At 61.4% G+C, this 44,703-nt stretch carries 45 protein-coding genes (1 of these 45 only partly in view); 35 read left to right on the forward strand and 10 right to left on the reverse strand.

Annotation, left to right across the window (positions count from 1 at the left end; all coding sequences use genetic code 11):
- From AC56LR_RS09945 to AC56LR_RS10005, 13 genes are all read left to right on the forward strand, one after another.
- On the forward strand, nt 1-111 hold the end of the coding sequence (locus AC56LR_RS09945; RefSeq protein ID WP_497129916.1) for an acyl-CoA thioesterase. The gene continues 324 nt to the left of window position 1, outside the view; only the last 111 of its 435 coding nucleotides appear in the window; the start codon falls outside the window, past its left edge; its stop codon occupies nt 109-111.
- On the forward strand, nt 108-710 hold the full coding sequence (locus AC56LR_RS09950; RefSeq protein WP_497129918.1) for an outer membrane lipoprotein carrier protein LolA: 603 nt from the start codon (nt 108-110) through the stop codon (nt 708-710). Before AC56LR_RS09945 ends, AC56LR_RS09950 begins: the two co-directional genes overlap by 4 nt.
- Nucleotides 707-3,073 carry an MMPL family transporter gene (locus tag AC56LR_RS09955; RefSeq protein WP_497129920.1) on the forward strand — a complete coding sequence of 789 codons (2,367 nt, stop codon included), beginning with the start codon at nt 707-709 and terminating at the stop codon, nt 3,071-3,073. Before AC56LR_RS09950 ends, AC56LR_RS09955 begins: the two co-directional genes overlap by 4 nt.
- Entirely contained in the window at nt 3,051-3,605 is a 555-nt protein-coding gene (locus AC56LR_RS09960) for a DUF3261 domain-containing protein (protein ID WP_497129921.1), read from the forward strand. The genes AC56LR_RS09955 and AC56LR_RS09960 overlap by 23 nt, the downstream gene beginning before the upstream one ends.
- 4 nt (nt 3,606-3,609) lie before the next feature.
- Nucleotides 3,610-4,803 (forward strand): beta-ketoacyl-ACP synthase, encoded by a 1,194-nt coding sequence (locus AC56LR_RS09965; RefSeq protein WP_497129923.1) that lies wholly within the window; start codon nt 3,610-3,612, stop codon nt 4,801-4,803.
- A complete protein-coding gene (locus AC56LR_RS09970) occupies nt 4,800-5,258 on the forward strand; it encodes a hotdog family protein (protein ID WP_497129925.1) in 459 nt (152 codons plus the stop codon). Before AC56LR_RS09965 ends, AC56LR_RS09970 begins: the two co-directional genes overlap by 4 nt.
- Complete coding sequence (fabG, locus tag AC56LR_RS09975) at nt 5,255-5,989, forward strand: 3-oxoacyl-ACP reductase FabG (RefSeq protein ID WP_497129927.1); 735 nt, start codon at nt 5,255-5,257, stop codon at nt 5,987-5,989. Before AC56LR_RS09970 ends, fabG begins: the two co-directional genes overlap by 4 nt.
- Nucleotides 5,986-7,215 (forward strand): beta-ketoacyl-ACP synthase, encoded by a 1,230-nt coding sequence (locus tag AC56LR_RS09980; protein ID WP_497129929.1) that lies wholly within the window; start codon nt 5,986-5,988, stop codon nt 7,213-7,215. Before fabG ends, AC56LR_RS09980 begins: the two co-directional genes overlap by 4 nt.
- Before the next feature lie 14 nt (nt 7,216-7,229).
- Nucleotides 7,230-7,676: an excinuclease ATPase subunit gene (locus tag AC56LR_RS09985; RefSeq protein WP_497129931.1), complete on the forward strand. Its 447-nt coding sequence runs from the start codon at nt 7,230-7,232 to the stop codon at nt 7,674-7,676.
- Nucleotides 7,677-8,300: a 4'-phosphopantetheinyl transferase family protein gene (locus AC56LR_RS09990; protein ID WP_497129932.1), complete on the forward strand. Its 624-nt coding sequence runs from the start codon at nt 7,677-7,679 to the stop codon at nt 8,298-8,300.
- A gap of 300 nt (nt 8,301-8,600) precedes the next feature.
- Nucleotides 8,601-9,746 (forward strand): hypothetical protein, encoded by a 1,146-nt coding sequence (locus AC56LR_RS09995; RefSeq protein WP_497129934.1) that lies wholly within the window; start codon nt 8,601-8,603, stop codon nt 9,744-9,746.
- A 437-nt stretch (nt 9,747-10,183) separates the two neighbouring features.
- Complete coding sequence (locus AC56LR_RS10000; RefSeq protein WP_497129936.1) at nt 10,184-10,831, forward strand: LuxR C-terminal-related transcriptional regulator; 648 nt, start codon at nt 10,184-10,186, stop codon at nt 10,829-10,831.
- Nucleotides 10,832-10,951: 120 nt separating this feature from the next.
- Entirely contained in the window at nt 10,952-12,121 is a 1,170-nt protein-coding gene (locus AC56LR_RS10005; RefSeq protein ID WP_497129937.1) for a glycosyltransferase, read from the forward strand.
- Between the two features lie 118 nt (nt 12,122-12,239).
- Here AC56LR_RS10005 and AC56LR_RS10010 read toward each other — a convergent pair whose 3' ends face one another.
- Nucleotides 12,240-12,872 carry a response regulator gene (locus AC56LR_RS10010; RefSeq protein WP_497129939.1) on the reverse strand — a complete coding sequence of 211 codons (633 nt, stop codon included), beginning with the start codon at nt 12,870-12,872 and terminating at the stop codon, nt 12,240-12,242.
- Between the two features lie 79 nt (nt 12,873-12,951).
- On the reverse strand, nt 12,952-13,200 hold the full coding sequence (locus AC56LR_RS10015; protein ID WP_497129940.1) for a hypothetical protein: 249 nt from the start codon (nt 13,198-13,200) through the stop codon (nt 12,952-12,954).
- Nucleotides 13,201-13,394: 194 nt separating this feature from the next.
- Between AC56LR_RS10015 and AC56LR_RS10020 the strand changes: the two genes are divergently transcribed.
- The 14 genes from AC56LR_RS10020 to AC56LR_RS10085 all read left to right on the forward strand — a co-directional run bounded on the left by AC56LR_RS10020 (nt 13,395) and on the right by AC56LR_RS10085 (nt 29,397).
- Nucleotides 13,395-14,639: a GNAT family N-acetyltransferase gene (locus tag AC56LR_RS10020; protein WP_497129941.1), complete on the forward strand. Its 1,245-nt coding sequence runs from the start codon at nt 13,395-13,397 to the stop codon at nt 14,637-14,639.
- A 114-nt stretch (nt 14,640-14,753) separates the two neighbouring features.
- Nucleotides 14,754-15,797 (forward strand): GNAT family N-acetyltransferase, encoded by a 1,044-nt coding sequence (locus AC56LR_RS10025; RefSeq protein WP_497129942.1) that lies wholly within the window; start codon nt 14,754-14,756, stop codon nt 15,795-15,797.
- The gene (locus tag AC56LR_RS10030; protein ID WP_497129944.1) at nt 15,785-16,051 is read left to right on the forward strand and encodes a hypothetical protein; all 267 of its coding nucleotides are present in this window, start codon (nt 15,785-15,787) and stop codon (nt 16,049-16,051) included. Before AC56LR_RS10025 ends, AC56LR_RS10030 begins: the two co-directional genes overlap by 13 nt.
- A gap of 245 nt (nt 16,052-16,296) precedes the next feature.
- Nucleotides 16,297-17,472, forward strand: a complete 1,176-nt coding sequence (locus AC56LR_RS10035) for a glycosyltransferase family 4 protein (RefSeq protein ID WP_497129946.1) — start codon at nt 16,297-16,299, stop codon at nt 17,470-17,472.
- A complete protein-coding gene (locus AC56LR_RS10040) occupies nt 17,456-18,484 on the forward strand; it encodes a DUF354 domain-containing protein (protein ID WP_497129948.1) in 1,029 nt (342 codons plus the stop codon). Before AC56LR_RS10035 ends, AC56LR_RS10040 begins: the two co-directional genes overlap by 17 nt.
- Nucleotides 18,468-19,643, forward strand: a complete 1,176-nt coding sequence (locus AC56LR_RS10045; RefSeq protein ID WP_497129949.1) for a Gfo/Idh/MocA family protein — start codon at nt 18,468-18,470, stop codon at nt 19,641-19,643. The genes AC56LR_RS10040 and AC56LR_RS10045 overlap by 17 nt, the downstream gene beginning before the upstream one ends.
- On the forward strand, nt 19,640-20,521 hold the full coding sequence (locus AC56LR_RS10050; protein ID WP_497129951.1) for a hypothetical protein: 882 nt from the start codon (nt 19,640-19,642) through the stop codon (nt 20,519-20,521). The genes AC56LR_RS10045 and AC56LR_RS10050 overlap by 4 nt, the downstream gene beginning before the upstream one ends.
- 18 nt (nt 20,522-20,539) lie before the next feature.
- On the forward strand, nt 20,540-22,168 hold the full coding sequence (locus AC56LR_RS10055; RefSeq protein WP_497129953.1) for a glucosamine inositolphosphorylceramide transferase family protein: 1,629 nt from the start codon (nt 20,540-20,542) through the stop codon (nt 22,166-22,168).
- Nucleotides 22,169-22,384: 216 nt separating this feature from the next.
- A complete protein-coding gene (locus AC56LR_RS10060) occupies nt 22,385-23,761 on the forward strand; it encodes an O-antigen ligase family protein (RefSeq protein WP_497129954.1) in 1,377 nt (458 codons plus the stop codon).
- A complete protein-coding gene (locus AC56LR_RS10065) occupies nt 23,758-24,864 on the forward strand; it encodes a glycosyltransferase family 4 protein (RefSeq protein ID WP_497129956.1) in 1,107 nt (368 codons plus the stop codon). Before AC56LR_RS10060 ends, AC56LR_RS10065 begins: the two co-directional genes overlap by 4 nt.
- 87 nt (nt 24,865-24,951) lie before the next feature.
- Nucleotides 24,952-26,412, forward strand: coding sequence for a lipopolysaccharide biosynthesis protein (locus AC56LR_RS10070; RefSeq protein WP_497129957.1), 1,461 nt, complete (start codon nt 24,952-24,954; stop codon nt 26,410-26,412).
- 89 nt (nt 26,413-26,501) lie between these two features.
- Nucleotides 26,502-27,401 (forward strand): FkbM family methyltransferase, encoded by a 900-nt coding sequence (locus tag AC56LR_RS10075; RefSeq protein ID WP_497129959.1) that lies wholly within the window; start codon nt 26,502-26,504, stop codon nt 27,399-27,401.
- A gap of 170 nt (nt 27,402-27,571) precedes the next feature.
- The gene (locus AC56LR_RS10080; RefSeq protein WP_497129961.1) at nt 27,572-29,083 is read left to right on the forward strand and encodes a GNVR domain-containing protein; all 1,512 of its coding nucleotides are present in this window, start codon (nt 27,572-27,574) and stop codon (nt 29,081-29,083) included.
- A 35-nt stretch (nt 29,084-29,118) separates the two neighbouring features.
- Nucleotides 29,119-29,397 carry a superinfection immunity protein gene (locus AC56LR_RS10085; protein ID WP_497129963.1) on the forward strand — a complete coding sequence of 93 codons (279 nt, stop codon included), beginning with the start codon at nt 29,119-29,121 and terminating at the stop codon, nt 29,395-29,397.
- Nucleotides 29,398-29,505: 108 nt separating this feature from the next.
- On the opposite strand, the gene AC56LR_RS10090 is transcribed toward AC56LR_RS10085, so the two are convergent.
- The gene (locus tag AC56LR_RS10090) at nt 29,506-30,186 is read right to left on the reverse strand and encodes a sigma-70 family RNA polymerase sigma factor (protein WP_497129965.1); all 681 of its coding nucleotides are present in this window, start codon (nt 30,184-30,186) and stop codon (nt 29,506-29,508) included.
- Between the two features lie 526 nt (nt 30,187-30,712).
- Nucleotides 30,713-31,270 carry a LuxR C-terminal-related transcriptional regulator gene (locus tag AC56LR_RS10095; protein ID WP_497129966.1) on the reverse strand — a complete coding sequence of 186 codons (558 nt, stop codon included), beginning with the start codon at nt 31,268-31,270 and terminating at the stop codon, nt 30,713-30,715.
- A gap of 153 nt (nt 31,271-31,423) precedes the next feature.
- Between AC56LR_RS10095 and AC56LR_RS10100 the strand changes: the two genes are divergently transcribed.
- Nucleotides 31,424-32,131, forward strand: coding sequence for a CoA transferase subunit A (locus AC56LR_RS10100; RefSeq protein WP_497129968.1), 708 nt, complete (start codon nt 31,424-31,426; stop codon nt 32,129-32,131).
- 12 nt (nt 32,132-32,143) lie between these two features.
- The gene (locus AC56LR_RS10105) at nt 32,144-32,794 is read left to right on the forward strand and encodes a 3-oxoacid CoA-transferase subunit B (RefSeq protein ID WP_497129970.1); all 651 of its coding nucleotides are present in this window, start codon (nt 32,144-32,146) and stop codon (nt 32,792-32,794) included.
- Nucleotides 32,795-32,873: 79 nt separating this feature from the next.
- On the opposite strand, the gene AC56LR_RS10110 is transcribed toward AC56LR_RS10105, so the two are convergent.
- From AC56LR_RS10110 to AC56LR_RS10130, 5 genes are all read right to left on the reverse strand, one after another.
- Nucleotides 32,874-34,136 (reverse strand): TonB family protein, encoded by a 1,263-nt coding sequence (locus tag AC56LR_RS10110; RefSeq protein WP_497129971.1) that lies wholly within the window; start codon nt 34,134-34,136, stop codon nt 32,874-32,876.
- Nucleotides 34,133-34,528 carry a BlaI/MecI/CopY family transcriptional regulator gene (locus AC56LR_RS10115; protein WP_497129972.1) on the reverse strand — a complete coding sequence of 132 codons (396 nt, stop codon included), beginning with the start codon at nt 34,526-34,528 and terminating at the stop codon, nt 34,133-34,135. Before AC56LR_RS10115 ends, AC56LR_RS10110 begins: the two co-directional genes overlap by 4 nt.
- A gap of 222 nt (nt 34,529-34,750) precedes the next feature.
- Entirely contained in the window at nt 34,751-36,055 is a 1,305-nt protein-coding gene (locus tag AC56LR_RS10120; protein ID WP_497129974.1) for a dicarboxylate/amino acid:cation symporter, read from the reverse strand.
- A gap of 113 nt (nt 36,056-36,168) precedes the next feature.
- The gene (locus AC56LR_RS10125; RefSeq protein ID WP_497129975.1) at nt 36,169-37,413 is read right to left on the reverse strand and encodes a metal-dependent hydrolase family protein; all 1,245 of its coding nucleotides are present in this window, start codon (nt 37,411-37,413) and stop codon (nt 36,169-36,171) included.
- 163 nt (nt 37,414-37,576) lie between these two features.
- Entirely contained in the window at nt 37,577-38,359 is a 783-nt protein-coding gene (locus tag AC56LR_RS10130; protein WP_497129977.1) for a 3-hydroxybutyrate dehydrogenase, read from the reverse strand.
- A gap of 136 nt (nt 38,360-38,495) precedes the next feature.
- Between AC56LR_RS10130 and AC56LR_RS10135 the strand changes: the two genes are divergently transcribed.
- Genes AC56LR_RS10135 through AC56LR_RS10160 form a run of 6 tightly spaced genes read left to right on the forward strand, consistent with a single transcriptional unit; the run spans nt 38,496 to nt 44,439 of the window.
- The gene (locus AC56LR_RS10135; RefSeq protein WP_497129979.1) at nt 38,496-39,377 is read left to right on the forward strand and encodes an alpha/beta fold hydrolase; all 882 of its coding nucleotides are present in this window, start codon (nt 38,496-38,498) and stop codon (nt 39,375-39,377) included.
- Between the two features lie 30 nt (nt 39,378-39,407).
- On the forward strand, nt 39,408-39,758 hold the full coding sequence (locus tag AC56LR_RS10140; RefSeq protein ID WP_497129981.1) for a RidA family protein: 351 nt from the start codon (nt 39,408-39,410) through the stop codon (nt 39,756-39,758).
- Nucleotides 39,759-39,762: 4 nt separating this feature from the next.
- The gene (locus tag AC56LR_RS10145; RefSeq protein WP_497129982.1) at nt 39,763-42,003 is read left to right on the forward strand and encodes a RelA/SpoT family protein; all 2,241 of its coding nucleotides are present in this window, start codon (nt 39,763-39,765) and stop codon (nt 42,001-42,003) included.
- A 57-nt stretch (nt 42,004-42,060) separates the two neighbouring features.
- Nucleotides 42,061-42,867, forward strand: a complete 807-nt coding sequence (locus tag AC56LR_RS10150) for an MlaE family ABC transporter permease (RefSeq protein ID WP_497129984.1) — start codon at nt 42,061-42,063, stop codon at nt 42,865-42,867.
- A 16-nt stretch (nt 42,868-42,883) separates the two neighbouring features.
- The gene (locus tag AC56LR_RS10155; RefSeq protein ID WP_497129986.1) at nt 42,884-43,816 is read left to right on the forward strand and encodes an MlaD family protein; all 933 of its coding nucleotides are present in this window, start codon (nt 42,884-42,886) and stop codon (nt 43,814-43,816) included.
- Nucleotides 43,813-44,439, forward strand: coding sequence for a hypothetical protein (locus AC56LR_RS10160; RefSeq protein WP_497129987.1), 627 nt, complete (start codon nt 43,813-43,815; stop codon nt 44,437-44,439). The genes AC56LR_RS10155 and AC56LR_RS10160 overlap by 4 nt, the downstream gene beginning before the upstream one ends.
- On the opposite strand, the gene AC56LR_RS10165 is transcribed toward AC56LR_RS10160, so the two are convergent.
- Nucleotides 44,436-44,703: hypothetical protein (locus AC56LR_RS10165; RefSeq protein WP_497129988.1), on the reverse strand; the 268-nt coding region annotated here is incomplete at its 5' end. The two genes, AC56LR_RS10160 and AC56LR_RS10165, sit on opposite strands and share 4 nt — an antisense overlap.

A 44,703-nucleotide genomic window follows, 5' to 3' on the forward strand; every position in this document is an offset into this window, starting at 1 on the left:
CGCCTGAACCGCGCCACCACCACCCAGGTGGCGGTGGACCTGAATACCGGCGAGATGTGCTTTGCCTCGCCATCCATTTTGTTCGAGAAGCTGGGAGTCGCCGCACCATGAAGAACATCCTTGCCACCCTGGCCCTGGCCGCCGCATGCACGGCGGCGCAGGCCGCCGCCCCGGTCGCGCAGATCGGCGCGATGCTGGCCAAGCCCGAGCAGCTGTGCGGCCGCTTCGACCAGGTCAAGCACCTGGCCGGCATGAAGAAGCCGCTGGCCTCGAGCGGACGCTTTTGCGTCGTCGCCGGCAAGGGCGTGCTGTGGCGCACCCTGAAGCCTTTCCCGAACACGCTGCGCCTGAAGCGCGACGAGATCGTGCACATGCAGGGCGACCGGGTCGCGATGCGGCTCGACGCCACGCAGGAGCCTACGGTGCGCATGATCAACGGCGTGCTGTTCTCTCTGCTGGGCGGCGACCTGGCCAAACTCGACACGCTGTTCGAAGTCGACGGCAGCGTCTCCGGCAACTCCTGGCGAGTCGCGCTCAAGGCGCGCAGCCCGGCGCTGGCCCGCGCCATCGGCGCCATCTCGCTCGATGGCGGCGCCTATGTGCGCAGCATCCAGATGAATGAAGCCAGCGGCGACCGCACCAGCATCGAATTCTCCGAGCTCAAGACCGGCCCCGGCGCCGTCTTGCCTGAAGAGGCGGCCCTGCTGTGATCCTTCAACGCCGCCTTGCCTGGATCTGGGTGTTCGTGGTCTGCCTGCTGGTGGGCCACAACGCCTGGCTGTGGCTGGGCAAGGGCATCACGCCCGATACCGACATCCTGGCGCTGCTGCCGGCCGACGAGCGCGATCCGGTGCTGCAGCAGTCGTTCACCCACATGGTGGACAGCGCGCAGCAGCGCGTGGTCGTGCTGGTCGGGGCAAGGGAGTGGATTGATGCCGGGCGCGCCGCCGACGCCTTCCAGGCGGCGCTGGCCCCGCACGCAAGCGTGCTGGCTTTTGACGCGATGGGCGAGGAAGCGCAGGCGGGCTGGCTGGCCAGCCTGCAGCCGCATGCGACGCTGCTGGTCGGCGCCGCCCAGGAAAAGCAGCTGCGCGAGCAGCCGGCCGGCTTCTGGGTCGATTCCGCGCTGGCGCGACTGTACAACGCGTTTTCCGGCCCCAAGCTGGGCGCTTTCCGCGACGACCCCTTCGGCCTGTTCGCAGGCTGGGCCCAGGAGCGCGCCCTTGAGACCCCGGTGCGCCCGCGCGACGGCCGCCTGTTCGTGGCCGGGGAAGGGCGCGAATACGTCTTGCTGACCTATACCCTGAAGGATTCCGCCTTCTCGCTCGGCGCCCAGCAAGCGGTGCTGCCGCTGCTGGATGCGGCGACTAGCGCTGTGCAGAAAGCGGCGCCCTCGGCCGAAGTCATCAAGGCCGGCGTGGTGCTGCATGCCGCCGCCGCCGGGCGCCAGGCGAGAGGCGAGATCCACACCATCGGCGTAGGCTCGATGCTCGGCATCGTGCTGCTCACCTGGCTGACCTTCCGCTCGTTCAAACCGATCAGCCTGACCGTGCTGGCGATCGGCATCGGCTTCCTCGGCGCGCTGTCGGTGTGCTGGCTGCTGTTCGGCCGCATCCACCTGCTCACCCTGGTGTTCGGAGCGAGCCTGATCGGCGTGGCCCAGGACTACGGCATCTATTTCCTCTGCCAGCGCCTGGGGGCGGACCCGGCGCTCGATTCGCACCGGATGCTGCGCCGCCTGCTGCCGGGCCTGGGATTGACCCTGCTGGCGGCCGTCATCGGCTACCTGGGCCTGGCGCTCACGCCTTTCCCGGGCCTGCGCCACATGGCCGTGTTCTCGGCCCTGGGCCTGGTGTTCGCCTGGCTGACCGTGGTGTGCTGGTTCCCGGCGCTGATCGATGGCCGCACGCTCAAGGCCGGTCCGCTGGCGCTGCGCTACCGCGGCCTCGTCGCGCGCTGGCCGCGCCTGGCGGGTGGGCCGCTCACGCTGCTGCTGGTCGCGGTGCTTGGCGGCCTGGCCGTGCTGGGCTGCTCGCGCCTGCAGGTGAACGACGACATCCGCTCGCTGCAATCCTCGCCGCCGGAACTGATCCGCGACCAGATCAAGCTGGGCAAGCTGCTCGATGCCCCCAGTCCGGTCCAGTACTACCTGGTAAGGGGCGCCTCGGCCGAACAGGTGCTGGAACGCGAAGAAGCGCTCAAGCGCCGCCTGGACCCCTTGATGGCGCAAGGCGACATCAAGGGCGTGCAGGCGCTTTCGAACTGGGTGCCCTCGCAGCGCACCCAGGCGGCGCGCCTGGCCCTGGTCGAAGACAAGCTGCTGGCACCAAGCGGGCCGCTGGCCGGCCTGGCGCGCGAAATCGGCGAGGACCCGCAGTGGAGCGCGGCGACGGCGGCACACCTGCGCACCGCCGCCGCGCCACTCAAGGTCGAGGCCTTCCTCAAGACCACGGCCGCCGAGCCCTGGCGCCACCTGTGGCTGGGCCAGGTCGAAGGCGAGCACGCCAGCATCGTGGCCCTGCGCGGCATGCGCTATGCGGCCATCCCCGCACTCGGCCACGCGGCCGAAGGTTTGGAAGGCGTGCAATGGGTCGACAAGGTCGGCGGCATCTCCTCGGTGCTGGGCCGCTACCGGGCCTATATGGGCTGGGTGGTGCTGGGCGCCTACGCCGTGGTGTTCCTGGTGCTGCTGCCGCGCTACCGCGGCCGCACCTGGCGCGTGGTCGCGCCCACCGCAGCAGCCAGCATCCTGACCCTGGCGCTGCTGGGCTTGTCCGGCCAGAGCCTGCAGCTGTTCCACGTGCTGGCGCTGATGCTGCTGCTGGGCGTGGGCGTCGACTACGGCATTTTTTTGCAGGAAGAATCCGGGCCTCGGCACGATGCGCCCTGGCTGGCGGTCGGCCTGTCGGCGGCCAGCACCATCCTGTCATTCGGCCTGCTGGCCCTGAGCGGCACCCCGGCGCTGCGGGCCTTCGGCCTGACCATGCTGGCCGGGACCGCGCTGGTCTGGCTGGTCGCCCCCTGTTTTACCGTGACGAAGGAAGAAACCCATGCGACGCCTGTCCTGGTTTAAGCCTGCCGCGCTCCTCGCGGCGGTATCGATGCTCAGCGCCTGTACGGCGGACGAACCGGCGCCGGCGCGCCTCGGCCTGCGCCTGGCCCCGGCCGCGCTGGGCGAGACAATCAGCGTGCAGCAGCACCTGACCGTCGAACGCGCCGGCAAGACCAATGACCTCGACGCTGCCCTCGAAGTCGACGCCAGCCGGGTCAGCCTGGTCGGGCTGGCGATGGGCATGCGCGTGCTGAGCCTCAATTTCGACGGCCGCACGCTGACCGAATGGCGCCATCCGATGTTGCCGGCCCAGGTGCGCGCCGCCGACGTGCTGGAAGACCTGCAGCTCACGCTCTGGCCTGTCGCCGAGATCGCGCGGGCGCTGCCGGCCGGCTGGAAGGTCGAAGAAAAGGGACTGCGCCGCACCCTGCGCCGCGAAGGCGAAGTGGTGGCCACCATCGATTACAGCGGTACCCCGCGCTGGCGCGGCACCGCGGTGCTGGACAACGTGCGCTACAAATACAAGCTGACCGTCGTGTCGGCGACGGACTGAAAGAATGAACCGGGACATGCTGTACCTGAACGATTGCGCCTTGCTGTGCGCCCTGGGCGATGAACGCGCGAGCATCCGCCGCCGCCTGCTGGTCGACGGCGCCAGCGGCCTCGCCGTGTCGGATGCCTGCTCGCCGGGCCGCCCGCTGCCGCTCGGCCGCGTTGACGCGGCCTTGCCCGACCTTGGTCATTTGCCGCTGCCGATGCGCAGCCGGAACAATGCGCTGGCGCTGGCCGCGCTGGCCCGGATCCGCCCGGCGGTGGACGCCGCCATTGCCCGCTACGGCGCGGCGCGCGTCGCCGTGGTGATCGGCACCAGCACCTCGGGCGTGGGCGAGACCGAAGCGGCCATCGCCGCTCATCAGGCCACGGGCGCGCTGCCGCAAGGCTTCCACTACGGCCAGCAGGAGATGTGCTCGCCCGCCGACGTCATCGCGCGCGAACTGGGCGCAAAGGGTCCGGCCTACGTGCATTCGAGCGCCTGCTCATCGAGCGCCAAGGCGCTGGCCAGCGCCGCGCGCCTCATTCGCATGGGCCTGGTGGACGCAGTCGTCACCGGCGGCGTCGACACCCTGTGCCGTTTCACCGTGGCGGGTTTCAGCGCGCTGGAGTCGGTCAGCGCGGCGCGCTGCAACCCGCTGGGCGCGGGCCGCAACGGCATCAACCTGGGCGAGGGCGCCGCGCTCTTCCTCATGAGCCGCGCGCCTGGCGCGGTGGCCCTGTGCGGCTGGGGCGAATCGTCCGACGGCCACCACATGTCGGCGCCCGACCCGGAAGGCGGCGGCGCGCGCATCGCGATGACCCAAGCGCTCGCGCGTGCCGGCATTCTGGCTGACGACATCGACTACATCAACCTGCACGGCACCGCCACGGTCCAGAACGATGCGATGGAGTCGCGCGCGGTGTCGGCGCTGTTCGGCGGCAAGGTCGCGGTGAGCTCGACCAAGCCGGTGACCGGCCACACGCTGGGTGCGGCCGGCGCCGTGGAGGCGGCGTTCTGCTGGCTGGCGATGCAGGACGATAACCCGGAAGGCCTGCTGCCGCCGCACCTGTGGAACGGCGAACAGGACCCGGAGCTTCCCGTGCTGAACGTGGCGCTGCCCGGCGCCCGCCTGGGGCGCCCGATCCGCTACGCGCTGAGCAATTCGTTTGCCTTCGGCGGCTCGAACGCGACCCTGGTATTCGGGAGGACGCAATGAATCTGCCCGACATCCACAGCCTGGTGCCGCACAGCGGCGCCATGTCGCTGCTGGGGCGCCTGCTGGCTGCCGAAGGGGAGACCCTGGCGGCGGAAGTGACGATCGCCCATGGCAGCATGTTCTGCGCCGACGGCGCGGTCGGCGCCTGGGTCGGCGTCGAATACATGGCGCAGGCCGTGGCCGCGCATGCCGGCTATTGCGCCAGCCTGCGCGGCGAACCGGTGCGCGTCGGCTTTCTGCTGGGCGCGCGCCGCTATGCGTGCAGCGTGGCCTCCTTCCCGGTCGGCAGCGTGCTGCACATCCACGTGCGGCGCGCGCTGCAGGGCGAGAACGGCCTGGGCGCGTTCGATTGCCGCATCGAAGACAGCCGCGATGGCCTCGAGCTGGCGACCGCGACGATCACCGTCTTCCAACCTGATAATGTCGAAGAGTTTTTGCAACGGAGTCCAGAATGAGTAGTAACCCAAAAAGCGTGCTGGTGACGGGGTCGTCGCGCGGCATCGGCAAGGCCATCGCCCTGCGCCTGGCGCGCGACGGCTATGCCGTGGTCGTGCATTGCCGCGACCGCAGGCTTGACGCCGACGCGGTCGCCGCGGAGATCATCGAGGCCGGCGGCGCCGCGCGCGTGCTGCAGTTCGACATCGCCCAGCGCGATGCCACCGCCGCCGCGCTGGCGGCCGACATCGAGACCCACGGCTGCTATTACGGCGTGGTCTGCAACGCCGGCGTGGCCCGCGACACCGCCTTCCCGGCCATGACGGGCGAGGAATGGGACCAGGTCATCGGCACCAACCTCGACGGCTTCTTCAACGTGCTCAACCCCCTGGTGATGCCGATGGTACAGCGCCGTAAACCAGGCCGCATCGTCACCATGGCCTCGGTGTCGGGCCTGATCGGCAACCGCGGCCAGGTCAACTACAGCGCGGCGAAAGCCGGCATCATCGGCGCCACCAAGGCCCTGGCGCTGGAACTGGCCAAGCGCGACATCACCGTCAACTGCGTCGCCCCGGGCCTGATCGAGACCGACATGACCGCCGACGTGCCGATGGACGAAGCGCTCAAGATGATCCCGGCGCGCCGCGTCGGACGTCCGGAAGAAGTGGCGGCCGCGGTCAGCTACCTGATGTCGATTGATGCCGGCTACGTGACGCGCCAGGTGCTGTCGGTGAACGGAGGCCTGGCATGAGCCGCCGCGTCGTCGTCACCGGCATGGCCGGCATCAGCCCCCTCGGCAACGACTGGGCCAGCATCCGTACCCGCCTGGGCGAGTACCGCAACGCGATCGTCCGCATGCACGACTGGTCCACCTACGATGGCCTGAACACCCAGCTGGGCGCGCCTGCCGCGCTCTTCGAATTACCGAAGCATTACGACCGCAAGGCCACCCGCAGCATGGGCCGGGTGGCGCTGCTGGCCACGCGCGCGACCGAACTGGCCTTGATCGATGCAGGCCTGCTGGACCATCCGCTGCTCACCAGCGGCGACATGGGCGTGTCCTTCGGCTCGTCGGCGGGCACCACCAGCGCGATCGGCGACTTCGGCCGCATGATCGAGGAGCGCACCACGCGCGGCATCAACGCCACCACCTATATCAAGATGATGGCGCATACCGCGCCGGTGAACATCGGCGTGTTCTTCGGCCTGACCGGGCGTGTAATCACCACCTCGTCGGCCTGCACCTCGGGCAGCCAGGGTATCGGCTACGCCTACGAGGCCATCAAGGCCGGACGCCAGACCGCGATGGTGGCCGGCGGCGCCGAGGAGCTGTGCGCGACCGAAGCCGCGGTGTTCGACACCCTGTTCGCCACCAGCGTGCGCAACGACACCCCGCAGCTCACCCCGACGCCCTTCGACGCGAAACGCGACGGCCTGGTGATCGGCGAGGGCGCCGGCTGCCTGATCCTGGAAGAGCGCGAACACGCGCTGGCGCGCGGCGCCACCATCTACGCGGAACTGGTGGGCTTCGGCACCAACAGCGACGGCACCCATGTGACCCAGCCGAATGCCGCCACCATGCAGACGGCGATGTCGCTGGCGCTGCGCGACGCCGGCCTGGCGCCGGGCGACATCGGTTACGTGAATGCCCACGGCACCGCCACCCAGCAAGGCGACCTGGCCGAAACCCGGGCGACCAATGCGCTGTTCGGGAAAAATATGCCGATCAGCTCCCTCAAGAGCTATATGGGCCATACCCTGGGCGCCTGCGGCGCGCTGGAAGCCTGGATCAGCATCGAGATGATGCGCGAAGGCTGGTTCGCCCCGACCCTGAACCTGAACGAGGTCGATCCGCAATGCGGCGAGCTCGATTACATCCGCGGCGAAGGACGCCGCCTCGACTGCGATTACGTCATGACGAACAATTTTGCGTTCGGCGGCATTAACACGTCGCTGATTTTTAAGAAGTCTGTCTAACCGAGGAAGAAAACATGAAAAAACTGATCCTGTCCATCGCCGTTACCGCAGCCGCCATCGCCGCCGTCGCTCCAGCGCAGGCACGCGACACCAAGATGATGATGTCGCTCGAAAAGGCGATGGCCGCCAACGACGCCCAGTCGCGCCTCGGCGGCGACGTCAAGTTCTACTTCGGCGAGCAGGCGACCCCGAAAGTGCTGGAGCAGCTCGGCACCGACAAGACCAGCCAGAAGACCAATTCGTTCGGCAAGTCGCCGGAAACCGCCTGCAACTGGGCCTTCCTGTCGGCCATGCTGCGCCTGCAGGAACGCGCACGCGAACTGGGCGCCAACGCGGTCGTCAACATCGTCAGCAACTACAAGAACGCCGAGATGTCGAGCGAGACCGAGTTCGAATGCCATGACGGCGCGATGATGACCGGCGTCGCGCTCAAGGGCGACTTCGTCAAGATCAAGCAGTAAATGACGCAGAGCGTGGTGGGGACGGCGGGCGGCACCCTGGTATGGCTGGCCGACACCACGACGCTCACGGACGCCCGGCTGGCGCATTACGCGAGCTGGCTGGGCGAGTCCGAACGGCAGCGCCTTGCCCGCTTCACCAGGGCCGAACGGCGCCGCCAGTTCGTCGCCGGGCGCGCCTTGCTGCGCATGGCGCTGGGCCGGCTGCTGGCGGTGGAGCCGGCCAGTATCGTGCTGCAAGAACGGCCCGGCCAGGCGCCGGTGCTCGGGCAACCATCTGTGCCCGGATGCGGCTTCAGTATTTCCCACACCGGACCGTGGGTTGCCTGCGCGGCCAGCACAGTCACACGAGTGGGCCTGGATATCGAACGCATCGATGTCACGCGCGACGTGCTCGCGCTGGCAGAGCAGGCCTTTCCATCCGAGACGGTCGAGCAGTTGCGCGTAGTTGAAGGGCACGAGCGTGTAAGCGCCTTTTACCGCCTGTGGTGCCAGCACGAATCGGCCATCAAGCTTGGCGGGACGAGGGGGACGGACTACCTGTTCGAACATGCCAATTTCGCAGGCGCGCTGCGCTGTGCGATACCGTTGACGAAGGCGGCAGTCCCGCTGGTAATCGCGCTGTAAAGGAGCTGCGGCAGTGCGGACGAATAGCGGCGCTTGCGTGACTTATCCGTTGCCGTCATCTGTCTGGCTTGAACGCGACTGCGCAGCGCGCGTTCATGAAACCGGCCGGGCACCCGGCGCGATGTTGACGGGCGGGCAGCGTAAATTCGCGAATATCGCGGGCCTGCCGCGTTTCGCGTGAACGTGGAAGCAGCAGAAGGCTTATTCTTGAAGAGAACGAGCACGCCAGCTTCGTGCATTCAAATAAATCGCGTACTGCTGCGCACCTGAACATCTCCGTCCGACGTGAGGAAACGTGCGATGACATCGACGAGCAACTTGCAGCGGAATGCGGCTAGTTTGTGGCGTCCACTCGTCCTGGCCTTGCTTGCCATTGCTTGCGGCATTGGAGATCAGCTGGCAGCACCTTTCCGCAGCCGGGACCCTCTGGGCCAACCGTTTGCGTCGGACAGTATCTGGAACATGCCAATTGGCACCAGCGCCGTTTTCGTAAAAGCAAACCTGAGCCCAGAACCAGGCGGCAGCATCTGGGCATCGATGCCTGGGGTGGACGACGAAAAGCTCATCCTGACGCCCTATGCCCCCCTGACGGAAATTCATTATAACGACGCCGGCTGGAGCGGAAGGGATCGTTGTGCCGGAACGGGAGAAGTACTGCGTACCGTGCCGATGCCACGTCATTATCTTGTTCCTGGCAATGATAAAAATAGCCCGGCGGTATTCTTGATGCGGGACGGACGGACACTTGTGCAAACACAGCCGCTGGCACGGTGTGCTGCGGGGGGCGCCGCCACCTCGTATGCCAGCTTCCCTGATGTCGACCTCTACGGCGCCGGTATCACCGGAGCACACGGTGGATCGGGCCTGTCTGCGATCGGGGGATCGATCCGCCTCGGCGAACTGCGTCCTGGAACGGAAACAGGTCCGTCTCATGCGCTGAAAATAAATGTCTATGCAAAAGAGGCTTTATTCAAATGCACGACGCGGTCCGAATGTTCGCGTTGGCCCGCGGTTACATCGGATAGTTACGCCGTCGGCTGGTACGGCAGTGCCCGCAACAACATGAACAGCGCCATGAGAATGGGGGCGCTGTTGGCCATCCCCGGCAGCATCGGGATCGCATCATTGGGGCTAGAAACTGTTCCTGCGAAGCAGTTGGCATGGACCTTGCAAAATTACGGCGCCTATATCGTCGACGACACCTATGCGCCCGGGTTCGACTTTAGTGCTGAAGACGGCCCCGCCGGTTCAAAACGAGACGAGTTCAAGGGCGACTGGGGCTTTGAGATGGCGCAGAGACTGAACGACAATACACCTTGGGTGCGTGATATCCAGCGAATCGTGTCTGCACTGCATGTAGTGGACAACAATAGCCTGGCGAATATCGGGGGAGGCGGCAGCCCAAGACAGCCGCTGGCGCCCCCATTGCGCCAGCCCCAGGACTGATCAGCCAAATGCCGGCTTCGCGATAGCGTTACTTTGATTGCATCGGTTGCGCCTTTACTGTCAGAACCATTTTACTTTGAGAAACAGCGAAGATCCGGGAATCCGACCTGGAAGGGCAAGGTCGTCTCGCAACCGTTGTACGGATAGTCAAAAGGTTCAATTTGTTGTGGCCTATTTTGATATGCAACGAGCATACGTCACGTTTCTCTCTTATACTGAGTTTCGGTAGTGCAGCTTGATTCCGGACAAATTTCTGATCGAACAGAGTTTTCGAGCGAAGTCACGTTTCATTCTATTGCAGATTCGGAATAGTTTCCCCTTGGGCATAATCGTGTCGCTCTGGCGAAAATAGATACGAAGAAAGAGCACCGCTGAAATGGACATGCGTTGCTCTGGTGCTTCAAACGCGGTGACCATTGAATTGAATCGGAAAAGCAATGATAAGCGTCGTGCTGGCCAGCAAGCTAAGCGTATTGCGCGAAGGTATGAAACGTATTCTTCTTCCGCAAGATGATATCGAGGTTGTTGCGGAAGTGGAACATACGAATGAAGTGCGCGCACAAGGAGCCGGGCGAAATGCCGGAGTGGTCGTGCTCGCCCATCCATCGACGAGCGGCGTCATTGGCTACCTCGAATATTTACGACAAGAATGTCCCCTACTGCATGTTATCGTGGTCACGAGTTCGCCTACCTTGCCGCAAGTCCTCGCCCAGCTACAAATGGGGGCCAGGGGCTTGCTCAATGCGAGTTGTGCAATCGGTCATCTCCCCTCAGCAATACGGGCAGTCGCGTCCGGCAAGATTTACCTGCATGAAGATTTGTCGCGACTGTTCGCTGAAGACTTGCACAATGCGTCTAAAAACCGCAGCCACACATCATTGACACCGCGAGAACTGCAAATTTTCATGAAGTTGGCCGATGGTGGCAAGGTTTCCGAAATTGCTTCCGAGCTTAATATCAGTATCAAGACCGTGAGTACGCATAAAGCAAGACTAATGGAAAAGATGGGAATGACGTCTATATCCCAGCTGATTCAGTACGCAATACTGAACAAAATGTTCGATTCAGGTACGCCGAGCGCCTGAGCGTCACGTCGCCTGTCTGGACGCTGTCCGTTGCCATGGCGTGCCGCGGCCTTGCAATCCACTTCGTGCTGCGGCGAACAAGTCGAGACGTTCACGCAGGTAAGGAAACAGGAAAATTACATGAATCATTGTTCAGTCGATGAAAAGATACATGTTCTATTCGTGCTTGTTTCCGAGAGTGTGGGCGGTGCCGAATTACACACGATTTCTCTCGCAAATGGTCTCGAGAAGAGCAGATTTCGAATCTCCGTGGTCCACCTGAAGAATGAAATGGACGGAAGTGACGTCATGCGGGGAATAAGTGACGAGGTCTTTGTTTTCTGCGCGCATGTCAGGAAAATGTTCGACCTCGCGGCGCTGCGAAGATTGTCCTCCTTTGTAAAACGTGAAGCAGTCGATGTTGTCGTCTGTGCAAATGAGTTTGCATTGCTCTACGGCTGGCTTACCCTGAGGCTTTCAGGCTCGCGTGTACCGCTTGCGGAAGTTTTTCATACTACCGAACTACGCACGCGCAAATCCAGGCTGCAAATGGGCATCTACCGGCCTTTCTTTCATGCGGCAGATCTGGTGATCTTTGTTTGCGAGCAACAACGCGCTTACTGGCAATCAAAAAAATTGAGGCCTCCATTTTCCGAGGTGATTCACAACGGTGTCGACATCGCTCGTTTCTGCAACGACTTCTCCAGCAGTGCGATAGATGCCTTGCGCGCGCAATTCCGTTTTTCGCCCTCGGACTTCGTAATTGGCATATGTGCTTCACTACGTCCCGAAAAGTCGCACATCGATCTGCTGCATGCAATTTTTTTGCTTCGGCAGAGGGGACACAGATTCAAATGCCTGATAATCGGCGACGGGCCTGAACGCACGAGGATTGAACGCACGATCGCGAGCCTGGGCCTTCAGGACGAGGTGGCGGTCACCGGGTTTCTTCCGGACGTGCGGATGCATGTGGCAGCGTGCGATGTCATGACCCTCGTGTCTCACTATATTGAAACCTTTTCGTTGTCGGCGCTGGAAGCAATGGCGCTGGAAAAGCCCATTATCATGAGTGAGGTTGGCGGCGCGGCGGAACAGGTAAATCACGGTCATAATGGACAACTCTTTCCCGCCGGGGATGTCGAAGCGCTCGCCAGAGCAATTCTCGAAGTGAAAGCGGCTAATGTCGACGGGAAAATGGGCGCGAATGCCCGCGCCTCGGTGGTGAACCGGTTTTCGATCGACAAGATGCTGATAAAGTATGACCGGACGTTTCTCGCACTGGCAAGTCATCCGAAAACGAGCAGTCGATAGCGATCGGGTCATATAAAAACCCCGAACCTCCCCAGACATTCCAGCAACTTGCGCCACGCAAGCTGACGCTGTCGGCAGAGCAGTGCAGCAGGAAATGTTCTTTATCTCTGCGTGTCGGCTAGTCGATGAGGTTGCGCCCTACTGCGTACTTCACAAGATCGGCATCGGAACGGAGTCCGAGTTGCTGCATGATCCTGCCCTTGCGCGTACGCGCTACTGGAATGCTCATGTTACATGTGATGGCAACTTTAGCCATCGGCGCACCATTTGCCACTAGGCAAAAAATCTCGAAGTCGCTGTCGGACAACTTTTCATGCCGCCGACCCGGTCGCATCTTGATAATGCTTTCTGCTATCAATTCACTGACTGATTCACTGACATAAGGCCGACGTTCCGCTGCAGTCCGCACTGCATACGCAAGCTGATGATCCAGGCAATCCTTGGAAATGTAGCCGGAAGCCCCCGACCGCATTGCCCGTAATGCAAAATCAGACTCACGGCGATGGGTGATAACGAGGATTGGTATACCGCATGCCTGGCTCTTGGCCTGACGAAGAAGATGCAAGCCGCCCTCGCCATCCATCGCAATCTCAAGAATACAGACATCAGCCCGGTGCTCTCGCAAAGCGTGTAAGGTTTCCGCGACAGTGCGTGTTTCGCAAACAACTTGCAGGTCACCGTATTTGGCGAGCATCTCCTTGATTCCCTCACGCGCGAAAAGGTCGGAATCGCTAATCATGATCTTGATCATTATTTCTCTCTCCAATGTTTCAACTAACCCAGCATTTCAGGAACGGCTGAGATCGTCGAGAGCGAACCTTGTACTTGGTTCATTTTAAAATAATAACATTTTCCGTCAATACCTCCAAACGGTTACTATCTATCTGTGCGGTATCGTCACTCTCAGCCAGGAAGTTGTCGATAGGCGATACGAAATGTTCAAGCAAGACCGCAATAGCATTTCCGTTTTGTACGAAATCTTTTAGCAGAGACAGCGCCAACATGCTTCCGGCAAACCCAAAAAGCGGATCGTCACTTCTGGACGTGAAATTAAGCAAGCCACGTTTGTCCAAGCTCATCAGAATTTCTCCATTTGATGCGGAAGATCAATATTGCCAAGTGAAACATTAGCGGCCGTTGATTATTGTCAAATTTCCCTTAGAGAATTATATGTAAGATATTGACCCTTGATCGTTTGATCTATCGCAAACATGCTTTGGACTCGGAACAATAGAATCTGATCATCTTTCGAAACTGTCATGGCACATACACGATGCGACCTCATCTTGCAAATGGAGATATGCATGCTGGCCTTTGGCCTGGTGCCGGACCGGCAGAGCATCCACCGGCGGCGATTGATCGTAGTGGATTCGCGGTGACATTATATGAAGGCCGTATCCCGGGATTTGTGGAGGATGCGATCGAAAGAAAGTATCGGAGCGTGTATTGCGCGATCAAAAGGCTGCAGCTGTACGGCTCCCTCAGTGGAGTCAGTACCTATATTTCGACCAAGGCTGCCCAAATCGATGCGATCGTACTTTTTCGCATTGCCGGCCATGTGATTCATGTACTTAATCAGCAGGTTCACCTCGGTACGGAGCAAATAGTCCGATTTTCCGATTTCATATTCACGCGATATGAATTCTCCACCAGGATCGAATTTTATGCGCTTGACACAAGCGTGGATCGGGCATGTTGCAGCTTCGCCTACCAGGAAGTACAGCAACTGCAGGAACAGGTAGTCGAACTCCCGGACAATGAAGCAGCGTATCTGTACGGTAGCAGTGCGAAATCGATCCGCAGGTGGCTGGCAAATTTCCAGAAACTGCAATCCGAACATCCAGCCTGCCGCTTCGAGCTCCGGCGTTGCGAAGAAATAGAAATGAGCCACGTTCGCGCAGTCGTTGCGCTGACCGAAAAGCGGATGCAATTCAAGCGCCAGTCGCCCTATATCAGGGAAGCTGAGATCGATATTCTTGTTCGATTGGCGCAGACGCATGGGTGCATGGCGCTTATTTATATCGACGACCAGCTATGCGCCGGGACGCTGGGCTATATTTCCGGCGATCGTTGCTTTTTTCGAATGACAGGGCACGATCCGCAATGGAATGCATACGCGCTGGGTAATACTGTCCAGGTCAAGCTGATCATGTACTGCATCTCCAAAGGGATGAAGGAGGTGTTGTTGATGGGCGGCGGAGGCGATGCCAAAGCGCGATTGCAGGCAAAGGAAAGAATCTTCAACAGCATAACAATCTATCGATCCGGCCAGCTTCCGCTGCACGACTGGAAAAGATATGCAGAGAACAAAATGAAAGTCGTGGTCGACACATGCAAGCGAAGAGTCAAGCAGAAGGCCGCGTGCGCGGGGTTCATGGGTACAAGCTTTGCGACCTGCATTCGTGCTGCAAAAGCGATTCGGGCGGCGGGGCGCGCAGTACAGCGCGTCACGCCCGTCGGCCGGATCGGACAACAGCCGGTTGCTGGCAAGCACACTGAAACCGGGGTGGAAATGTAGCATCGGTCGGTGGCGCCGGCAGTCACACTCCATTGCCGGGAATGACACGTACATCAGCGCTGTACCGGGTAGGCCGGTGGATCGACGCAAGCGACTCAGTCTGCGAGGGACGATATGAATCATTGCTCGAAAGATAGCCTACTGGCGCATCACGGTGCCCATCAGGCCATCTTGCATCAGCCTTTTCCGCAATTTCTGGAACGCAAACTCGAGCAACGCTACGAGAGCGTGTTCTGCACATTGGCTCGGATAGCCGAAAGGGACGTTGCCGACCCAACCGCCGCCTATGTTTCAAGCGATGGACAGGCGTCCGAGACGATTGTCATATTCCGGTACGCCAAGGGAACGGTTACTGTCACGAATGAATATTTCGCCATCTCCGTGTGCGAGCTGGAACAGATGGCGGCCTACATCTTCAAGAACTCGCCCCGGGTGAATGTAATCTGCCTTCCTTCAGTCGCATCGGACAACACGCCGATTTCTTTCACGAGCCAGCGATTCAACTCAAGCGAAGATATTGTAATCGTCCTGCCGGCCACTCCGAAGGAGTATAGCGCGATTCTTGGCAGGAATACGCGCGCCGCAATCCGGCGCAGCGAAAAGATGATGAAGGAACGATATCCGCGCATGGAGTTCAAGGTTTACAACCAGGATGATGGCGGACCCGAAATAATAGACCGCCTGGTTGAATTGAGCCGGAAAAGGATAACCAGCAAACGCGCGGTTCCTTCTCATACTCATCGTACGGTTTCGGAACTGCGGCGAATGGTCGGCGCCTATGGGGTGCTGCTCGTGGCCAGCATGGATGAAAAAATTTGTGGCGGTGTTATCTGTACCCATGTGGGGGGGCATTTTTACATGCATGTCGTCGCCCACGATCCGGCTTTCGATGACATGCGCCTTGGAATGCTGTGCTGCTATCAAAGCATTTGCGAGGCTATCCGGCGTGGCGCTGCGGAATACCATCTTCTTTCCGGAAAATATGACTATAAATTTCGATTCCTGGGCCAACAGCGGGATTTCGAAAAGATCGTGATATATCGCTCGCTGATGGATGTCGTTCCCAACCTTTTGACTTATTTCCGCACCCTGGTTCGGGGTAGGGGACGTTTGACCAAGCAGCAGTTGATCAGGTGGAGGCATAAGTGGACAACATAGACACACATTTCCTGGAATCCCATGCAAAGAAGGAGCGGATTCCGGTCCAGTTGTCCCTGGTCTGGAGTGATGGGGCCGATGAAACTGTCGTTCCACCACTTGAATCGCCTGCGACGGAAAGGGGCGGTGCGGGCGTGGATGCAGCCACGAAGATGCAACAGCAAAATGCGCTGATCGAGGCGCAGGCCGGACGGACCAAAGTAGTTTGCCTGAGCTTGCTGGGAATAGGCCTGATCGCCTTGCATTTTTATTAGGCCGGTCGCCGTGTTCCGACGGCCGCCCCTCGATTTGCTGAGCCCGCTTATTTTTCGATGGTGGTTGGAAAAATACCTTAGTAAAACAATTGCCGATTTTATTTTATTTATGACAGGACATCATTAAATTGTCGAGCACGGTAACCGAGGTTTGATATATGTCAAACGTAGAAGAACATGATGGAACAATATCGGTAAATGCTTCTGCGATCTAGAGGAATATCAAGCTGGTTAAAGGAAATGCTATGGATGCGCGTAAGCCGATACTTATGTTGGGTACCCGATCCGATGCCTGTGGCGGCATCGCTTCTGTTGTCCAGCATTATGACGCTGACGGCTTTTTTCAACGCAGCAATGTCCAATATGTTGCGACCCATTGCAGCGGGAAGCGCACCGAGAAGATCGGTTTATTCGCCAAAGCGATGAGGTATGCGATCAGTAAGGCCATCGCAAGCCAAATAGAAATTGCCCATATCCATGTTGCTATTAATTCCAGTTTCTGGAGAAAGTATTGTTTTCTATTGATATTCTTCGTGTTTCGTGTCCCTACCGTTCTCCATGTCCATGCAGGCAGATTTCCGGAGTTCTACGAGGCGCAATGCGGACCGTTCCGGCGCCGGCTTGTCCGATTTGCCTTCAATAATGTCGATAGGATCATCGTCGTGTCAAACGAACTCAACCGTTGGATTCGCACCATTACTGGTCGCGAAGGCGTCATAACAATTTGCAACCCGGCCATTGCAATGCCCACGAACGAGTCCGTCTTCCGCATTGTGCCGACCCTGATTTTTCTCGGCCATATAGAGACATGCAAAGGTGCTTTCGACCTGATAAAGGCGATGGCCGAGATTACGGCTGTGTGTCCCGGCGCCAGGCTACAACTGTGTGGCGATGGCCGGGTCGAGGAGGCAAAAGCGCAGGTGCGCGCGCTCGCGCTCGAGAACAACGTCGAGGTTTTGGGCTGGATTGGGCAGGAACGCAGAGAGGAGTTGTTGCAACAGGCTGCAATTTTCGTCCTGCCTTCGCATTTTGAAGGGCTTCCAATGAGCTTGCTGGAGGCGATGGGACATGGCTTGCCGGTGGTGGCGACCGCTGTCGGCGGAGTTCCGGAAGCGGTCACGAACGAAGTGGAAGGTCTGCTGGTCGAGCCAGGAGACATCGAAGCCCTCGCGGCTGCCGTCCTGAAGCTGCTGGCAAGTCCGGAAGATCGTCAGAGGATGGGTCTGGCCGGACGGGTCAAGGTGGAAACGCGATTTTCAAGGAAGCACGCGGTCAGGGCAGTTGAAGACTTGTATGAACAGCTGATTTCGAGCCGGTCCACAAAACAGTATCAGCGTCCCCCGTGTGGCGAGCGGGACAGCGCTGTAGCAGGCACACATCAAGTCTTGTCTGGGGGAAGAGAAAATGAAGATTTGGTTTGATTTATCGAATTCGCCACATATCAATATGTTCCGCGCGATGATTCTCGAATTGCAGCGCGAGCACGAGGTCGTGGTCACGAGCCGTCCTCTCGCCAATACTGGCGAGCTGCTACGGATGCACAAGATCGAGCACACCGTGGTTGGCAGCCACTATGGACGTTCGATCGTGCGCAAAGTATGCGGGTTCCCGGTGCGGGTGTCGCAATTGATCCAATTTTTGAAGAACAAGCGTATTGATGTGGCGGTGTCGCAGAGCTCCTTCCACTCGCCTGTGGTGGCGCAGTTGATGGGGATCCGCTCTGTTTACCTTAACGACAATGAGCATGCAGCAGGAAACGTCCCGGCCTTCGCCTGCGCCGATACGATCATGGTTCCCGAATTTTTGAGTGCCGGCAGCCTCAAGAGGCAGGGTGCCAGGATGAAGAAAGTGACCCATTATCCCGGAGTCAAGGAAGGCATCTATCTTTGGGACTACATGCACAAGTTACCGGCGCAACGCCGGCCGGGTGACGCAGCGACGCGTCCCCGGATCTATATCAGGCCGGAACCCTGGACTGCCCAATACTACAAGGGCCCCCAGAATTTCCTGGACGACGTGATCGTCGGGCTGAAGGACCGTGCCGACGTCACGATTCTTCCACGGTCGGACGACCAGTACCGCCATTACTGCGGTCCCAGGTTTGCAGGCTCGCGCACACTCGCCTCAGTGCTGGACATCCGATCCATCGCGGGAGCCTGCGACCTGTTCGTCGGCGCGGGCGGGACGATGACGCGTGAATTGGCCGTGCTGGGTGTTCCGACGATCTCGGTCTACCAGGATGCGCTGCTCGACGTTGACCGCTACCTGATTGCGGAAGGCGCCTGCGTGCACCGGCCCCAACTCACGGCAGACGAGGCTCTGGAATATCTTCATTCACACTCGCGCAGCATGCCGAATCCTGCTTTGCTTTCAAAAGGGCGGCTGGCTTACGAAATGATCAAGAAACAGGTGACAAATGAAAACGCCAACTGACCAGCCGATCCGCATTGCCCTGGCAGGCATGGGCAAGATGGGAATCTCCCACCAGGCCATCCTTAACGCGCATCCAGACCTGAAGCTGGTCGCGGTGTGCGATCCCGCAAAATACATGCGCGACATCGTGGCGAAATATACCGGCTTGGCGACTTACGGCGATTACGAGCAGATGCTGGACGCGGAAAAGCCCCACGCAGTGCTGATCGCGACGCCATCGAAATACCATACCCAGATGACCCAGGCTGCGCTGGAGCGGGGCATCGACATCTTTTGCGAGAAGCCGTTCTGCCTGGACGTCGGCCAGGGAGCCAAGCTGGCCGAATTGGCCGAGCGTGCCGGCGTGGTCACGCAGGTCGGCTATCACAACAGGTTCGTTGCGACCTTCGAAGAAACGAAGAGGTTGTTGACCGCAGGCGCCATCGGGCAGGTCTACCACGCACAGGTGGAATGCTATGGACCGGTCATGATCCGGCAAAAGGGCGCGACCTGGCGAACCAGCAAAACCGAGGGAGGCGGCTGCTTGTACGACTATGCCTGCCACGGTATCGATTTGCTGGGTTACCTTATCGGACCGCCGACGTCGGTGTCGGGGTCGGTCCTGCGCAGTGTGTTCTCTTCCACCATCGACGACGAAGTGTATTCGAACTTTGCCTATGCAGACGGGAAAACTGCGCAGATTTCGGCCAACTGGAGTGACGAAAGCTTCCGCAAGATGTCGACCGCAGTCACGCTCTGGGGCCTGAACGGCAAAATCGAAGTCAGCCGCCAGGAACTGAATCTCTACCTCCGGTCCCCGTGCCTCCAGTTGCCGGAGTTGACGGTTGGCTGGACCAAGCTCTACACGACCGAGTTGACCAAGCCGGTCTGGTTTTATCTTCGCGGCGAAGAGTATTCTGCCCAGATCGCCTACTTCGTGGAATCCATCCAGCAGCGCCGGCTGCACACCCATTGCGACTTTCGCTGCGCCTTGGAAACAGATGTCGTGGCCGAGATGATCCGGAAAGACGCTGCACGCGCAGCCCAGTCGGATGCGCAAGCTGCGCGCCACCCGGACATTGCCGGCGAAGGACGGCAGGCGGCGAAGTCATGGAGGGAGATCGGAGAATCCATTCTCAGGACGCCAAAGGCAATTGCCAACGTCTTGAAAGGAGGATGAGCGTGGAACGCATACTGTTTGGCGATAATCAGTTTTTCGGCATCAACCATATGTCGGACGAACATGCTCGCAAGCTGGCGATCCAGTTTCAGGGCAACGACGCAGTCATGAGCATGCTCGACGGCGTGCTCGATGAAGGCATCGAGGTGCTGATGTGCACGACGCATGAGCGCATCGCGGAGATCTGCGCGCTCATCCGGCGCAAGCCGCTGCGCTACCGGAAGCTCAAGATGTATCCCTGCATGCCTTATGCGCATAAATATGCGAATGCCGTTTCGGAACTCGGGATGATCGAAGCAATCAGGCAATTCTTGCCGAACGATGCGCCGGTCCTTTCCGCCATGAAGAACGGCATGGCGGTCGCCCGGAAAGACATCGACGTCCTGATCCGCGCATTGATCGATGCGGAAATGAAGATGTTCGAAGGCATCTCCACCCCTGTGATCTTCCTGCAAAATGTGGTGACCGATCTCGCATTGGGTCTGGGCTTCCATGGGGCCCTGCGCACGTTTGCGCATCACGTCCGCGATGCCTACGGTGCGGAGCCGGGTTTTATCACCATGAACCTTCCCCTGCTGCTCGACGCTTTGGAAGGGGTCGGGATCGAGAACCCGATCGTATGCGCGAACATCAACAAGATCGGCTTCCGCATGTGCGGCGGCCTGCAGGCCTATGAAGAGATCATTGCATCGCGCAATTTCCGTGCTGTAGCGATGTCTGTGTTCGCATCGGGTGCGATCCCACCAGCCGAAGCCATCGAATATGTGTGCGCGCAAGAGAAAGTCGAATCGATCGTCTTCGGCGCCTCGAGCCTGCGCAATGTACGACAGACGAAGCAGCTGATCGAGCATTTCAGTGGCACCGCGATGGTTTCGTAACAGCCAGCCTTATCCGTCATGAAAACATTGCAGATTGCCTTGATCGTCTCCCCCCGGCACATCGACAGCTATGCCCTTGCTTTTTGTGAATGGGCGAAAACGCAGCCGGGTATCGAACTGTCCCTGGCCTTGGCCGCCAGCAGGCCGGAGCAGCGCACCGGTACGGGGCGTTCGGATACCGCATGGCGGCGCTGGATCGGCGCGGCCCGCCACGGCTTCTTTACAGTTGGCGTCATGCGGGCCGAGCGCGTTCTGCTCAGCTGCTACCGGGCGCACCGCAGTCATCTGGCAGTGGCCGACCTGGCGGATACCCCGTCCCTGGCCTCGTTGCCACGAATCTATCTGGCAGGCTTCGATGGCGGTCCGTCCGCTCCCTCCGTCGATCTGTTCGTGCATCTTGGGAATGGTTGCCCAATACCCGCCGAGCTTCCCGCGGCACGCTTTGGAACAGTGTTCATCGACTACCGTCGCGACAGGATCACGGAGTCGGCGCCGATCGGTTTCTGGGACGCCTACCATCGCCGCCCGAAGACGAGCTTTGCCATCTGTACCCGTACGCCTTCCGTGTTGCGGCCACGCGTCCTGGTCGAAGGCGGTTTCAGGACTAAATTTTCTTTCCTGCTGAACCAGGCCCATCTTTTCCACAAAGCACAGGCGCAGTTGCGAAAGCTGCTGCTCGACGTCGCCGCCACCAGCACGCTGCCCGTTCCACGGGATACGGTTCCCTATTCGGGCTCCTGCCTGGCGCCCCCGGGAGCAGCCGAGTCCTCCCTGTACATCGCCAAGTTGTTCGGCCGGCTCGCGGCACGCGCATCGCGTCGCCTGCTGGGAATCCAGCATCGCTGGAACCTGTGCGTGACCCGTTCGGGATGGCGCGAGGCTGCCCTGTGGCGCGGCGTCCGGATTTCAGCGCCTGCTGGGCATTTCTGGGCGGATCCGTTTCTCCACGTACACGAGGGCAGGACCTATTGTTTCGTTGAAGATTATGTGTACGCAACGCACCGTGCCCATATCTCCGTGTTGGAGATCACTCCGGCTTCGGTAAACTGCCTGGGTGTCGCCCTGAGGGAGGACTTCCATTTGTCCTTTCCCTTCATCTTCGAGTATGGCGGCCAGACGTACATGTGCCCGGAGGCATCCGAGAGCAACCAGATCAGGATTTACCAGTGCGATGATTTCCCCCGTAGCTGGTCGCTCCATTCTGTCGCGCTCGACAATATCTCGGCTGCAGATTCGATATTCTTCGAGCACAAGGGCAAATGGTGGCTGCTCACGAGCGTGGACCGCTCAGGGCTGAGCGACCACTGTTCGGAACTGTGCCTGTTCTCCGCCGATTCGCCCCTGGAGGGCCGGTGGACGCCGCATCCTGCCAATCCGCTGTGCATCGATACCGACATGGGACGTAACGCCGGACTGATCATGGATGAGGGCCGGATCTTTCGGGCGGCCCAGCGGCAGGGGTTCGACCAGTATGGCGAGGGTCTCGCACTCTTCGAGATCCTGGTCCTGGACGAAGCGAACTACCTGGAGCGCAAGGTGGCCGACATCCGGCACGACTACCTCGACCGCTCCCTCGGCAGTCACCATATTTCGTCGAAGGGCAACGTGACTGTAGTGGATTACAAAACGCACTGCTTCGCCCCTTGAGCGCTTACTCAACCCAGGCCACGCTGGCATCGACGCGTCCGGACTTGCCGACGGTACGATCAGCGCGTGGCGCAGCGAAAGAATGACATGCGGGATACTTCGGCAGTGGCGCAATATACGGGACGGGCCCCCCATCCTTTACGCAACCTGGTTACCAGTTTCGCCGGGTGCATTGCTGCGGCAGCGCTTGTGGGACTGCTGTTCGACCGCGTTGGAATGATCCGCACCAGCATCTTCCTCGGGGGCGCTGCCTTCGTCCTGCTCGGACTGCGGAACTTCAGGATTTTTGCAGCCGTCGCCGTATTTATCTTGCCTTTCGTGCCGACCACCTTCCTGTCGAAAGCGGTGACGGGCCTATCCGGCCAACGTATCATCGGCATGGCAATCCTGCTCACGGCAATGGCAGTCTTCGTTGCCGCGGCCCTGCGCCCGGGCCGGCTCCGCTTCCCGGCCTGGCGTCCGGTCTTCTATGCCTACCTGCTCGTCTTCATATTCGCGGCGCTCAACGGCGCCCGATTCGTTTCGCAGATTCCCCCATATTTCCATGCCCTTGGTGTGATCGGGGAGACCACGGCGCTGGGCTACCTGCAAATCACCCTGTTCGCGCCGGGACTGATCATCGCCACCGCCTATGTGATGGCAATTCTTGCGGCGAATACGCGCGGCCCGGCCTGGATCATGGTGCCCGTACTCTCCTCGGCGACCCTGTTGTCGATCGCCCTGTTCGTCGTTGCCAATGGAGCGTCGGCGACGATGGGCGACCTGGCCCAGCAGGAGTCGCGCAAGTACCTGTCCGTGCTGGGTCCGCACGCCAACGAAATTGGTCTGATGCTGAATATGGCGCTGGCCCTGTCGCTGTGCTCGCTGGGCGAGGCCCGGAGCCGGTCCGCGACGCTGTGGCTAGGCCTGCTCTCGCTGCTGATTGCCGCGGGGGTTGTGCTGACGTTTTCACGCGGGGCCTTTCTCGGACTGCTCGTGGTGTCGTTCCATGCCGTGTGCGTCCGTCGCGACAGGATCAGGCTGATCGTCATCCTCGCCTGCCTTGCACTGGCCGTGATGGCGCTGTCGGACGCCGTAGTGGACAGGGTACTGCATGGCATCGGTGGCAATGACATCGATCTGATCAGTTCCGGCCGCATCGACGAAATCTGGCTACCGTTGCTGCCGGAGATCTTCCGCCATCCCGTCGTCGGAAGCGGACATGGGTCGATCCTGTGGTCGGAAGCGGCGCAGTCGCGCACGATACTGCCGGTCGGCCATCCCCACAGTGCCTATCTCGGATCATTGCTCGACGTCGGGATCGTCGGCACACTTGTCACGGCGGCGTTCCTGGTCCACATGTGGCGGACCTTCTGGCAAACCGCCTACATGCCGATCGCCCACGGGCTGCGGGGATTTTTTCTCGGCGCTGCAGCCTGCATCCCCTTGCTCCTGGTCCAGGGCATTACCGACGATAGCTTCATGCCTGGTTTTACCCATGCCTATCTCTGGCTGGCCTATGGGGCAGCGGTCGGGACAATCGCACGTTCTCATCATGCTGGCCGGCCGGGCCAGCTTGCAGAGTTCGCCAGGGACGCAAAGGACAGGACATGAAGCTGTGTTTCGTCGGAATGGATAACCTGCCCGTGCTCGCCGAGGAGTTCAGCGGCCACGGCGTCGGGGGCGAACAGGTCCAGCAGACACTGCTGGCAAAGGCACTCGTACGGCGCGGGATCGAGGTCAGCATGGTGGTTTACGACTACGGTCAACCCGATGCTGCGCAATGGGACGGCATCGTGACGCACCGGTCCTACAAGCAGTCTGCCGGGCTACGGATGTTGCGGTTTGTCTATCCACGGTGGATCAAGACCTGGAACGCGCTGCGCCAGGCGAACGCCGATATCTATTACCTCAGTTGTGCTGGCATGCAGCTTGGCCTGGTGTCGATGTTTTGCAGCGCCTATCAGCGCAAGCTGATCTTCCGTGTCGCCCACGACAGCGACTGCAGGCCCGATGAATTGTTAATCAGGTACTGGCGCGACAAAAAGCTTTACGAATACGGGCTGCGCCGGGCGCACCATGTGCTGGTACAGACACAGAGCCAGCACGACGCCATGCTGGCCAACTATGGACGCCACAGCACGCTCGCGCGCATGCTGGTCCAGCCGTGCGAGCAAGCAGTGGAACGTTCGGTCGACGTGCTGTGGGTTAACAACTTGCGCCAGTTCAAAAGGCCGGACCTGCTGCTCGAGCTGGCCCGCCGCATGCCCGATCTACGCTTTTGCATGATAGGCGGAGAGCAGCCTGGATCGGGCAGCCTGTATGCCAGCATCGCCGAAGAAGCGAGGCATCTCCCGAACCTGGATTTCCGTGGGCGCGTGCCATTCCACCAGATGGCGCAGCACTACGCAGGCGCCAGTGTTTTCGTCAATACCTCGGATAGTGAAGGTTTCCCCAACTCCTACCTGCAAGCCTGGATCCATGGCACCCCGGCAGTTGCTTTCTTCGACCCGGATGGCGTCATCCGGCGCGAGCGTCTTGGCTTCGCGGTCAGCACCATGGACGACATGCAGCAACACGTGCGCCAACTCGTTTCAGACCGCCGTCAGTGGCTGGACACTAGCGAGCGCTGCAAGGCGTTCATGGTCCGCCATTATGCCGAGCAGGATGTCATCACGCCGTACTTGCAGGGAATCGAGGAGGCATGTCATGGATAGCACGACGAATATCGCGCGGATCCGGGTCCTGTTCCGGGCGCTTCGCCGCAGTTTCCTCCACCTGCACCTCGGTCAGGATTGAAGCAGATGGCTATCCGCCTGGGCCAGATGGGGATAGCGAGATCGGCTGCAATCCTGACGGCCGGGGGGATGATCGAGTTCCTGCTGCAGTTCCTGATTCCCGTCGTACTGGTCCGGAACCTCGACACCGCGGCGTTTGGCCAGTATCGGTTGCTCACACTCATGCTTGGAACCGCCCTGGCGCTGGCGCCGGCCTTCATGCCGCAGTCATTGTATTTCTTCCTGCCTGTCGCAGCCGAAGAGCGCAAGCGCATTGTCATCGGCAACGTGATCCTGTATCTCGCCGTCATGGGCGCCATCGTCGCAGTCGTCGCCAGTCCGCTCAACCCAGCAGGCGGGACTTCTTTGCACCGGCTGTTCCACGATACCCATGGCGCGTCATCGATTTTCCTCGGACTGTCAGTTCTCCTTTCCATTACCACTACCCTCGCCATTGCCGAGGGACGGATTATCTGGCAGTTCTCGGCTGACCTGGGGATTGCGATCTTTCGGACAGCCTTGATCTCACTGATCGCCATTCTCACGCGTGATCTTGCATGGGTAGTCGGTGCGCTGGTAGTGGAAGCGGCCTTGCGCGTGGCCCTCGCAATTGCTTACCTGGGCACCAGGCCGGGTGGGGGGCGCATCGGTTGTGACCCTGCATTGATGGGTGTCCAGCTGCGCTACGCCATTCCATTTGGTGTCGGGATCAGCCTGTTTGTACTGCGGGTTCAGTGCGATCAATGGATTGCCGCTGCAATGTTCCCGGGACTGGCGTTTGCGGCGTTTACGATCGGTGCCGTCGTCCTCCCGGTTGGCTCCCTGATTCGTCAGCCGATCAACAGCGCAATGCTTCCCAGGCTCAGCGCAGCTTACGCCACGGGCGATCGCGCCGAGGTCCATCGTCTATTACTCAAAGGTAGCAGTGCCGCCACCTTGCTCCTGGTGCCGATCTCAGCAACACTATTCGTGCTGGCCCCGGAGATCGTGGAGCTTGTCTACACGGCGCGATACTTGCCTGCAGTGCCCGTCATGCGCGCCTACCTCGTGCTGATCATGATGCAATCATTTGCGATTGGCTACGCCATGCCGATGCTTGACTTGGGGAAGCTTTCCATACGTATTAATGCTGCTGGCCTTGCCACGTCGGTCTGCGCCAGCCTGGCGGGGGCATGGTGGTTTGGACTGGCGGGCGCGGCCTTGGGAAGCGTATCGGCGTTTGCGCTGAGCGAAGCGGTCACCATGCGCGTGATTGCCAAACGATTAGGCAAATCATTTGGGGACATGTTTCCCCTTCGCCTGTTACTCATCACGGCCGGCGCAGTCGGCACTGGCCTGTTAGCCACGATGTTCTACGGCGCGGTACAGGGCAGTGGGTTGTGGCTTGGCATCTGCGTGAAATTGGGGATGTTCGGCGGCATTGTTGCTGCAGTTTTCTTGACTGCAGGCGGCGTCGCTGAAATCCAGCGGGTCCGTCATCTTGCCTGACGACCAGGCGCTGAAAACCTGTCTCAATCAAGCGCAATCGCTCCTGCCGAAATTCCAACAGTATTCTTGATGACTTGAAAGGACTCCAAATGGAAATGCCATTACCCCAATCGGCGCGTGACGTCCAGGCTACGTCCGTACCCGCGAGAGGCTCTATCCTGCTGCAGGATACCTCGGCACCGAAAGCCTTGCGCAGCTTAATAGCCAGAATGCATGATCTTGTGCAGTTTTCGGTCGGAAAAAAAGGAGGGCGTTATCTGCAGCTCACGCCATCTGTATGTGCGCGTCAAATTCTGTTCGATAGGAAACACAAGAAATACCTCACATTTCACCTGAGGGATAAATCCGACTTCTATACTATCGGCCAAATTTACTTGGAAGAGGGATATGGCTTGGAAAAACTTAGGCGTTATGATGATCTGATGAATTTTTATGAGCAAACGGTGCGTTCAGGAAAAACCCCACTCATTATCGACTGCGGTGGAAATATTGGCATTGCGTCCCGCTATTTTTCCGAAAACTACCCGACATCCAGAATCGTATGTGTGGAACCTTATCCAGAAAGTGTCGCTTATGCAAAGAGAAACAACGGTCCCTCCAATGTCGAGTTTCTGCAATGTGCAATCGGCAGCGAGAAAAGCCGCGGCGTAATCGCGGATCCGGGCCTCGGAAGCATCGGCTTTCGAATGAGTTGTGCCGAGCATGGAGAAACCGATATTGTGACGGTCAAGTATTTACTGGACAGTTACTGCACCGAAGAGTGCGTTCCTTTCTTGATCAAGATCGATATTGAAGGGTTCGAATCTGAATTGTTTTCGAAAAATATTGAATGGATAGAAAAATTTCCGCTAATGATCATTGAGTTGCATGACTGGATGTTGCCAAAAAGTAATAGCGCAAAGAATTTTTTGAACGCGATCGCTCCCCTGAACCGCGACTTTGTATTTCATGGCGAAGATGTTTTCAGCATTTCCAATACGCTTGTGTAATGTTCTCAGGTCACTACCATACTCTTGCAGTCGTGCCTGCCACAAGTCTTTGATGCAGCGCAAACGATATTCGTCGAGCGACTGTTAGCCTGCATATTAGTGAGATCAGTCATCTGATCCCGCACAATTTTCCTCCACGGTCAGTGCGCGGTGGGTGGAAGGAGCGCAATATGGGAAAGAATGAAATCGTCTCTTCGGAGCCGGCAATTTCCAGGTATGAGGTCGGGCCGGTCATCACGCCGATCAGTTTCTCCGAACAGCTGAGCGTCGTCATGCACTATCGGATGTTCATCGCAGTCGTGGCGATGACCATTACGGCCCTCGGCGCGCTGTACGCCTATGCCAAACCCCCTACGTTTGAAGCCAATTTACTGATCCAGGTGGCGGATATGCGCTCCGCCGAGCAAAAGAGTTTGCTCGGGTATGCCTCCCCGGGCTCGGGCTACAAGCGCGCGATGTCCGAAGTCGAGTTGTTGCGTTCGCGCGCTATCGTCGGCGCTGCAGTCGATAAGCAGGGGCTGGACATTTCTGCCACTCCAAGGTATTTCCCGATTGTCGGTGCCGCCTTGGCGCAGTGGAATGCGCGCCGGGGAGGGGTGGTGCTCCATCCCTATGGAGGGTATGCGTGGAATGCCGAGAGCATACGCGTCGGCATGCTGAAGGTGCCGGCATCGCTGCTCGATACGGCCCTCAGGGTTACGAAAACCGGGCCTGGGCGCTACCGGATCGAAGAGAAAAAGAGCCGTACCGTTTCGTCCGGTCGGGTAGGGCAGTTGCACCATCTGACAATCGGTCAACAGCCGGTTTCTCTGCGGATCGACGAGTTGAGCGGATCGGCTGGGACGCAGTATGTCGTGGCGCGCCACCCGCGCGTCGCTGCCATTGACGACGTCAGTTCCAGGCTGAAGGTCAACGAGCTCGGCAAAGACACCGGAGTCATCAAGGTCAGCCTGCGGCACACGGATCCGCGGCGTGCGGAAGCGTTTCTGAATGAACTGGGCCATACCTATATGAAGTTTGTACGGGAACAAAAGGGACAGGAAACGAATGAATCGCTTGCGATTCTCCGGGCGCAGCTACCCTTGCTGAAAAAGCGGGTCGAGGCAGCCGAGAGCAGATATGAAACCTATCGCCGGAACGAGCGTGCCGCAGACCTGGCGGAAGACACAAGACTGCAGCTTGCCCGTTATTCCGGAACAAAGGAGCGCCTGTCGGCACTGCGGCAAAAGCGGGCGGAGCTTGGGGTACGGCTTGGCGACGAGCATCCCGAGCTGCTTGCCCTCGATCGCCAGATCGCCGGACTAAACCACGAAAGTAATTCCGTGGCGGGTGATATGCGGCGGGTGCCCGGAGTTGCAACCGAGCTCGAGAGACGCGCGCGCGACCTGAAATCTGAAACGGATATCTATGGATCGGTGCTGCGCCGTGTGGAAGAGATGAGTGTGGATGCACAGGACCGGTCAAGCAACGTCAGGATTGTCGACGAGGCGGTGGTCCCTATCCAGCCCGCGGATTCACGCATGGTCGTCATCGCATTCTCCGCTGCGCTCGGTATCGCCATCGGTACTGCAGGCGCATTCGCCAGGAGGCTGCGTACTGGTGCCAGGATCGCCCGGGAAAACAGGTTCAGTGATGAAGAAATGGAGATCGATCGGCCCAGTCATTACGCGCGCGCCGGCTGAGCTGAGCTGGCCAATATCGCAAATCGGGGGACACCATGTTAGCGCTATTTCGTATCACTGCAATGCTCTTGATCGGGCTTGTCGTGTTTGTATTCCATGTGTTTGCAATCACGCTCGGCTCTGCGGTCTATCTCTATTTCCTGCCTGGCGTAATTGCAATGAAGCGCCATTATCGCAGCGCCGACCGGATATTCATCGCCTGTGCCCTCACTGGGTGGACAGTGGTCGGGTGGCTGCTGGCGCTGGCTTTTGCGCTGACCCTGCCTGTTATCGCGGACAGTTCAATGGACGACTATGCGGCGACAAGCCGCTAGACGCCAGGTCCCCAGGGTTGAGGCAGGCGCCGCTATGCCCGGCATGCGGACAGCGAGGCCCTGGTTTGATCTGCGGGATCGCTGCGTAGAGAACCCGGCCCTGGCTGCTTACTGATCCTTCAGCGCGGCAGCGAGGGCATCCTTGGCGCGGTGGATACGGCTGCGAACCGTCCCGATCGGCGAATGCATCTGCTCCGCTATTTCCTCGTAGGTCAAACCCTCGAGTTCGCGCAAGACGAAGGCGATACGCTGCTCTGCAGGCATGGCGGAAAGAGCGGCATTCACCAAATCCATCACCTGTCTGGATTCCAACGTTGCTTCCGGCGTCACGAAGTCGGTTTCCACCTCCATGAGTTGCTGGCTACCGCCATTGTCAGTCGCAGGTTCGCTCAATTGAGGGATACGCCGTCCACGCCGGTTCAAGCTACGTTTCGCAGTGTTAATTCCGATTCTGAAGAGCCAGGTCGAGAACGACGAGTCGCCGCGAAAGGTCTGGAGCCCCATATACATTTTTATGAAAGTATCCTGCACCACGTCTTCCGTATCCCTTGCATCACGAACCATTGGTGATAAGAATCGAAACAGACGTAATCTATATCTTTTCATTAATGTTTCGAAAGCAGAGATATCGCCCGCTTGTGCGGATTTAATAAGTTCCAGGTCGATTTCCTGCCGGCTTTTCATGTTCGTAGGCTTTGCCGCGCCTCTCGGAACAATCATGGCTGTCGTTGTTGGCCGCTGGCCTGAGCTTGTGCTGACAGCTAAATGCTCATGCAGGATCGAAAGCAATCTCTGCTGGAAACGGGAATGATGCCGGTTCGCTGGCAACATTCGTCCGTTGAAACACCGAATCCGATCAGCGGTTGCGTGCCAAATTGCGCTTTACCGCGGAATCAATCAGCGCTTCGCGTGTAGTGGATTCGCAGGAATGTCAATGATCCAACCTGCAAATAAACATGAGTCGCCCACGCCGAAATCCTGCGTGCCGGAGACTGACTGCAAAAGCGGGCGATTGGCTGCAATAGACACGCGTGCTGCGAACTCGCTGTCAGTTTCGGCACGGTGTCCAAATCAACTCTGAAGTGCGCAGGGCGGCACCAGGATCCGATCATGTTCGGACAGACTGTAAAGTCTGCTTGCTAAGGTCTATCTTTGACCTTTCTGTCATATTTACTTTGATTTTAGTCAAATGAACCGGTGACATTGTTTTTGGAAATTCCGGCTAAAACCTGCACCATGCAGAAGCGGAGAGAGGCAGATTCGAGGCGGGACAGCCATGCCGGAAAGTGCGCCATCATCCCTGCGCCGTCGACGCTCAGCGCGCCCCCACCAGCTTGTGCACCAGCTCCGACGAAGTCGAGGCAGCGAACTTGCGCATCAGGCTGGCGCGGTGCATCTCCACCGTGCGCGGACTGAGGTCGGTGTCGCGCGCGATCATCTTGCTGGTCTTGCCCTCGACCAGCAGCGCGGCGATCTCGCGCTCGCGCGGCGTCAGCTCGGCCGATACCGGGCGCTTCTCGCTCACGTCCTCGAAAGTCCACACGCCCGCGCCCAGCGGCAGCAACGGGTCGAGCGCGCGTCCGGTGACGTGGCACCAGAACAGTTCTCCATCGGCGCGGCGCATGATGCGCTCGTCCGAATAGCGGCCCTTGGCATTCATGATCGGCACGATGCGGTCGCCCGTGCGCAGGAACTCGTCCATCGTCGGATAGAGCATGCTGAAGGACTGGCCGTGCAGCTTGCCCTCTGCATAGCCGAACATCGCCCCCAGGGCCAGGTTGCTGGCCTGGATCACACGGTCCCTCGAGACGCACATGCCTACTGGGGCTTGCTGGAAGATCGTCTCGTAATCGATGGCGGTGGCTGCGTTCATCTGCTGGGTTCGGTTGATCTGGATTGACTGGCGGGTGAATCGGGTGCTCGCCCGTATTTCTACGGTATTGTCATTCGGAGCAGCGTATTTTATGCTGAGACTCTACTCTGTAGTACAGAAGAGCTTTTCGGCTTAACTATAAAAGGGACGGGTATGAATAAAGTGTATCCTGATGCGAAGTCGGCGCTGGCCGGCATCGTTGCAGATGGCCAGACCATCGCCGTGGGCGGTTTCGGCCTGTGCGGCATTCCGGAAGCGCTGATCGAAGCGCTGCGCGACACCGGCGCCAAGAACCTCACCGCGATTTCGAACAATGCAGGCGTGGACGGCTTCGGCCTGGGCCAGCTGCTCGAAACGCGCCAGATCAAGAAGATGATCTCGTCCTACGTCGGCGAGAACAAGGAATTCGCGCGCCAGTTCCTGGCCGGCGAACTCGAACTCGAATTCACCCCGCAAGGCACGCTGGCCGAGAAGCTGCGCTGCGGCGGCGCCGGCATCCCGGCCTTCTTCACCAAGACCGGCTACGGCACCATCGTCGCCGACGGCAAGGAAACCCGCGAGTTCGACGGCGAGCACTATGTGATGGAACGATCGCTGGTGCCGGACGTCTCGCTGGTCAAGGCGTGGAAGGCCGACAAGGCCGGCAACCTCGTGTTCCGCAAGACCGCGCGCAACTTCAACCCGAACGTCGCCACCGCGGGCAAGGTCTGCATCGTGGAAGTCGAAGAGCTGGTCGAGATTGGCGAGATCGATCCGGACCAGGTGCACACCCCGAGCATCTTCGTGCACCGCATCGTCCACAACCCGACGCCGGAAAAGCGCATCGAGCAGCGCACCGTGCGCGCCGCGAACCAAGACTGAGGGAGAGAAAACATGGCATGGACTCGTGATGAAATGGCCGCGCGTGCGGCGAAGGAACTGCAGGATGGTTTCTATGTGAACCTGGGCATCGGCCTGCCGACCCTGGTGGCGAACTACGTTCCCCAGGATATCGAGGTCTTCCTGCAGTCGGAAAACGGCCTGCTGGGCATCGGTCCGTTCCCGCTTGAGTCGGAGGTGGACGCCGACCTGATCAACGCCGGCAAGCAGACCGTGACGGCGCTGCCGGGGTCAAGCTACTTCAGCTCGGCCGATTCCTTCGGCATGATCCGCGGCGGCAAGATCAACCTGGCGATCCTGGGCGCGATGCAGGTGTCCGAACGCGGCGACCTGGCCAACTGGATGATCCCGGGCAAAATGGTCAAGGGCATGGGCGGCGCGATGGACCTGGTGGCCGGCGTCAAGCGCGTGGTCGTGGTGATGGAACACGTCGCCACCGCCAAGGATGGCTCGACCAGCCACAAGATCCTGCCGAAATGCGACCTGCCGCTGACCGGCGTGGGCGTGGTCGACCGCATCATCACCGACCTGGGCGTGCTGGATATTACCGACACCGGCCTGAAGCTGGTCGAGCTGGCGCCCGGTGTGACCAAGCAGGAAGTGCTGGCGGCCACCGGCTGCGAGCTGGACGTCTCGGCCGTATAAATGCAAGCGGGCGGCCTGCGCCGCCCATCGGAACCCGGCAAGCCCGCGAGCGTCCTCGCGGGCTTGCTTTGTTTTGTCCTTACTCGAGCGTCCAGACGTATTGCACCTTGGTCCAGGCTTCCACCGGCTTGCCCTTGGTGGTCGCCGGCTTGAAGCTGCATCTGGCCAGCGCGCTGCGCGCCGCTTCGTCGAGCGGCAAATGGCCGGACGACTTGTCGATCGTGGTGTCCTTGACCTTGCCGTTTTTGTCGACCAGGAAGCCGAGGTGCACCGTCCCCGTGTGATTGAGCTTGATCGATTCGGCCGGGTATTCGGGCTTCTTGCACGAATTGAAGTTGGCGACTGCGGGTTTTTCCGCCTCTGCCAGCTTGGCCGAAGGCGCCGCATGGGCGAACACCGCGGTGCACATCGCCGCCAGTCCCAGCACGGGAATGGCCGCTTTCCAGTTCAGTGCTTGTGTATCGGGGCGAAGCAAGCGTTTGATGCGTGACATAAGATCTCCTCCATTGGCCGCCTGGGCCAGGTGGTGGGTTGAGAACTGGAGTTTCTCCAGTTCGGAAAGGGCCAGGGCCAGGCGCCGCGGTTCGCCCAGTATCCGTGCCGCGAAATCGTCGGCGATCTGTTCCCGTTCGACGCGGATGCGTCCCGAGATCCACCAGACCGCCGGGTGGTAGAAGAACAGGGTCTCGACCACGTTCTGGCCGAGGTTCACCAGGTAGTCATGGCGCTTGATATGGGCCATCTCGTGGGCCAGCAGGGCTTCGAGCAGGTGGGCAGGCATGCCGGACACCAGCGCCGCCGGCACCAGCACGACCGGACGCCACCAGCCGGCCGTGAGCGGGCTGCCCAGGCCTTCGACCACGCGCAGGCGCACCGTGCGGGTGATGCCGAACTGCGCGGCGAGACGCTCGGTGCGCGCCTGCCAGGGGGCGTCGATGCGCTCATGGGCGGCGGCGCGCCCGATCCACAAGAGCCCCAGCACCATGCGCAAGGCCATGGCCAGCGCGCACACCGCCCAGGTCGCGACGATCGGCGCCAGTTGCTCGCCCAGCAGCGTGCTCCAGCCCTCGTCGATCGGGGCGCCGGCCACCAGGCCGGCGGCAAACAGCACCATCGCATCGCCCCCGGCATCCTCGCCGCGCAGCAGACGCAGCAGCAGTTCGGTCGCGGGCCAGGCCAGGCACAGGGACAGCCCGACGCAGGCCACCAGGTAGCGCGACTGGGGACGCGCATTGCGCAGGAAGGTGAGGGCGACCGCCGTGGCGCAGCCGACCAGCGCGCCCTGCCACAGGAAGTGCACCAGGGTCCAGCCGATGCTGCCGATCAGGTGGGCGCTGCTCATTTGCCGTCCTTCGGCGTGTCTTCCCTGAGCAGCTCCTCGATCTCGGCCCGTTCCTTCTTCGAGATGCCGCTTTTCAGGGCGGCCAGCACCAGGGCCTTGGCCGAACCGGCGAAGGCGCGCTGCACCAGGTCCTGCAGCAGATTGGTCTGCATCGAGTCGCGTGCATGCACCGGGGCGTAGACGTGGGAGCGTTCGCTTTCGTCGCGCACCAGCAGGCCCTTGCCGTGCATGATCTGCATCAGGCGCAGCACGGTGGCATAGGTGACGTCGGGCTTGTGTTCCTGCATGGCCTGGTGCACCTGCTTGGCGGTGCCGGAACCCAGCGGCCAGAGGGTTTGCAGCAGCTCGAGCTCGGCGGGGGTGGGTTTGGGGGCTTCGGGTTTGCGTGGCATGAGCGTCCTCATATGTGTTTCGGTCACTTCTAGAATAGTATGTCTAGACAACGATGTCTACAGTTTCCGCATGTGGCGTGCAACTTATCCGGCATGGGTAGCGGAGGCGCCTGCGGCCGCGCCGTTCCGCCCTGCCGGCTGCCGGCGCACCGCTTTGCGCAGCACAAAAAAAACCGCCGCTGACGGGTCAGCGGCGGTTTGCGTGCATCGGGGAGTTGTGGCCTACGCCGCGGCGCGCACCGGCTCCAGGTTCTTGTCGTCGTCGCCCAGCGGCACCCGGCCATGCAGCACCGCGTCCATGCGCTCGACGTCGAGCTCCTTTTCCCATTTCGACACCACCACCGTCGCCACGCCGTTGCCGACGAAATTGGTGAGGGCGCGGCATTCGCTCATGAAGCGGTCGATGCCGAGGATCAGCGCCATGCCCGCCACCGGAATCGTCGGGACCACGGCCAGGGTCGCGGCCAGGGTGATGAAGCCGGCGCCGGTGATGCCGGACGCGCCTTTCGAGGTCAGCATGGCCACGGCCAGGATGGTCAGCTGCTGCAGCAGGGTCAGCTCGGTGTTGGTGGCCTGGGCCACGAACAGGGCGGCCATCGTCATGTAGATGTTGGTGCCGTCCAGGTTGAACGAGTAGCCGGTCGGGACCACCAGGCCGACCACCGGCTTGGAGCAGCCGAGGCGCTCGAGCTTGCGCATCAGGGCGGGCAGGGCGCTTTCCGACGAGCTGGTGCCGAGCACGATCAGGAGTTCCTCCTTGATGTAGGCGATGAAGCGGAAGATCGAGAAGCCGGTGAACTTGGCGATGGCGCCCAGCACCACGACCACGAACAGGAAGCAGGTCAGGTAGAAGGAGCCCATCAGCTTGGCCAGCGGCAGCAACGAATCGAGGCCGTATTTGCCGATGGTGAAGGCCATCGCGCCGAAGGCGCCGATCGGGGCCGCCTTCATGACGATGTTCACGACGCCGAAGATGGCGTGCGAGAAGTCGTCGATCATCTTGGTCACCGGACGGCCGCGCTCTCCCATCATCGACAGCGAGAAGCCGAACAGGATCGCCACCAGCAGCACCTGCAGGATGTCGCCCTTGGCAAAGGCATCCACGAAGGTATTCGGGATGATGTTCAACACGAAGTCCGTCGTGCTCTGGCTCTTGGCCTTGTCGGTGTACTGGGCGATCGACGAGGCGTCGAGGTGGGCGGCGTCGACGTTGAAGCCGGCGCCCGGCTTGATCACGTTGGCCACCACCAGGCCGATGGCCAGGGCGAAGGTCGAGACGACTTCAAAGTAGAGCAGGGCCTTGCCGCCGACGCGGCCGATCTTCTTCATGTCCTGCATGCCGGCGATACCGGCGACCACGGTACAGAAGATCACCGGGGCGATGATCATCTTGATCAGTTTGATGAAGCCGTCTCCCAAAGGCTTCATCCTGGTGCCGAGTTCAGGGTAGAACACCCCGAGCAACACGCCCATGGCGATGGCGAACAGCACCTGGACATACAGGATTTTGTAGAAAGGCTTTTTCATGGCAACTCTTCTAAGAGAAGTTCGAGAGCTGCCATCTTCACGGATTGGGCCTGCGCCATCTATTGTGGATATCCGCAGGGCCTATATCAGATATTTACGCGACCGTAATACGCTCAGGGACGGCGGAAAATCTCGCCGCCTTTCATCACGAATCCCACCCTGGACACCGCAGCGATGTCCAGCGTCGGATCGCCCTCGACCGCCACCACGTCGGCCAACAGGCCTGGCTTGAGCTGGCCCAGTTCCTTCGACTTGCCCAGGATGTCCGCCGCCACCGTGGTCGCCGCGCGCATGGCCTCGAGCGGTGTCATGCCGAGGCGGACCATCCATTCCAGCTCGCGCGCATTGGTGCCGTGCGCGAACACGCCGACGTCGCTGCCGTTGCCGATGATGACGCCGACCTTGCGCGCGAGTTGGAAGGCGCGCTGCGCCTGCTGCATGGCGGGGGTGGGCGCGCCGCCGCGCACGTGCTTCTGGAAGTATTCGCCCGTCGCTTCCGGTGCGGTGAGGGTCGGGATGTAAGCGGCGCCGCGCTCTTTCATCAAGCGAAAGGTGGCCTCCGAGGCGCCGTAGCCATGCTCGATGGTGTCGGCGCCTGCCAGCACCGCCATGCGGATCGCGTCGTCGCTGCTGGCGTGCACGGCGACCTTGCGGCCGGTGACATGGGTGGCGGCGACCATCGCTTTCATCTCTTCCATCGTGAAGGTCGGGCGCGCCGTGCCGTCGATGCCGGTGCGGTAGTCGCCGTAGATCTTGATCCAGTCGGCGCCGCGCGCGGACTGCTCGCGCACCGCTTTGGTCACCTCAATGATGCCGGTCGCGGTCTGGGCGCCGTAGGGCAGCTCCATGTCGGGGCGATAGCTCTTCTCGGCCGGACCGTAGCTGTAGCTGGCGACGATGGCTTTTGTCGCGACCAGCAGGCGCGGACCCGGCGCCACGCCTTCGTCAATGGCGCGCTTGATGCCGACGTCGGCGTAGTCCGCTCCTTCGGTGCCCAGGTCGCGCAGGGTGGTGAAGCCGGCTTGCAATGTGCTTGCTGCGTGCCGGGCGGCCAGCATGATGCGGTAGGCGACCGGCTCCTTGATCACCTGGTCGTCCCAGGTCGTTTCGTTATACGGGTGGAGCAGGACGTGCGAGTGCAGGTCGATCAGGCCCGGAACCAGGGTCTTGCCGGGCAGGTCGATCCGTTCGGCGTCCAGCGGAACGGCCATCTTGTCGAGCGGGCCGACGGCGTCGATGCGGCCTTTCGAGACCAGCACCGCCCAGTTGCGCTGGGATGGGCCCTCGCCGGTCCAGACGCGGTCGGCGGTGAGGAGGATGGGGCGGGGAGTAGCGGCGTGCGCGGTAGCAGCGGCCAAGATAAGAACCGTTACCGCAAGTGTTCGTGTCAGTGATCGCATGGTTTTCGTAGGGTGGGCGGGCGTCCCGCCCGCGCGGTGATAGTTAGGGGAGGAACAGCCGAACGGGCTGCAGCACCGTGATTTGAACGCGCGGGCGGGAAGACCCGCCCACCCTACGGTTTTATTGGGCCGCCCAGCCCCCATCCATATTCCAGGCCACGCCACGCACCTGGTTACCCGCCGGGCTGCACAAGAACACCGCCAGCGCGCCCAGTTCATCCGGCGTGACGAACTCGCCCGACGGCTGCTTTTCCGCCAGCAGCGCCTTGCGCGCCGCATCGTTGGACAGGCCTTCGCGGGCGGCGCGGTCGTCGACCTGCTTCTGCACCAGCGGCGTGAGCACCCAGCCCGGGCAGATCGCATTGCAGGTGATGCCGGTATGCGCGTTCTCGAGCGCCGTCACCTTGGTGAAGCCCACCAGGCCGTGCTTGGCCGCGACATAGGCCGACTTGCCGCTTGACCCTACCAGCCCGTGCACCGAGGCCAGGTTGATGATGCGGCCCCAGTTCTTCTGCTTCATGCCGGGCAGCGCGAAGCGGGTGGTGTGGAAGGCCGAGGTCAGGTTGATCGCGAGGATGGCGTCCCATTTCTCGGGCGGGAACTCGTCCACGGTCGCCACGTGCTGGATGCCGGCATTGTTGACCAGGATGTCGACGCCGCCGAATTTGTCGGCAGCGAATTTCATCATCGCCTCGATCTCGGCCGGCTTGGACATGTCGGCGTTGTGGTAGGCGGTCTGCACGCCGAATTCGGTCCCGACCTCGTGGTAGAGCTTCTCGATCTGCTGGGCGTCGCCGAAGCCGTTGAACACGATATTGGCGCCCTGTTCGGCCAGTGAGCGGGCTATGCCCAGCCCGATGCCCGAGGTCGAACCGGTGACGAGGGCCGTTTTCCCACTTAACATACTCGATTTCATTGCATCCTCAAGGTGAAGGTGATCGGGTTGCTTCTACAGAATTGGTAGAATTCTAATCGCAACGCCGCGTAAAATGATGCATTGCAGTGAACTGACCGACAATATTGCCATGACGGAGCCGGGGATGACCGAAGCGAGATTAAGAAGCGTGCAGTGCAGCTCCCCCGCCGGCCTGCACCGGATGGCCTACAAGGAGTGGGGCGACCCGCTCAATCCGAAGGTGCTGGTCTGCGTGCATGGCGTCACCCGCGTGGCCGACGACTTCGACCACCTGGCGCGCGCCCTGTGCGGGCAATACCGCGTGGTCTGCCCGGACGTGGTCGGCCGCGGGCGCTCCGGTCGGCTGCGCAACCCGGACTTCTACACGGTGCCGCAGTATGTGGCCGACATGGTCACCCTGGTGGCCCGCGTCACGGCCCAGGACGAGGCGGCCGGCGTGCACTGGTTCGGTACCTCGATGGGCGGCCTGATCGGCATGGTGCTGGCCTCGCTCGAGGACAGCCCGATCCGCAAGCTGGTCATCAACGATATCGGCCCGGTGCTCGACCAGGGCGCGGTGCAGCGCATCGGCGAATACATCGGACAGGACATCCGCTTCCCGGACTTCGATACCGGGGCGGCCTATGTGCGCACGGTGTCGACTTCCTTTGGCCCGCACAGCGAAGAGGAATGGTCCAAGCTGGCCAGGGACGTGCTGCGCCAGGATGCCGACGGCCAGTGGGTGCGCCACTACGACCTGGGCCTGGCCCAACCCTTCCGCGCCATCACGCCCGCGCGCGCGGCAAGCGACGAGGCCCTGCTGTGGGCGGCCTGGGATGCGATCCGCTGCCCGACCTTGCTGGTGCGCGGCGAATTGTCCGACCTGCTGTCGCACCAGACGGCGCAGGAGATGTGCGCCCGCGGCCCAAGGGCGCGGCTGGTCGAGATCCCGGAAGTGGGCCATGCGCCGACCTTCGTGCAGGCCGGCCAGATCGCCATCGCACGCGAATTTTTACTGGGCGACTAGCCCCCTTTTTGAGAACAGAAGAAAGCAACCATGGAAATCCAACGTCTGCACGTAGGCAAGCGCCTGTCCGAAACCGCCATCCACAACGGCACCGTCTACCTGGCCGGCCAGATCGCCGAAGACACCACCCAGGACATCGAGGGCCAGATGCGCGAAGTGCTGGGCCATGTCGACCGCCTGTTGATGGAAGCGGGCAGCGACAAGTCCTGCATCCTCACCTGCCAGATCTTCATCTCGGATATGGCCAACTTCCCCGGCATGAACGCGGTCTGGGACGAATGGGTCGCCCAGGGCCACACCCCGCCGCGCGCCACCGTGGAAGCAAAGCTCGCCAACCCCGCATGCCTCGTGGAAGTCTGCGTCACGGCCGCGCTGCGCTGAGCCGATGGTTTCAACCGCTCTGCTTGTCGACGCCACCACCGGGATCGTCCAGGGACTGAGCCTGGACGACCGCGCACGCGTACAGGCCGCGCTCGACTACGCCGGGGCCGCCTATGGCGAGCGCCGCGCCACCTCGGGCCAGGATGCGCTCGAATTCTCGCTGGGCGTGGCCGGCACCCTGGCTTACCTGAGCACGGACGCCGAGACCCGCATCGCCGGCCTGCTGTTCGAGCTGGCGATGGCCGATCCGCAGGTTGCCGGCTCGCTGGAAGAGCGCTTCGGCAAGGAGGTGTCCGACCTGGTGCAGGGCGTCTACCAGTTGATTCGCCTGCGCGACCTCACGGCCGGCAAGGAGCAGTTTGGGAGCGGTAAAAACGCCGCGCAGCAGGCCGCGGCGCAGGTCGAGACCCTGCGCAAGATGCTGCTGGCGATGGCCTCGGACATGCGCGTGGTGCTGATCCGGCTCGCCTCCTGCGCGGCCGGGCTGCGCTATTTCGCCGACCAGAAGCGCTTCGACGACGTCACCCGCGCCTACGGCCGCGAGGTGCTCGACTTCTATGCGCCGCTGGCCAACCGGCTCGGTATCTGGCAGCTCAAGTGGGAGCTGGAAGATTTGTCCTTCCGCTTCATCGAGCCCGAGACCTACAAGCGCATCGCCAAAATGCTGGAAGAAAAGCGCATGCAGCGCGAAGGCTTCGTCGAGTCCTCGATCGCGCGCCTGCAGGGCGAGCTGGCCGCTGCCGGCATCCAGGCCGAGGTGTCGGGCCGGCCGAAGCACATCTATAGCATCTATAACAAGATGCGCGGCAAGGAGCTCGATTTTTCGTCGCTCTACGACGTGCGCGCCTTCCGCGTGATCGTGCCGGACGTGAAGACCTGCTACACGGTGCTGGGCATCGTGCACAACATCTGGACCCCGATCCCGAAGGAATTCGACGACTACATCTCGCGACCCAAGCCCAACGGCTACCAGTCGCTGCACACGGTCGTCAATGCGGAAGACGGGCGCCCGCTCGAAGTGCAGATCCGCACCCAGGAAATGCACAACTTCGCCGAATACGGCATCGCCGCGCACTGGCGCTACAAGGAAGAGGGCGGGTCGAACTTCAAGAGCCAGAAATACGACGAGAAGATCGCCTGGCTGCGCCAGCTGCTGGCCTGGAAGAGCGACGTGGCCGACGTCGTCGCCGGCCAGGAAGACCAGCAGAAGGAATGGGTCGAGAAGCTCAAGGCGGCGGCGCTGGACGACCGCATCTTTGTCTTGACCCCGCAGGCGCGCGTCATCGAATTGCCGGTGGGCGCCACGCCGATCGACTTCGCCTATCACCTGCACAGCGAGGTAGGCCACCGCTGCCGCGGCGCCAGGATCGACGGCGTGATGGTGCCCCTGAATACCCCGCTGCGCAACGGCCAGACCTGCGAGGTCATCACGGCCAAGGGCGCCAGCGCCAACCAGGGCCCGTCGCGCGACTGGCTCAGCCCCGGCTATACGGTCAGCAGCCGCACGCGCTCGAAGATCCGCGCCTGGTTCCATGCGATGGACCAGGCCGAGACCCTGGCCCAGGGACGCGCGCTGGTGGAAAAATCCTTGCAGCGCGAAGGCAAGACCGCGGTCAACCTGGAGGCGCTGGCGCACAAGCTGGGCTTTGCGAAGGTGGACGAACTGTTCATCCAGGTCGGCAAGGAGAAGTTCAGCCTGCGCCACGTGGAAGCGGCCTTGCATGACACGGTGGAAGCGCCGGCGCCTAGCGATGAGGCGGTGGTCAACAAGAGCCTGGCCTCGAGCGTGGAAAAGGGCGCCAAGTCGGGCGTGCTGGTGGTCGGCACCGAAGGCCTGATGACGATGCTGGCCAAGTGCTGCAAGCCTGCGCCGCCGGACCCGATCGTCGGTTTCGTCACGCGCGGCAAGGGCGTCTCGATCCACCGCCTGAGCTGCAAGAACTTCGCCGAGATGCGCGCCAAGGCGCCCGAGCGCGTGATCCAGACCGCCTGGGGGTCGGCCGGCTCCGAGACCGTGTATCCGGTCGACCTGTTCATCCTGGCGGGCGACCGCCAGGGCCTGCTGCGCGATATCTCCGAAGTGTTCTCGCGCGAGAAGATCAACGTGACCGGCGTGGCCTCGCAAAGCGCCAAGGGCCAGGCGCGCATGGTGTTCACGGCCGAAATCGGGTCGACCGCGCAGCTGCAGAAGGCGCTGGCGGCGATCGGGGAAGTGAGTGGGGTGATGGAGGCGCGAAGGCAGTAGTATCAATTTGATACAAAATTTCCAAGCACCAAGCCAAATCTGTATCATATTGACACCATGCGCCGAACCTTCAACCTCTACGCCAACCCGCGCTTGTGGGGCCTCGCCGTCCTGCACTACCTGCGCAGCTGGTGGTACATGGTGCACCTGGGCGCGATCGCCATCGTGATGGCCCTGTCGCCCTCGACCTATAACCGCGGGAACCGTCTGGCCGCCGCGCGCCATATCTACGCCAGCACCTGGCAGGTGCTGCCCTGGTTTGGGCTGGCGTCAAGCCTCATCAGCCTGATCATCATCCGCATCGTGCTGGTCACGGCCAAGAGCTATGGCCTGTCGCATTTCGCGCTGGAGATGGTGGTGCGCGTGCTGGTGCTCGAACTCATCCCGCTGGCCGCGGCGCTGTTCGTGGCCCTGCGCGCCAGCATGGCCTTCGACGCCTCGGCGCTGGGCCTGGCGCGCGCCGGCATGTCGCCGCAGGCCGCCAACGACGAGGCGCTGCGCCGCCTGCGGCGCGACATGGTGCCGCAGTTGCTGGCCAACGCGGTGGCGGTCATGAGCCTGGCGATTGTCACCAGCGCCATCGTGCTGGTGCTGGCCTACCTGAACGTCTACGGCCTGTCCCCTTGGGGAATGGGCGACTACACCCGCACCGTCGGCCGCGTGTTCGCACCGGCCATCACGATCGGCTTCGTGCTCAAGACGGTGCTGTTCGGCCTGGCCGTGGCGCTCATTCCGACCGCCGCCATCCTCGAGCTGCAGCGCTATCAGCGCCGCGTGGCCTTCACGGTGCAGCCGGGCGCGCTGCGCCTGCTGTTCGTGCTGCTGGTGATCGAAGCGGCCTCGCTCGCGCTGAAATACATGTGAACAAGAGACGACCTAGATGACAGAACCCCTGCCGGACGAACCGAAACACGTTGAACTCAAGGCCATGATCCTGCTCGTGGCGGTCGGCATCCTGATCGCCGCCTTCATCGGCTATGTGATGCATGCGCGCGGGGTGTTCGAGCCCACCCAGCGGCTGGTGCTCGAGACCGACGATTCCTCCGGCGTCATCCCCGGCATGGACATGACCTTCGCCGGCTTTCCGATCGGTCGAGTGAACCTGGTCGAGCTCGCGCCTGACGGCAAGGTGCGCATCCTGGTGGACGTCACCAGCAAAGATGCAAAATGGCTGCGCACCTCCAGCGTCTTCACGCTGGAATCGAGCATCGTCGGCGAAACCCGCCTGCGCGCCTTTACCGGACTGCTGAACGACCCGCCGCTGCCGCCCAACTCGGTGCGCTCGGTGCTGCGCGGCGACGCCACCGCCGAGATCCCGCGCATCGTGGCCACGGTACGGGCGCTGCTGGAAAACCTCGAGACGATGACGGCGACGGATTCGGACATCAACGCCAGCCTGGCCAACATCAACAGCGTCACCGGCCGCATGTCCGGCCCCGGCGGCGTGCTCGGCGGGGTGCTGGGTGGCGACGCCGAGGCGCGCAAGCTGCGCGAGGCGCTCGACCGCATCAACGGACTGCTCGACAAGACCGATCGCCGCGTCTACGGCAAGGACGGCGTCATGGACGACGCCCAGGCCTCGATCCGCCAGCTGCACGTGGTCCTTTCCGACGCCAGCACCACGCTCAAGAAAGTCGACGAGGTGCTGGTCGAGGCGCAGGCGGTCGGGGCGAACGCGCGCGTGGCGACCCAGGACCTGGGCGCGCTGCGCGGCGAAGTCGACGCCAGCCTGCGCAAGGTGAACCGCCTGGTCGACGAGATCAACCGCAAGTGGCCTTTCGCCCGCAGCAACCAGGAGATCAAGCTGCCATGAGAATGTACGCCTTCCTCGCCATGGCTTTCCTCGCCGGCTGCGCCGGCAAGCCGCTGCCGCCAGACTGGCAATCCGACGCCAAGGGCTTGCTCGACGCGTCGGTCGAGGATTATCTGAAGGGGCGCAGCGCTGCCGCGCAGGCGGAATTCCGCGATGCCCGTCGCGCCACCACCAGCACCGGCCGCGCTGACTACGTGGCGCAGGTCGAGCTGGTGCGCTGCGCCGCGCAGGTGGCCAGCCTTGATTTCGATGATTGCCCGGGATTCCTTGCGCTGGCTTCGGAGGCGACACCGGCCCAGCGCGTCTATGCCGATTATCTTTACGGCCGCTGGCAGGGGCTCGATGCCGGGCTGCTGCCCGAGCAGCACCGGCCGGTGCTCACCGGCAGGCAAATGGCTGGCCTGGCCGATCCGCTGGCGCGTCTCGTTGCTGCCGGTGCGCTGTTCAAGGCGGGCCACCTGACCCCCGGCGGCATCGTACTGGCGATCGATACCGCGTCCGCGCAGGGTTGGCGACGACCTCTGCTGGCATGGCTAGGTTTGCAGGCGCAACGGGCCGATGCCGTCGGGGACAAGGAGGAGGCCGGGCGAATCCGGCGCCGAATCGCATTGGCAGCCGGTTAATCCTGGGTGCAGACGAGCGGGATGCCTGATCCCGCTTGAAGCGTCGACGCAGGCGCTGATGGTTTGCGTAACGCATTCATAATCGAACAAGGTTTTTTGGCAAGAATCACCTTGCTTTTCTCGATGAGCGCTTTTCCAGCGCTCATTTTTTTGTGCGCCCAGCATGGGCGCACTCTTGCGGGTGAAAGTCCCGTCGCGAGCTGACCACAGTGAGCGAAGCGAAACGCAACTGCGGAAGGGTGACCGACCGTGGGGAGGAAGCGT

This window comes from Telluria sp. ZT3P39 (assembly GCF_059685935.1).

Bases quoted from the DNA above. Each gene is read 5' to 3' on its own strand.
- AC56LR_RS09950 (WP_497129918.1), top strand. From the start codon at position 108: ATGAAGAACATCCTTGCCACCCTGGCCCTGGCCGCCGCATGCACGGCG.
- AC56LR_RS09960 (WP_497129921.1), top strand. From the start codon at position 3,051: ATGCGACGCCTGTCCTGGTTTAAGCCTGCCGCGCTCCTCGCGGCGGTA.
- AC56LR_RS09965 (WP_497129923.1), top strand. From the start codon at position 3,610: ATGAACCGGGACATGCTGTACCTGAACGATTGCGCCTTGCTGTGCGCC.
- AC56LR_RS09970 (WP_497129925.1), top strand. From the start codon at position 4,800: ATGAATCTGCCCGACATCCACAGCCTGGTGCCGCACAGCGGCGCCATG.
- fabG (WP_497129927.1), top strand. From the start codon at position 5,255: ATGAGTAGTAACCCAAAAAGCGTGCTGGTGACGGGGTCGTCGCGCGGC.
- AC56LR_RS09980 (WP_497129929.1), top strand. From the start codon at position 5,986: ATGAGCCGCCGCGTCGTCGTCACCGGCATGGCCGGCATCAGCCCCCTC.
- AC56LR_RS09985 (WP_497129931.1), top strand. From the start codon at position 7,230: ATGAAAAAACTGATCCTGTCCATCGCCGTTACCGCAGCCGCCATCGCC.
- AC56LR_RS09990 (WP_497129932.1), top strand. From the start codon at position 7,677: ATGACGCAGAGCGTGGTGGGGACGGCGGGCGGCACCCTGGTATGGCTG.
- AC56LR_RS09995 (WP_497129934.1), top strand. From the start codon at position 8,601: ATGACATCGACGAGCAACTTGCAGCGGAATGCGGCTAGTTTGTGGCGT.
- AC56LR_RS10000 (WP_497129936.1), top strand. From the start codon at position 10,184: ATGATAAGCGTCGTGCTGGCCAGCAAGCTAAGCGTATTGCGCGAAGGT.
- AC56LR_RS10005 (WP_497129937.1), top strand. From the start codon at position 10,952: ATGAATCATTGTTCAGTCGATGAAAAGATACATGTTCTATTCGTGCTT.
- AC56LR_RS10010 (WP_497129939.1), bottom strand. From the start codon at position 12,872: ATGATCAAGATCATGATTAGCGATTCCGACCTTTTCGCGCGTGAGGGA.
- AC56LR_RS10015 (WP_497129940.1), bottom strand. From the start codon at position 13,200: ATGAGCTTGGACAAACGTGGCTTGCTTAATTTCACGTCCAGAAGTGAC.
- AC56LR_RS10020 (WP_497129941.1), top strand. From the start codon at position 13,395: ATGCGACCTCATCTTGCAAATGGAGATATGCATGCTGGCCTTTGGCCT.
- AC56LR_RS10025 (WP_497129942.1), top strand. From the start codon at position 14,754: ATGAATCATTGCTCGAAAGATAGCCTACTGGCGCATCACGGTGCCCAT.
- AC56LR_RS10035 (WP_497129946.1), top strand. From the start codon at position 16,297: ATGGATGCGCGTAAGCCGATACTTATGTTGGGTACCCGATCCGATGCC.
- AC56LR_RS10040 (WP_497129948.1), top strand. From the start codon at position 17,456: ATGAAGATTTGGTTTGATTTATCGAATTCGCCACATATCAATATGTTC.
- AC56LR_RS10045 (WP_497129949.1), top strand. From the start codon at position 18,468: ATGAAAACGCCAACTGACCAGCCGATCCGCATTGCCCTGGCAGGCATG.
- AC56LR_RS10050 (WP_497129951.1), top strand. From the start codon at position 19,640: ATGAGCGTGGAACGCATACTGTTTGGCGATAATCAGTTTTTCGGCATC.
- AC56LR_RS10055 (WP_497129953.1), top strand. From the start codon at position 20,540: ATGAAAACATTGCAGATTGCCTTGATCGTCTCCCCCCGGCACATCGAC.
- AC56LR_RS10060 (WP_497129954.1), top strand. From the start codon at position 22,385: ATGATCCGCACCAGCATCTTCCTCGGGGGCGCTGCCTTCGTCCTGCTC.
- AC56LR_RS10065 (WP_497129956.1), top strand. From the start codon at position 23,758: ATGAAGCTGTGTTTCGTCGGAATGGATAACCTGCCCGTGCTCGCCGAG.
- AC56LR_RS10070 (WP_497129957.1), top strand. From the start codon at position 24,952: ATGGCTATCCGCCTGGGCCAGATGGGGATAGCGAGATCGGCTGCAATC.
- AC56LR_RS10075 (WP_497129959.1), top strand. From the start codon at position 26,502: ATGGAAATGCCATTACCCCAATCGGCGCGTGACGTCCAGGCTACGTCC.
- AC56LR_RS10080 (WP_497129961.1), top strand. From the start codon at position 27,572: ATGGGAAAGAATGAAATCGTCTCTTCGGAGCCGGCAATTTCCAGGTAT.
- AC56LR_RS10085 (WP_497129963.1), top strand. From the start codon at position 29,119: ATGTTAGCGCTATTTCGTATCACTGCAATGCTCTTGATCGGGCTTGTC.
- AC56LR_RS10095 (WP_497129966.1), bottom strand. From the start codon at position 31,270: ATGAACGCAGCCACCGCCATCGATTACGAGACGATCTTCCAGCAAGCC.
- AC56LR_RS10100 (WP_497129968.1), top strand. From the start codon at position 31,424: ATGAATAAAGTGTATCCTGATGCGAAGTCGGCGCTGGCCGGCATCGTT.
- AC56LR_RS10105 (WP_497129970.1), top strand. From the start codon at position 32,144: ATGGCATGGACTCGTGATGAAATGGCCGCGCGTGCGGCGAAGGAACTG.
- AC56LR_RS10110 (WP_497129971.1), bottom strand. From the start codon at position 34,136: ATGAGCAGCGCCCACCTGATCGGCAGCATCGGCTGGACCCTGGTGCAC.
- AC56LR_RS10115 (WP_497129972.1), bottom strand. From the start codon at position 34,528: ATGCCACGCAAACCCGAAGCCCCCAAACCCACCCCCGCCGAGCTCGAG.
- AC56LR_RS10120 (WP_497129974.1), bottom strand. From the start codon at position 36,055: ATGAAAAAGCCTTTCTACAAAATCCTGTATGTCCAGGTGCTGTTCGCC.
- AC56LR_RS10130 (WP_497129977.1), bottom strand. From the start codon at position 38,359: ATGTTAAGTGGGAAAACGGCCCTCGTCACCGGTTCGACCTCGGGCATC.
- AC56LR_RS10135 (WP_497129979.1), top strand. From the start codon at position 38,496: ATGACCGAAGCGAGATTAAGAAGCGTGCAGTGCAGCTCCCCCGCCGGC.
- AC56LR_RS10140 (WP_497129981.1), top strand. From the start codon at position 39,408: ATGGAAATCCAACGTCTGCACGTAGGCAAGCGCCTGTCCGAAACCGCC.
- AC56LR_RS10145 (WP_497129982.1), top strand. From the start codon at position 39,763: ATGGTTTCAACCGCTCTGCTTGTCGACGCCACCACCGGGATCGTCCAG.
- AC56LR_RS10150 (WP_497129984.1), top strand. From the start codon at position 42,061: ATGCGCCGAACCTTCAACCTCTACGCCAACCCGCGCTTGTGGGGCCTC.
- AC56LR_RS10155 (WP_497129986.1), top strand. From the start codon at position 42,884: ATGACAGAACCCCTGCCGGACGAACCGAAACACGTTGAACTCAAGGCC.
- AC56LR_RS10160 (WP_497129987.1), top strand. From the start codon at position 43,813: ATGAGAATGTACGCCTTCCTCGCCATGGCTTTCCTCGCCGGCTGCGCC.